Here is a 44,789-nt window from a genome sequence, read left to right as displayed (position 1 = left end):
CGGACCGCGTAGCCGTCCATGCTCGCGCGGTCGAAGCCGGGCACGTCGAGTTCGGCGTCGATGCGCTCGGCGAGGACGCGGCCCCGGGCGGCGTCGAGCGCGACGGTCTCGGCGGCGGGCGTCAGGTCGAGCGACGCGATGGCCTCGCGGGCGTCCTCGGGGGAGGCGAGGTCGCGGAACTGCTTTCTCATGCGGACCACTCCCAGCCCTCGACGGCGACCGTGTCGCCCTCGTCGTAGCCCTCTATCTCCTCGGGGACGACGACCCAGCCGTCCGCGAGCGCGACGCTGGAGAGGATACCCGACCCGCTCGTCCGGGTCGGCTCGGCGGTCGGCTCGTCGCCCGACGCGTCGAGTTTGACGCGGGCGAACGTCCGCGTGCCGGGCGAACTCGGGAGCTTCTTCGTGAGCGTCGCCTCCTGCGTCGGCAGGGGGCGCTCGGGGAGCGAGCCGACGCGCTTCAGCACCGGGCGGAGGAACTGGAAGGCGTTGACGACGCAGGCGACCGGGTAGCCGGGGAGCATCACGACCGGCGTGTCCTCGACGACGCCGACCGCGACGGGGTGACCCGGTTTGAGGGCCACGCCGTGGACCAGCACCTCGCCGATGTCGTCGATGACCTCGGGGATGAGGTCGCGCTCGCCGACCGACGACCCGCCGGTGGTGACGACCACGTCGTGGTCGAGGTCGGCCTCGACGGCCTCGCGGAGCAGGTCGGCGTCGTCGACGACGATGTCGCGGTAGCTCGCTTCGCCGCCCCAGCGCTCGACCAGCCGGGAGACGGTCAGGCCGTTGGTCTCGATGACCTCGCCGGGGCCGGGGTCGGACTCGACGAGCTCCTCGCCGGTCGGGATGACCGCGACGCGGGGGCGTTCGAACACCGTCACCTCCTCGACGCCGACGGAGCGAAGCAGGCCGATATCGGACGGGCGAAGCTCGTGGCCGGCCTCGAACAGCGGCGTTCCCTCGCGCACGTCCTCGCCGCGTTCGCCGACGTTCTCTCCCTCGGCGAGCGCGTCGAACACTTCGAGTTCGTCGCCGAGGCGCTCTGTGTGTTCGACCATCACGACGGCGTCGGCCCCGTCGGGCACGTCGCTACCGGTGTGGACGCGGGCCGCGGTCCCCGGTTCGACCGGGCCGTCGACGATGCGGAGGACGTTCGGCGAGCGGCCGCTCGCGCCGAAGGTGTCCGACGCGCGGACGGCGTAGCCGTCCATGGCGGCGCGGTCGTAGCCGGGCACGTCGGCGGGCGCGACCGCGTCGTCCGCGAGCGCCCGGCCGTCGGCCTCGGCGAGCGGTCGGCGCACGGTTCGGTCGTGCGGCGTCGCCGCCGCGAGGAGCGTCTCGCGGGCGTCCGACAGCCGCGTTCGTTGCTTGAACCCGGCCGTGCGTCGGTCGTCGTGGTTCATACCGACCCTTCGGTACGGGGGGCAAAAAGCGTCGGCCTCGGACGCGACGGCTGGCGATTCCCGAGCCGGGCGGTCGCGTCTCGCGCTCGCGCGCTCGCGCGAGACCGCCGGGTTTTTCGACCCCGACTCCCTATGAGCGTTCATGTCAGCACTGCGCGACGCGCTGTCCGACCTCCCGGACGCGGTGTTCGCCGACCTGTTGGAGTCCGAGACGTCCTACCTCTTGGTCCTCGACCTCCCGGGCGTGACCGCCGAGACGGCGGAGCTCCGAGTCGAGAAGGGCCGATTGGTCGTCGAAGCGCGACGCGACAAGCGGCTCCCCGCCGAGTTCGACTACGTCCGCGAGGAGCGCCCGCTGTTCCTCGACGCCGAGGTGCCGCTCCCCCCGGACGCCGTGGCCGACGAGGCCGAGGCGTCGATGGAGCGCGGGACGCTGGAAATCCGCCTGCCCAAGCGCGAGGCCGCCTCCGAGCGGACCATCCCCATCACCACCGGCGACGACGAGGACGCCTCGTCCGCCTCCCAGAGCGCAGTCGGCGACGGTGACGAGGGCACCTCGTCGGCCCACCGGAAGACCTCCGGTGACGACGCCTGACGAGGCGGGTGGTCACGCTGGTCAACCTCCGCGCCTACTGGCGGTTCCTCGTCGTCCTGTATCAGTTCTCCCCGCTCATCGTCGCGTACACCCGTGACAAGCGGAAGTACCTCCTGTTCGGCGGCGGCCGACGCGTCACGACCGAGATGCGCGTCGAGCGCGCCGACATCCTCTTAGAGTCGCTACTGACGCTCGGGCCGACGTTCATCAAGCTCGGACAGCTCCTGTCGACGCGCCCCGACATCCTCCCCCCGGAGTACATCGAGGTGCTCGGGAGCCTCCAAGACGACGTGCCACCCGCGCCGTGGGACGAGTCGAAGGCCGTCCTCGAAGCGGAGCTCGGCCCCGTCGAGGAAGCGTTCGACTCGTTCGACAGCGACCCGATAAGCGGCGCGAGCCTCGGGCAGGTGTACGTCGCCGAGTACGAAGGCGAGAAGGTCGCCGTCAAGGTCCGCCGACCCGGCATCGAGGACCTCGTCGAGGCCGACCTCCGGGTCATCCGCTGGTCCATGCCGCTTCTCATGCGCTTTATCGGCGAGGGGCGGGCGTTCTCGCTTGAGAACCTCGCCGACGAGTTCGCCAAGACCATCCGCGAGGAGATGGACTACGCCGAGGAGGCCGAGACGCTCGTCGAGATTCAGGAGAACTTCGCGGACGACGACACGCTCGTCATCCCCGAGCCGATTCCCGAGCGCTCCGACGACCGGGTGCTCACGATGGAGTACCTCCCCGGAACCAAGATAAACAACATCGAGGCGCTGGACGACCGCGGAATCGACCGCACGGAGCTGGCGACGAACCTCCAGCGAATCTACCTCCAGATGATCGTCGACGACGGCGTGTTCCACGCCGACCCCCACCCGGGGAACCTCTCCGTGACCGACGACGGGCGCATCATCTTCTACGACTTCGGGATGCACGGCGAGGTCGACCCGTTCATCCAGGAGAAAATCGTGGAGTTCTACATCGCCGTCGCCAACCAGGACGTCGACGGCATCCTCGACACGCTCATCGAGATGGGGACGCTCAGTCCGAACGTCGACCGGCAGGTGATGGGCGACGTGATGGAACTCGCCATCGCCGACGCCCGCGGCGACGACATCGAGCAGTACCGCGTCAATCAAATCCTCGAACAGGTCGAGTCCACGATTTACGAGTTCCCGCTTCGGCTCCCCCGGAACCTCGCGCTCGTGCTCCGGGTCGCCGGCGTCGTCGAGGGGGTTTGTGTCACGCTCGACCCCGAGTTCGACTTCATCTCGGTGGCGACCGACTACCTGACCGAGGAGGGCTACCGCGAGGAGAGCGTCCAGAAAATCATCGAGGGCGTCGGCCAGCAGGGCCAAAAGACCGCCCAGTCGCTGTTCCGGGTGCCGCCCAAACTCGAACGCGTCCTCGACCGGGCGGACCGCGACAACCTGACGCTCAACGTCCGGCTGGAGGACAACCGCGGCGTCCTCGACAAACTGGCAAAGCGGCTCATCTACGGCATCTTCCTGTCGTTCGGCTTCGTCTCGACGGTCATCATCTACGCGCTGAACCCGGAGAACCTCGTCGCGGTCGGCGCGGCTGGCGCTCCGACGGGCGTCGTCGCCCTGCTCCTGTGGCGGTCGTTCCGCTCGCGGAAGGGCATCCGGACGACGCCGCAGTTCACCCGACAGAACCTCAAAGAGCGCCGCAGAGAGTAATCAAAGCTGAGAATCGGGCGCGTAATTTTATCGGCTCGCGGGGACACGGTCTCTGCCATGACGGAGTGGCGACCGGTGCTCGTGGGGGTGTGTCTCGCCGCGTGCACCGAATCGCTCGTCTACGCGATGACGGGGCAGTTCACCCTCGTCGGCGGCGTCACGGGGAGCGCGCTCGCCGGCTACGTCGTCGGCACGGACCCCGCCGACGGCGGGTGGCACGGCCTCATGGCCGGCGTCGCCTGGGGCTGTCTGCTCATGCCGCTTTCGGTGCTTTTGACCTTTCTCGAACGGACGCCGATTCTGTTTCCGTTCCAGTACGTCATCCCGCTGGTCGAGACGCCCGGCGAGCTGACGACCGCCATCATGCTCGCGCTCGCACTGCCGAACGTCGCGTCCGGCGCGCTCGGGAGCCTCGCCAGACGCGACGCGACGGGGACGTGGTTCGACCCGGAGATGGCCGAGGTCGACGCGGTCGAAGACGCCTGACCGAACCGCCCGACGGCCGCGATTTTCACGGCAAGGATTCGCGTGCGAAGACGGTTCCAAACCGTTTATACCCTCCATCCGATAACGGAGAGACATGGCGAAAGAGCAGAAGCAGGTGCGCGAGCTCCAAGAAGGAAGCTACGTCATGATGGAAGAAAAGCCGTGCAAGATCAACGCCTACAGTACCGCCAAGCCCGGTAAGCACGGTAGCGCGAAGGCGCGCGTCGAAGCCCGCGGCGTCTTCGACAGCAAGAAGCGCTCGCTCTCCCAGCCTGTCGACGCGAAGGTGTGGGTGCCCATCATCGAGCGGAAGCAGGGCCAGGTCGTCTCCGTCACCGGCGAGGACGCCCAGATTATGGACCTCGAAACGTACCAGACGTTCACGATGCGCATCCCCGAGGAGGAAGACCTCAACCCCGAAGACGAGATCGAGTACCTCGAGTACGAAGGCCAGCGAAAGATCGTCTAAACGGGGGGAGAGAGATGTTCCCCGGAGCAACCGCAGACCGCGAGGTCGCCGACTACGTCCTTCTCGGCGCTCCGCTCGACATCTCGACGTCCTTCCAACCCGGAACCCGGTTCGGACCGAACCGAATCCGTCGGTTCGCCGAGTCGTTCGACGACTACGACCGGCGCACCGACCAGTTTTTCACCGACTTGCGCGTCCACGACGCGGGCGACGTCCGCGCGTGGGACGACGCACCTGAGTACGTCGAATGGCTCGCCGGAAGCGTCCGCGACGCCGTCTGGGACGACGCCGTCCCCGTCGTCCTCGGCGGCGAACACACCGTCACCGCCGCCGGCGTCACCGGCGTCGAACCCGACGTGTTCGTCTGTCTCGACGCCCACCTCGACCTGCGAACGGAGTACGACGGCAACGAGTGGAGCCACGCCACCGTCACCCGCCGCGTCCTCGACAAACTCGGCGTCGACGAAGTCGTGATTCTCGGCGCGCGAACCGGCTCGCCCGATGAGTGGGAGCGCGCCGACGCCGACGACGTGACCGTGGTCGAGCCCGAGGCCGTCGCCGACTGGGGCCCCGACTTCGACGACGACCAGTCCGTCTATCTGAGCGTCGATATCGACGCCGCGGACCCGGCGTTCGCGCCCGGCACGGGCACGAAAGAGCCGTTTGGCCTCACGTCTCGGGAGATGCGAGACGTTGTCCGAGCGGTCGCGCCCCACGCCGACGGCTTCGACGTGGTTGAGGTCAACGACCGCGACGACGGACAGGCCGCGTCGCTGGCGGCGAAACTCCTCCGGGAGTTCGTCTTCTCGCACGCCGCCGGGCGGTCGTAAGCGACTGGCGGTCGGGCGGGTGGGCGAAGCGCCGACCGCTGGACGGTCGCCCACGCACCGCCGAGCCGCGCACCACCGGTATCACCGCGCGCCGTCCCGTTCCTTACAAGTCCCCGAGTCACCACTCCCCGATATGCAACTCTCCGACATCGTCGCCCGCCTCGACGAGACGCTCGCGACCGACGACTTCGCCGACGTGGACGCCAGCGCCAACGGCCTGCAGGTCGGTCCCGACGAGAAATCGGTCGAGAAAGTCGCCTTCGCCGTCGACGCCGCGGAGGCGACCATCGACGCCGCGCTCGACGCCGACGCCGACCTGCTCGTCGTCCATCACGGCCTCGTCTGGGGCGGCCTCGACCGAGTGACCGGCCGCGACTTCGACCGCGTCGAGCCGCTGATTCGCGGCGACCTCGCGCTCTACGTCTCGCACCTCCCGCTGGACGGCCATCAGGAACTCGGCAACGCCGCCGGCGTCGCCGACCACCTCGGCCTCGTGGACACCGAGCCGTTCGGGTCGCTCGGGCCGATTCACATCGGGCAGACGGGAACCTTCGAGTCGCCGAAGGCGGCCGACGAGATTCGGGCGGCGCTCGACGACCTCGACGGGAGCGCGGGCACGACCGTCCTCGACTTCGGTCCCGACGAGATTTCCTCGGTCGGGGTGGTCACCGGCTCCGGCGTCGACTGGCTGGACGAGGCCATCGACCGCGGCGTCGACGCGCTCGTCACCGGCGAGGGCAAACAGAAGGCGTACCACGAGGCGCGCGAGGCCGGCGTCTCGGTGTTCCTCGCGGGGCACTACGCGACCGAGACGTTCGGGGTGCGGAGCCTGCGGGGCCTCGCCGACGAGTGGGGACTGGAGACAGAGTACGTCAGCCACCCGACCGGGCTGTAAGGGCGACCGAACGTCTGCCAACCCGCCGCACGGCATCGCCGGACCGGGGCGTTCAAACGCTCGGCCGACGCACTCCCTCGCATGAGCGACCACGACGATGACGGCTACGAGATGCCGGACCGCGAGGAGTTCCAACACGACCCGCTGGGCCACGCCGAGGTCCGCGGCGGCATGACCGTCGGCGAGTTAGTCGAGCAGTACGGCCACGCGGGCATCGGCGCGGCCGACGTCCACGAGGCCGCCGACATCTACGCCGAGATGCTGGCCGACGACGACTGCACGGTGTTCATGTCGCTGGCCGGCGCGATGGTCCCGACCGGGATGCGCAAGGTCGTCTCCGACCTCATCCGCGACGGCTACGTGGACGCGCTGGTGACGACGGGCGCGAACCTCACACACGACGCCATCGAGGCCATCGGCGGCAAGCACCATCATGGAGCCGAGCACCACGGCGAGAAGACCGAACGCGAGCACGACGAGACGCTCCGCGACGAGGAGGTCGACCGCATCTACAACGTCTACCTCCCGCAGGAGCATTTCGCGCTGTTCGAGTCGCACCTGCGCGACGAGGTGTTCCCGGCGCTGGAAGCAGAGGGAACCGTCAGCATCGCCGACCTCTGCCGCGAACTCGGCCGGGCCAACAGCGAGGTCAACGACCGCGAGGGAGTAGAGGAGGACGCCGGCGTCGCGGCCGCGGCCTACGAGTCCGACGTGCCCATCTACTGCCCGGCGGTTCAGGACTCCGTCCTCGGCCTACAGGCGTGGATGTACTCGCAGACCTCGTCGTTCTCGCTGGACGCGCTGGCCGACATGACGCCGTTGACCGACCTCGCGTACGACGCCGACACGGCCGGCTGTCTCCTCGTCGGCGGCGGCGTCCCGAAGAACTTCACGCTCCAGACGATGCTCGTCACGCCCGGCGCGTACGACTACGGCGTCCAGATAACGATGGACCCCGCCGCGACCGGCGGCCTCTCGGGCGCGACGCTCGACGAGGCGCGCTCGTGGGGCAAACTGGAGAAGGACGCCCGCAACACGACGGTCCTCGGCGACGCGACCATCATGCTCCCGCTTCTCGTCGCCGCGGCGCGCGAGCGAATCGAGTAAGCGCCGCGAGGGTCTCCGACCGACCGCGATTGCCGAGACCGCCGAGACGGCCCGCGCCGACCGGTCGTCGCGTCGCATCGAGTCAGGTTGGATACCTTTTTACCCGGCGAGCGCCCTTCCATGCTATCGAATGGCACGAGAGGGAGGACGGGGCGCTCGGGTCTGTCTCGACATCTGGCACCCGGACTGCTGGACGCTACAGGTGACCGCGGAGACGAGCGGGGGGCTCCTCGGTCACGGCGTCCACGAGATAGACGGCCTCGCCAACGGCCGTTTCACCGCCTACGCCGACACGACCGAGGAGGTGGACGAACTCGTCGCGGCCGTCCGCGCGTCCGACCTGACCGAGTCGGTGTGGGAGACCGACGACCACGCCGGCGACGCCGGGGTGCCGGGGAGCGCGGCCCGCGGTATCGTCGTCCGCTACGACCTCGGGAACTCCATCAACGACGCCCTCGTCTCGCGGGGGTTCATCCCCGACGAGCCGGTTCGCATGCAGGGCGGCCGCGAGCGCTGGACCGTGCTCGTCCACGAGACGCGGCAGACCGTCCACGAGCGGTTAGAGGAGATTCGCGAGGAGCGGAACGCCGACATCGACGTGGAGCTCATCACGGCTCCCGAGAACGGCGGCGGTATGTTCCGCACCGACGCGCTCTCCGAGCGCCAGCGCGAGGTGTACGAACTGGCCCGCCGCCGCGACTACTACACGTGGCCCCGCGAAGTGAGCGCGGCGTCGCTGGCGGCGGAACTGGACATCTCGAAGGCGACGCTCCTCGAACACCTCCGGAAGGCGGAGTCGAAACTGCTCGGCGACTACTGAAACGGCTTTTTCGGGTTGTTGGGCGGGATTTCGGCGGGTTCGTCGCTCGCTCTCCCGCCGCCCCACTCATGAGAGGGAGGGGTACTTTGCCCGACAACCGACCCATGTGATAACATGTCATCGGTAGACGTGAACGACGGACGGAGTCTCTCGCGGGACATCGGACTGTTCGGCGCGGTGAGCACCGTGGTAGCGGGCACGCTCGGAGCCGGGCTGTTCGTCACCCTCGGCACGGCGAGTTCGACGACGGGACCGAGCGTCATCCTCGTCGTCATCCTCTCGGGACTGCTCGCGATGAGCATCGCGCTCAACTACGGCTGGATGGCGACTATCTTCCCCGGCGCGGCGGGGTCGTACGCCTACGTCTCGCGGGCGTTCGACAGCCGCCTCCCCGGGTTCGTGGTGACGTGGTCGAAGTGGCTCGGCTACATGGCCGCCGACGCGGTTCTCGCCATCGGCTTCGGGAGCTACTTACAGGTGTTCTATCCCTCGGTGGACCCGACGCTCGCCGGCTTCGGCCTACTGACGGTCCTCTTTCTGGTCAACCTCGTGGGCGCGAAGAGTTACAGCCGCTCGCAGAACGCCATCTTCGGCTTTCTCATCCTGTCGATACTCGTGCTCGTCGGCCCCGGGCTGTTGAACATCGACGCCGCGAACTACCAGCCGTTCTTCACCGGCGGCTTCGACGGCTTCGTCGCCGCCGCGGTCCCGCTGTTCTACGCCTACATCGGCATCGCCGTCGCCGGGCAGATGGGCGCTGAGGTGAAGAACCCCTCGCGGAACCTCCCCCTGGCGATGGCCGGCGGCACGGCCATCCTCATCTTCCTGTACGTGCTGACCGCCGCCGTCATCTACGGCGTCGTCGGCGACTACACGGTCCTCGCGGACTCGGCGCGGCCGCTCTCGACCGCCGCGGAAGTGTTCCTCGGCGACATCGGCACGGCCATCGTCGGTATCGGCGGCCTGCTCGCCACCGCGTCGTCGGTCCACGCGGTCATGGCCGCGGGCATCAAGATGCCCTACTCGTGGGCGTGGGACGAGGTGTTCCCCAAGAAGTTCTCGGCGGTCTCCGACCGCTTCGGGACGCCCCATTGGTCGCTTCTGACGCTGTACGTCGTCGCCTCCGGCCTCACCTTCTGGAGCACCGGCCTCAGTCAGGCCATCGCCATCGCGACGTTCAGCTACCTCATCGCCTACGCCGCGGTGTCGATAACGGTGCTGTACGTGCTCTACAGCCGCACCGACCTCCGCGCTGAGGCGGGCTTTTCGCGCCCGGCGCTCCTCACGCTGACGGGGCTCGTCGGCTCGCTCGGCGCGGTCGGCCTCCTGACCGAGGCGTACAAGGGCTCGCTGTCGATTTACGTCCCGTGGGTCGCCGTCGGCCTCGTCGTCTTCGGCGTCTACTGGTACCGCGGCCAACGGAAGGACCACGACGTGGAGGCCATCCTCGGGACGCTCCCCGGCGTCCCCTCCGACGAGTACAACCCGTCGGTCCGCGGGGTGAGCGATGACTGACGACGCGACACCGCGCGGTGACCGCTCGGGCGACTTCGACTCCGACCCGGACACCAGCCTCGACCTCGACGCCGCCCCCCGCGTCGACCCCGACGAGACCATCGACCTCCTGCAGGACCTCGTGCGGATTCCGAGCCCGTACTTCGAGGAGGCCGAGATAAGCGAGTTCGTCTACGACTGGTTGGACGCCCGCGGGCACGACCCGGAGTACCACCACGTGAGCGAACCGGATATCACGGAGTACGAGGGCGACAACGTCGTCGCCCGGCTGGAGGGGTCGGACCCGGACGCGCCGACGCTCCTGTTGAACGCCCACATGGACACCGTGAAACTGGTCGAAGACTGGGACGAAGACCCGTGTTCGGGCCGCATCGAGGACGGGAAACTGTACGGACAGGGCGCGTGCGACATGAAAGGCGGCCTCGCGGCCGTCATGGTCGCGTTCGACGCCCTCGCCGACTGCGACCTCGCCGGCGACGTGCTCCTCACGGCCGTCGTGGACGAGGAGGGCCCCTACGGACTCGGCACCGACCGCCTCATCCGCGACGGCGTCGTCGACGACTGCGACGCCGCCATCGTCACCGAACCCGGCCCGATTCTCGCACAGGAGGACATCGAGAACCCGGCGCTCCTCCTCGGCGCGCGCGGTCGCTACTTCTACGACATCGACGTCCGCGGACAGGCGGCGCACGGGTCGAAACCCGAAACCGGCGTCAACGCGGTCGTCGAGGCCGGCAGACTCGCGGCCGCGCTCGACGACCTCGACGTGGGCGACCACCCGAAACTCGGGTCGGGGTCGACCTGCCCGCTGAAAATCGAGGGGGGAAGCCAGACGCTGTCGGTCCCCGAGCGCGCACGCCTCATGGTCGACCGCCACGTCGTCGTCGGCGAGACGCTCGAAGACGCCCGCGCCGACGCCGAACGCGTCGTCGAGGAACTCGGCTTGGAGAGCGAGGTCGACGTGGGGTTCCGCGAATCGCCCGACGAGGGCATCCGCTACGGCCCCTACGTGACGGACGAAGACCACCCGCTCGTTTCGGCCCTCTCGGACTCGACTCGCGCGGTCGCCGGCGTCGACCCCGCCTACGGCTACTTCTCCAGCGTCGGCGACTTCAACTACCTCGGCGACCGCGCCGGCCTCCCGACGGTCATCGTCGGCCCCGACGGCGAGAACATCCACGCCGCCGGCGAGTTCGTCTTCACCGACGACGTGGTCGACGTGGCCGACATCGTCGCCGACGCCGCCGTCCGATTCCTCGGCTGAGGCGGCGGTCGGCGTTCGGGTCCCCCGTATCGACTTCGGCCCCGCTTCGCCGCGCGCGTTCTCAACGCCGAGAACCGGGCGCAAACAGCTAACAGCCTCGCCCGGCACCTCGGAAGCAATGACTGCGCCCCACCTCACGTCGGTCGTTTCGGACCGCTCCGACGTCGAGCTCGCCGCCGTCTTCGAGCGGGTCTGGGGGGCGCGAGGCTACGAGACGCGCGTCCGCTTCCGCGGCCCCGACGTGCACGTGGAGGCCACCGGGAAGACGCCCGAGGGCGCAAAGCGCGACCTCCGAATCTGGATTACGACGACGGGCACCGTCACCGCGGACAAGGCGAGCGCGTTCGTCCGGCGGTGCGAGCGCGCCGGCATCGAACCCTACGTGGCGGCGGTCGGCGGCGGGCGAGTCGCCTCCGACGCCCACCGGCCCGGCCTCGTCGTCCTCGACGCGCCGGCCATCGCCGTCGAAATCCGCGAGGCCGGCGTCGAGTCGTTCGTCCGCGACCTCGCCGCCGGGGCGAGCGGGGCGGGCGGCGACGGCGACAGCGAGGCCCTCGACTCCGAGAGCGAAGGCGACGAGTCGGAAGACGCGGAAGACGACGAGGCCGACGAAGCCGACCGACTCACCCGCCGCGAGGCGCTCAAGAAGGCCGGCACCTACGTCGCCGGCGGCCTCGTCACCTACCTCGCCGTCGAGCAGGTCTCCGATTTCGTCCAGCGGTCGCCGGAACTCCGCGCCGCGGTCGCCCGCCGCGCGGCGTGGCTCGACGCCCGCCTCCCGGACGTGCGCCTCCCGACCGTCGAGTGGTCGGTCCCGACGCCGCAACCGCTGTCGGAGGAGTCGACCCTGCCGAACCGAACGACCGCGGTCGCGACGCCGGCGAACGCGACGACGATTCCCTACGCCGACCTCCGGACGAACCCCGAGTCGCTTACGGGGACGGCCGTCACCTACACCGGCCGCGTCGAGGAGACGATAGAGCGCGACGAGGTCCGACTGGCGCTCGTCGCCGTCGAGGACGACCGGGGGCGACTCGGCGGCGACGTGGTCGCCCGCTGGCCCACTGGTCGGTTCTTCGACGACGACATCGGCTTTCGACTGCTCGCCGACGAGCGCGTCCGGTTTTGGGGCGTCGTCGCCGGCGAGGGCTCGATTTCGGGCGGCGTTCGGTACCCCCGCATCGACGTGTCCGTGTTGGAGAAGCCGTGAGCGAGTCGGTGGCGGGCGAGACCGATGGTGATTACTCGGTCGCGGGGCGAGAGCGAAGTGGCCGATGACGACGGCACCGTTCCGAACCGAACTAGGCACTCGGTGATGCGGAGCCCTATGAGTGCCGAGGCCTCATAATTTTAGAAATGAAATTCTGGACATCTTGTCCTGGTTTTGGATCTAGAGACGGACCTGTCTCTGAAGCTGGTTGAGCTTGTGGATGGAAATTTAGTGTTCGGGGTGTCTGGCGTATCTGAGATGATGGGGAGCGGCCAACCAAACTCTGAGGAACTCATTGTCAAAGCAAAGCAGTTCCTCGCTATGGAGCCGACGGAAGAGAATCTGCGGCGGATTTAGAACAGGTTCACTCAAAATTTCAGGTGAGAAGATCTCCCTCAACCTATAACACAGTGACACTACGAAGTAGACACAACATCCAGGTGACATCTCCCATTGAAACGACGAAAACTCCTCCTTGGAGCCACCGGACTCCTCACCGCACTCGCAGGCTGTAACACCATCACCGAAAACAACGAAGACACAGCGAACCCCAACAACGCCACAGAAACAAGCCCTACCAAGCGAACGGAGATTACGGTCAGTATCTCTACTGAGACCGATCCACAGCAACTGCCTTCAATCTGGGAAGACCAGAATATCGAGGATTTCCAGGCCCGGTTCACAGTCCAAGCCACGGGACAGCCAGACTCAGTAACAGTCTCAAATGAAAGAGTAGAGATAAACAACACTTCAGAACAATGGAACGGTAATACGGTTACTGTTCAGCCAGGTCAGATGAAGAAGGGTGAACAGGAATTTACCGCAACAGCATCTTCAGGCAATAACCAGGCCCAAGATACGGCACCTGCAGTTAAGGCCACACCAGGAAACTACAAAGTCGATGTAGTTCCCCAGAGGAATGAAGAATTAAGGAATCAGATAGGTCAGAACTCTCTAGAAGACAACTACCTAGAGGATCGTGGCGGATTCGTTACATCAGACCCCGTACTAGATACTTACAGCAGCCACGAACAACTAGGATTCGACAAATTCGGAATCGACCTAGCAGCATACGAATGGAGACACGACAACGACTACACCGGATTGGCAGAAGCCCAACCCACAGAAGTAAAGAACTTCGTAGACAGCATCGGAACAGATACAGGAAACCCAGATATTGAAGCAATCAAGAGCGGTGAAGAAGTACCCGCAGCAATCTACCCAAACGGAAGCATGGCAGAAAGAAGAGGAGGAAACTTCGACTTCGAACAATTCTCCAACGCCGAAACAGTAGGCGAAGCACTAGATTGGGTCCACCCCTACCTATTCAACTGGCAGGCAAAAATAACAAATGATGGACCAGTATCTACCGAAGATGCACTGTATGCTCCTGCTTTGGAAAGAGCAATAGAGCAAAATACTAATCAGGGCCTCGAAGTCCATGCATGGGACGTTGAAACATTAGGTCACGGTACAGGCCTTATTTACGGTAAGAACGCAGATGGCTCAGAAGAACTCAGATTCATGGAGACTGTAGCATCTCCAGTGACTTCAAGAGGAGGAGGTATTCAGCTTCATCCATTAATTGAGGATTCTGGATATCTAGATCCCGAAAATCTTGGCTACCAGGAGCACTGGCACCCATTGAGATTTGGATGGGAGAATGATGAGAATACATCTTCACTTGGATTTGAGAGCAAAAAAGGTAAGGCTGTCCGCACAATTGGAGAAATGGCAAACTCCCTCTATCATCAAGATGATCCTCACCCTGGTCATGGAGAAACTGTTGCTCCAACAACGGAGTACGTGGTAGATTTCACTGAAAAGCTTAGGAACTTCAATCAAAATGATGTTAAATTTCAGAAATTATACAATCAGGCCAAAGTACTTGAAAAACTGGTACGTACAGAAGATAAAAACCATGTAGTATACGGAACTACAGAGAATCCACAGTATGCAGTTGTAGAGGATGACTCTCTGATTGAAGATATTTGGGAGGATAGTAGCGGAGAATACGACGACTTCAACCAGTTCCTCCGAGACAACCCAGAGTACAGCATGAGCACAGAAGATATCAATGCGAGCCTAGAAGGAGAAGAAATGGATGACTTCAGCCAGCAAGTACTGGCCGGAGCCTAAATTCTCTAGCATACTCTAACCTTCTGCATCTGTGTTTCAGGTCAATCAACAAAAGTTCGTAGAGGCCTGGATATCGATCTGAAGCCCTCAACCCAGTTAATCATATAAAATTCGTTATTTGTCAGTAACATATCATTTCTGGTTTTGAAGAAAGATTCACAGAAAATATGGAAAAGGCCGGAAGACGCACACAACCGAGTCAACGACATACAACAAATACTCGAAACAGCAAACCTCCAAACCGAAGAAGGACACATCGGATAATCAGTCTATCCGATTTCTGGAGCCATTACTTCGTTTGGGTAGCGCAGATGGTTTCCTTCAATCGAGGGGAGTTCCAATACATAGGGCGCATCTGGTTAGATATCTCTTCTCAGTCTATCGGTTTGAGTCTGAGTCGAGGACACCAATATAAATAGCCCTACAATCCAGTGACATTTGCTGATTCGAGTGCCGAGGCCACTCTCTCACTCGAAATCCACAACCTCCGGCCGGAGGCACGCGACCCGGTGACGTTATTGCCCGAATCTCTTAAGCCTGCTTTCGGTTCGACGGGACGGAGAACGGTACGCATACTACAACAAACTCGGTCAAGAACACGCAGAAAGACACAATGACTTCAGTCGTAATCTTAGCGCTCGCGGCGAGCGTCCCAATCGTCGTCGCGTTCGTCCTCCTCGCCGGGCTTCGGTGGTCGGCGGCGCGGTCGATGGGCGTCGGGTGGGTACTGGCGACCGCACTGGCGCTCACGCTCTGGAACATGGAGCCGACCGCGTGGGCGGGAGCCGCGGTGTACGGCGCGCTTGAGGGGCTCAACATCGTCCTCATCGTCTTCGGGGCGATTCTGCTCATGAACTACTTGGAAATCAGCGGTGCCATCGAGACGATTCGGTGGTACTTCCGCCGGCTGGAGCGCGACCGGCGCATCCAGTTGCTCCTCATCGGCCTCGGCTTCGAGACGATTATCGAGGGCGTCGCGGGGTTCGGGACGCCGGGGGCGCTGGCCGCGCCGCTGTTTATCGGCCTCGGCTTCCCGCCGCTGGCGGCGGCGGTGTTCGGGCTGTTCTTCAACGCGCCGAACCCGCAGTTCGGGGCCGCGGGGACGCCGATTCTCGGCGGCGTCAGTCAAATCGAGTCGATTCTCCCGGCGGCGATGGCGGGCGGGCCGTTCCGGCAGTTGGTTTCGGCGTGGACCGGCGTCATGACCGGGCTGACGTTCGCCTTCTGGGGACTGCTCGGCGTGTTCCTGCTGGTCTACTGGTTCGGCGACGACGACGAGCGGTCGGTTCGGGGGGCCGCGCGAGCCGCCGCGCCCATCGCGCCGTTCGCGCTCGTCCTCGGCGGGCTGACCGGGGGAGTCCAGCTCGCGGTCGCGTGGTTCATCGGGCCGGCGCTCCCCGATATCGCCGCCGGCTTCGCCGTCCTCGCCGTCGGGGTCGTGATGGCCGACCGGGACGTGCTCGTCCCGGCCGAGCGGTGGACGTTCCCCGACCGCCGGGGCTGGCTCGACGAGTGGTTAGGCGGCCTCGACCCGTCGTCGCTCGACACCGACGAGCCCCGAAAGCGGATGCCGGTCTGGAAGGCGTGGGTGCCGTACGTCGCCGTCGCGGTCGTCCTGTTGGTCACGCGCTGGCCGACCCTCGACCTCGTGTCCGTCTTACAGGGGTTCACCGTCGGTCCCTACGAGATATTCGGGTACGAGACGATGTCGTGGTCGCTGGCGTACCTCTACCTGCCGGGGACGATGCCGTTTCTCCCCGTCGCCGTGCTGACCGGCCTGTTCTACCGGATGGACGCCGGCGAGATGGTCGGTGCTTGGACCGAGTCCGGGCGACAGGTCGCGGCGGCGGCGGTGACGCTCGTCGTCGCCGTCTCGCTCACGCAGGTCATGATTCAGTCGAACATCAACCCCGCGGAGACCGTCGGGATGATGAGCGTCCTCTCGTTGGTGCTGGCCGAGGGTGCCGGGTCGGCGCTCCCTCTCGTCGCGCCGTGGATCGGCGCGCTCGGGACGTTCGTCACCGGGAGCAACACCACCTCGGACATCCTGTTCAACGCCCTGCAGTACAACGCGGCCGCCGACGTCGGCATCTCCCGCGCGCTCGTCGTCGCCATCCAGAACGTCGGCGGCGGCGTCGGCAACATGGTGTCGGTGCTCAACATCGCCGCCATCTCCGGCGTCATCGGCATCGCGGGCCGCGAGGGCGACATCCTCCGGAAGGTGGTCGTTCCGACGGTCGTCTTCGCGCTGTTCGCCGGCGTCGTCGGGTCGCTTCTGGTCTACGTCGTCGCCCCCGGCGTGTTCTAGGCGGCGGTCAGGCGGCGGTCGGGCGACCCCGGTTCCCGAGAGAGCGAACCACTTTTGGGGCGATTCGTGAAACGGACCCCATGCATCGACTCGAGGAGTCCCTACACGAAGCGCCCATCATCGACAAGGACGGCTACTCCTATCTCGTCCACCCCATCAGCAACGGCGTGCCGATGCTCGACCCGCAACTCCTGCGCGAGGTCGTCGTCGGCATCACCCGCGCCGCCGACCTCGACGTGGACAAAATCGTCGCGCCCGAAGCGATGGGAATCCACATCGCCACCGCGCTTTCCCTCCAGACGGACGTGCCGCTCGTCGTCATCCGCAAGCGCGAGTACGGCCTCGACGGCGAGGTCGCGCTCCACCAGACGACCGGCTACTCCGAGTCGGAGATGTTCATCAACGACATCGAGGACGGCGACCGCGTGCTCGTCGTGGACGACCTGCTTTCGACCGGCGGGACGCTCGCGGCCATCTGCGGCGCGCTCGACGACATCGGCGCGGACATCTCCGACATCGTCGTCGCCATCCGGAAGGTCGGCGAGACCGCCCTCGACGACACCGACTACGAGGCGACGAGCCTCGTCGACATCAGCGTCGACGAAGAGGGCGTCGAGATTCACTGAGCGGACCGCCGCCGACCGGCGCACCGCGATTCGTATTTCCGCACCGAGTGTCCACGAACGTGCCCATAACGACGCATCAAGCGGCGTGAAATACGCTCGAACGCGAAACTATTATTGAACGGGGGTCGCTCGTGGCGAGTACAGATGGCAGACGACAGCGGTGAACTCGGCCTCGAATACGAAATCGACGACCGGCCGCCGTTGCTGGAGTCGGTTCTCCTCGGGATACAGCACGTCTCGGTGATGATCGTCCCGGCGACCGCCGTGGCGTTCATCGTCGCGGGCGCGGTCGGCCTCGGCGTCGCCGACACGGCCTACGTCGTGCAGATGGTGCTCCTGTTTTCGGGGCTCGCGACCGTGGTACAGGCGTACGCCGTCGGGCCGGTCGGCTCGCGGCTCCCCATCGTGATGGGGACGAGCTTCACCTTCGTCGGCGCGGCGACGACCATCGGCGTCGACTACGGCCTGAGCGCGGTGTTCGGCGCGATTCTCGTCACCGGCTTCGTCGTCGAGGGACTCATCGGCTGGCAGTTCGACCGCATCAAGCCCTTCTTCCCGCCGCTCGTGACCGGACTCGTCGTCGTCATTATCGGCCTCTATCTCGTCCCGGTCGGGATGGACTACGCCGCCGGCGGGGTCGGTGCCGCCGACTACGGCGCGGCCCACAACATCGGCCTCGCGGCGCTCGTCCTCGGCGTCGCCATCGCGCTCAACCTCTTTACCGACGGCATCACGCGGCTCCTGAGCACGCTCGTCGGCATCGCCGTCGGCTACGCGGTCGCCGTCCCGCTCGGCGTGGTCGACTTCTCGCCCATCGCCGACGCGGCGTGGGTCGCGGTTCCCCGGCCCGGCGCGTTCGGCGTCACGTTCGAACCCGTCCCCATCGTCACCTTCGCGTTCCTCTTTCTCGTCTCCGCGATGGAGACCGTCGGCGACATGTCCGGCATCACCGCCGCCGAGGGGCGCAACCCGACCGACGAGGAGTTCCGCGGCGGCCTCTTTACCGACGGCCTCATGAGCTCCGTCGCCTCGGTGTTCGGCGCGTTCCCGGTCACCTCGTTCTCGCAGAACGTGGGCATCGTCAACTTCACCGGCGTGATGAGCCGGTACGTCGTCGGCGTCGCGGGCGTCGTCCTCGCCGTCCTCGGTCTCAGCCCGAAGGTCGGCGCGGCGGTTGCGACCATCCCGAGCGCCGTCTTCGGCGGCGCGGTCCTGCTCATGGCCGGGATGGTCGCCGCCAGCGGCCTCCGCCTCGTCTTCCTGCACACGAACCTCGACCGGCGCAACATGGTCGTCGTCGCCGCCTCGCTCGGTCTCGGCCTCGGCGTCGCCACGCGCCCCGACGCGCTCTCGGGGCTCCCGCAGGCCGCCGCGACGTTCTTCGGCCAGCCCGTCATCGTGACCGCGCTGACGGCGCTCGTGCTCAACACGCTCGCGCCGGGAGACCAGAGCCCGCTTTTCGACGCGGCCGACGGGTCGGTCGCCGCGGACGCCGCCGACGGCGCGGACGACCGCGCGTCAACCGACGACTGACACGCATCGAACAGGGAGTAACTGGTTCCGGTTTCAATATGCGGTTTATATTTCGTGTCTCACGACTGTCGGGAAACCGTCCGGATTACCAACGAATTCATTTCTTCTCGCCGCATTACATCTTCACGAGATGAGCGAGCAGCGGGTCACGTTCAACGGGGATACGCGGGTGCTGTACCGACAGGCGGTTCGAACGCCCCTGCCGGACGAGGACGCCGAGCGGCTGTTCCACGAGAACATGATGAACATCGCGGACGCCCAAGAGCGGAAGGCGGACATGCTCGCCGACCCCGACATCCCCCTGCTCGAAGCCTACGAGACGCAACTCGAAGGCATCGCCGAGAGCTACAAGCGGCGATGCCGCCACATCGCCGGCGACGACTTCGAGGAGATTGCGATGGCGTACAACCGCGGGGAGCGCGACGACCGTCTCGGCGCGCTCACGGCCTACTACTTCGAGGGGCTCTGGCGGATGCAACAGCGAATCACCGTCACCGACATGCTGTTTTTCCCCATCATCCTGCGGTACCCCGACTGCTTTACCGTCAACATCCGCTTCGCCAGCGGCTACACGACCACGGAGTCGGTCCTCTACGAGTCGCCGGAACACTCCACCGAGGAACTCGACGACGAGTACGCCGAGCGCTACTACAACGAGAGCCTCTACTCGCAGAAGGAGGCCGCCGAGTACATCAGAGACACCGCGGAGATAATCCGCGAGGAGTTCCCCAGCCCCGACGAATCGACGTTCGAAGAGCGGCAGTACGGCGGCATCACCTCCGCCGGCGGCCGGAAGGGGCCGGTGTTCTCGTCGATGCTCAAGCGGGTCGAACCGGACCCCAACCGGTTTTCGGAGCCGGTCGACGAGCCGACGCTCGTCGAGGAGGGCGAGGAGGCGCGGCGAACCGAGCGGGAGCTACTCCCCAAGGGCGCTATCGTTCTCTGAGGCGGTCGTCGCCGTATCGCCGCCGTCGACCCGCGCTTCCGACGCGCTCGGGAGCGCGTCGGTGGCTGGTGCCTCCCCCTCGTTCGCGACCTCGAACCGGTCGAGCGCGACTCGGAGGTCGCCGGCGCGCTCGGCGAGTCTGTCAACCCGTTCTGCGACCGACGCGAGCGCCGCGGTCTGTTCTTCGGTCGCCGCCGCGGCCTCGCGCGCGCCGGCGCTGGTCCGGTCGCTGATGGCGGACACGTCTTCGACCATGGCGGCGACCTCGGTCGTCGCCTCGGCCTGCCGGTCGGTCGCGCGGCGAATCTCCCGAATCCCCTCGGAGGTGTCGGCCGCGTCGTCGACGATGGTGTCGATGGCCTCGACGGCCTCCTCGATGGTCTCGGAGCCCTCGACGACGCGCGTCCGCGTCTCTCTGATGTCCGCGGCGGTCGCGTCGGCCTGCTCGCGCACGCGGTCGATGGAGGCGCCGATTCGCCCGGTCGCCTCCTGGGTCTCCTCGGCGAGGCCCTTCACCTCGTCGGCGACGACGGCGAAGCCGTCGCCCGCCTCGCCCGCGTGCGCCGCCTCGATGGAGGCGTTGAGCGCGAGGATGTTCGTCTGCGAGGCGAGGCCGTCGATGAACTCGACCACGTCCTCGATGTCGGCGACGGCGGCCGCCAACTCCTCGACCTGTTGGACCGTGCGGTCGGTCGCCGTCTCGATGGCCCGTAGCTCCGAAATCGCCTCGCCGGCCGCGTCGCGGCCGCGCTCGCCGCGGGTGACGGCGGCCTCGGCGTTGTCGGCGACCGACGCGGCCGAGGCGCTCACCTGCTGAATCGTCGCCGAGAAGTCGTTGACGCGCTCCGTCACGTCGTCGAGATGTTCGTCCTGTCGGACCGCGTCGTCGAGGATGCCGGTCATCGACTCGGCGACCGCCTCGCCGGCGTCGTTCACCTCGGCGACGCCCGTGCTCGTCGCCGCGCTCGACTCCGCCACCGCCCGGCTGAACGTCTGCGCGTCGGCGATGACCGCCCCGAGTTCGTCCATCGTCCGGTTGTACGCCCGCGCGATGTCGCCCATCGCGGCGCTCTCGGAGCCGGGGTCCATCCGGCAGGCGACGTCGCCGTCGGCACAGCGCTCCATGACGGCGCGGTACTCCTCCGCCTTCGATTCGAGGTGGTCGTTGAGGGCCTCGGCCTCGTTCAGACTCGTTCGGAGCGACGCGCGCATCTCGTCGAAGGAGTCGTACAGCGTGCCGAACTCGTCGATGCGGTCGGTGTCGAGCTCCACGTCGAGGTCGCCGTCGGACATCTCCTCGGCGCGCGCGGTCAGTTCGCCGAGCGTCCGCGTGGTCCGCCGGCCGACGACGACCGAAACGGCACCCAAAGAGCCGAGCGCGACGAGTATCGTCGCGAGGAGGCCGCCGCCGACGCGGTCGCGGACGCCGTAGGCGCTCGCCGCGGGGACCGCGGTCGAGAGCGTCCAGTCCACGCCGTCGAGTTCGGTGTACGCGACGACGTTGCCGCCGGACCTGCCGAGGGCGGCCGCGCTCCCGTTCGCAAGCGGGTCGCCGGGGGGCGCGACGCTCCCGTTTTCGGCCGTCGAGACGATGGTCGAGCCGTCAGCGGCGTACAGCGTGGTCGCGCTTCCGGCCATCGTCTGTTCGGTCGCCGCGAGCCGGGCCGGGAGGCTGACGGTGACGAGGACGACCGACTCGGCGTTCTCCGGCGGCTTGCTCGCGAGGACAAAGGACACCTCGTCGTCGACCGGCGACCGGAACGTCGACGAAGAGACGTACACCCGCTGAGGTTCGGGGTTGACGTTCCGTTCGAGGTCGGCCCACGGGAGGCCGACCGCGGCGGCCGACTCGCCCTCCAGCGAACTCGCGGTGCTCTCTTTGATTTCGCCGGTCGCGTAGTCGACGTAGTGGATGGCCGTCACGTCGGACTGGCCGAGCTCGCCGCTCCGCTGAAAGAGGTAGCTACTGGCCGCCTGCGAGTTGCCGAGCTGGAACTGCCACGCCGAGGAGGTCGTGCGGGTCTGGAGGCGCTTGCTGGCGAGCCACGATTCGAGCCCGTCAGCTTGCAGGTCCGCGGTCGCCGTGAGCTGTTGTTCGACCTGCGCGTCGAGCGTGTCGCGGACCTGCGCGTAGGTGACCGCGCCGGCGCCCGCCATCACAACCATGGCGACGAGGACCGCCGCGAAGAACTTCCGGGCGTAGGTGCGGCGAATCGCCCGCGGGACCGCCGCCGAGACGGACGGCCGCGAGAATCGGTCGCCGAGTCTGTCCGACAGGCCGTCGGGGAGCGCGTCCCGAAGGCGTGACCAGCGTTCTCCCATCGAACGAAGATTTCATTTCATCTGTGATAAATTCGTCTACTATATAGTTCTAATTGAGCGAATATCCTCATGGATAGAACACCCAAAATGACCGGGGTACCGTCGAGGTAATCACGAGAGAAACACACAGATTAGCGCCCATTTACCCCCGATTCCCGATTATAGTCGAGGTGGCTCGGAACCAGTTCGAGTGACCGGTGAGGCGCGTCTGACGTGGTGTCGACGGCAGTGTCCTTCGAGAGTATATAGTTTCAGAATCGAAAACGAGACGCATTCCGCGCGCACGACCGTATAAGTATCCCACCGCCGAAGGCGAAGGTATGGACGGTCACGCACGCGGGCCGCGCCGCGAGACGCCGCGGGACGTGGTCAGGTTCTATCTGCTCGACCACCGGACCCCGACCGGCAAGGCAATCGACATCGCGCTTCTCGCACTCAACCTGCTTTTCGTCGGGGTGTTCGTCGTCGAGACCTACCCGCTTTCGGCGTCGGTGCAGTCGACGCTCTGGTCCGTCGAGGCCGCCGTCTCTCTCGTGTTCCTCGCGGAGTACCTCCTCCGCCTCTACGGCGCGCGGGACAGGACTGCCGAACTGCTCAACGTCTACTCGTTCGTCGACCTGCTGGCTATCCTGCCGACGCTGGCGGTGCTCGTGCTTCCCGTCTCGTCGGTCGCCGCCAACATCGGCTTCCTGCGGGTGATTCGCGTGGTCCGCGTCCTCCGGTTCTACCGCTTCACGCGCGACGAGGAGTTCTTCTTCGGCACCGTCTCGGTCGGCACGCTCCGCGTCATGAAACTGCTGTTGACGGTGCTCACCATCTTCTTCGTCGCCGCGGGGATGTTCTACTCGTTCGAACACCGGGTGAACCCCGACGTGGGGACGTTCGGCGACGCCTTCTACTTCGTCGTCGTCGCGCTCTCGACGGTCGGCTTCGGCGACATCGTCCCGGTGACCGAGGCGGGGCGGTGGGTGACGGTCGCCGCCATCCTCGCGGGCGTCATCCTCATCCCGTGGCAGGCGAGCAAAATCGTCAAGGAGTGGGGCCACCGCGACAAGGTCAACGTCACCTGCCAGAACTGCGGACTGGCCTACCACGACGCCGACGCCTCCCACTGCAAGTCCTGCGGCCACGTCATCTATCAGGAGTACGACTCGCGGGAGTGAACGCGCGTCTCCGGACGCGTCGGACGGGTCGCAGTGGTGAGAACGCGCCCGCCGTTCGAACATGAATATTTATTATAGATTGGCCTGTACTGCCGGGTACAACAATGTCGGTCGTACGCGTACGTCGCTAACTCTTCTCGTCGCCGCACAGCCGTCCGACCGACCCGAACTCATCCCGAAATCGTGAGCACAAACGCCACCCCGACCTACGAACCGACCCTGCGAACAGCCCGTGAACAGTCCGCCGACAGCGAGACCACCACCCCCGACCACGCCGATTCCGCCGACTCCGCGTCGGGCGTCGCCCGGTGTCAGCGCCAGTTCGAATCGACGCGCACCGAGCGAATCCACAACCTCGTCGACCGCGAGAACCGGTCGATGCCCCGGATGAACCGGGAGTCAGCGTCCGACTGAGTCGCGTCGGCGGCCCGCGCGTTGACGTTTTCATTTCACCCGTTTGTGGAGACACGTCGCTTGAAGTGAGTGGCCGACGCAGGGGCGAGTAATGCGACTGGCACGGATTCGAACCGACGACGGAGTGGTCTCGGGCCGGTACGACGGCGGCGTCGTGACGGCCGACGGCGAGGAGTACGAAGTCGGCGTCGACGCCGAACTGCTCGCGCCCTGCGAACCGACCGCGCTCTACTGCGTGGGCCGGAACTACGCGGCGACGGTCGACCAGATGGACTACGACATCCCCGACCAGCCCGACTGGTTCATCAAGCCGCCGGTGTCGGTGCTCGACCCCGGCGCGGACATCGAGTACCCCGACTGGACCGACGAGTTGACGTACGCCGGCGAACTCGCGGCCGTCATCGACCGCGAGTGCTCGGACGTGGCCGAGGCCGACGTGGACGACGTGGTCCGCGGCTACACGATTCTCAACGACCTCGACGCGCTCGACCAGCCCGGCCGAACGGCTCGAAAAGCGTTCGACGGCTCCGGGCCGCTCGGCCCGTGGATAGAGACCGACGTGGAGCCGTCGAACATCGACATGACGACCCACGTCGGCGGCGAACTCCGGCAGGAAGCGAACACCGAGCGGATGCTGTTTTCGCCCGCCGAAGTGGTCTCGTTCCTCTCGGAGCGCTACACCTTCCAGCCGGGCGACGTGGTTTCGTTCGGCAGTCCCGCGAACCCCGGACTGGTCGAGCCCGGCGACGACGTGGAAATCTGGTACGAGGGCGTCGGCACGCTCACGAACCGCGTCGTCGACGGCGAATAAGAAGGCGCGAGAACAAGGCGACGAGAAGTGGGCGGACGGCCGACGGTCGCCGAGTCGCCCGGCTCAGTTCAGCGCGTCGACCTCGTCCGTGAGGTCGGTCGGCTCGTCCACGGGGCCGTTGACGAACAGGCCGTGCGCCATCACGACCGCGGCGAGGGCGCTGAAGGCGACGAGCGTCGTCTGCGGCTCCATCGAGGTGACTCGGCCGACGACGACGCCGGCGATGAGGCTCCCGAGGATGCCGAGGAGCACGAGGTCGTAGTACTGCCACGTGTAGCCCATGGGTCGTCGTTAGAGGGCCAGCGCCGAAGGCGTGGCGCTCGGTTGCGTCGGCGGGGATGCTGAAACGAAGTCGGCGCGTCGGTGCCGCGGCAAAGACGGTCACGGAACGGCTATACGTCGCCAGACACTCGAACCCCTATGGAGTATCAGACTGCGCTCGACCGAGCGCTCAACGTCCTACCGGAACGAAACGTCGAACAGGAACGCCTCACGGTGCCGGACCCGTCCGGCGAGACCGACGGCGCGTTCACCCGCCTCACCAACCTCGGGGAAATCGCGGACGCGCTCTCGCGGACGCCCGCGCACCTCCACAGCGCTATCCAGCGCACCCTCGGGACGAGCGGTCAGCTGGAAGGCGACCGCGCCCGCTACAGCGGGTCGTTCTCCATCAACGACTTCGAGGAGGCCATCGACGGCTACGTCGAGGAGTACGTCATCTGCTCGGAGTGCGGCCTGCCGGACACCCGCCTCGTCACCGAAGACGGCGTCGACATGCTTCGCTGTGAGGCCTGTGGTGCGTTCCGCCCGGTCCAGAAGCGCTCCAGCGTGAGCAACAAGCGCCAGCGCGAGGCCGTCGAAGAGGGTCGCACCTACGAGGTCGAAATCACCGGGACCGGCCGCAAGGGCGACGGCGTCGCCCAGCGCGGGAAGTACACCATCTTCGTGCCCGGCGCACAGGAGGGACAGACCGTCCGCGTCTACATCAAGAACACGAGCGGGTCGCTCGCGTTCGCGCGACTCGCCTGAATCGGTCCCACGGCGGAACACGAGTCGCTCGGCGACCGACTTCCGCGCACAGTCTCATATTCTCTCGCCGCGGGCGTTCTCTTCTCCCACCGCGGGTCGTCTTCCGGCGACCGAACGGTCACTCGTCGCCGTCGTCGTCGGCACCGCCGCACCGACCGCGGAGTCCCACGAGCGCGATGAGGAGGAGCGTCGCTCCCTCGACGCGCGCCGCGGTCGTCACCCACGGCTTCGCCGTCATCTCGCCGCCGTCCTCGTAGGCGAGTCGCGTCATCGCGGCGACCAGTTTGTCCGGAAAGAGCAGTTCCACGAGGCCGAACGCCGCCAGCAGGGCTCGGAGCATGCCCGAATGTCGGGGCGGGACCGACGAAAAACCGCCGACGGTTCCCACATCACGGGAGCGAGCGGCCGCCTCACACTCGCATCGTCGCCGCGACGACCGACGGGGTCACCCGCCAGACTCGAACCCCGCGACGAACGCGTCGGTCGACTCCCGCCACGCGGCCGCGAGGTCGTCCGAGAGCGGGTCGGCGTCCCACGGCTCGACCGCGTCGCGGTCGTCCAGCCACGAAACAACTCTGTGGACGCCTTCTTCGAACCCGACCGTGTAGCGGAATCCGAGGTCGGCCTTCGCCCGGCTGTTGTCGAAGACGGTGCTGTACCGGAAGTGGTCTCGGAGCATCCGCGTCCGGTCGGGCGCGACCGCCCGAAGCACCTCGGTCGGCACGTGGACGAGGTCGGGTTCGGGCGCGTCGAGCGCGGCCGCGACGCGCTCGTGGTACTGGTTCCACGTCATCGTCTCCTCGCTCGTGACGTTGTAGGCGCGGCCGCCGACGCCCGGGCGCTCGACCGCGCCGACGAACGCCCGCGCCACGTCGTCGCGGTGGCACGGCCCCCACAGCGAGGTGCCGTCGCCGTGGACGACGACTGGTTCGCCCTCGCGGATTCGGTCGATGTACGACGAGCCCGTGCCGAGGGTGTGGACGAGCGTCCCGCCCTCACCGTAGGTGTTCCACGGGCGGAGGACGACCACCTCGAACTCGCCGGGGTCGTGCGCGTCGAAGAACGCGTCTTCGGCGGCGATTTTCCCGGCCGCGTAGTCGCTGACCGGCGGGTTCCGCGGGCTCGATTCGGCGACGGGGTTCCGCGGCGGCGGCCGGTGGTACACGTCGATGGTGCTACAGAAGACGTAGCGGTCGGCGACGCCCCGGCAGATTTCGACCGCGTCGCGGGCGGCGTCGGCGTCGAAACACGCCATATCGACGACGACGTCGGGCGTCGCGTCCCGAATCGCCCCGCGAAGCACCGACGGGTCGCCTCGGTCGCCGGCGACTCGCTCGACCGCCGAGGGGAGGTCGTCGTCCGTCTCGCCCCGCTGGAGGCTTGTCACGTCGTGGCCGGCGGCGACGAGCAGTCGAACGATTCCCGTGCCGAGCAGTCCGGTGCCGCCGATGACGAACACGTCCATGCGTGGTTCGCCGCGGCGAGCGGTGATAAACCCCGGACCGCGGAGCGACAACACTCATCCCACTCCAAAGACAATGATTGATGGTGAAGGTATATCTCACGGACGGGACGAGCTTCGAGTGCGGCGGCTACAAGGCGCTCGACTCCGGCGGGGTCGTCCTCACCGCCGACAAGAAGCGCAAGCGCGTCGTCGGCTACGTGCCGGCCGACGCGCTGGTCTACGTCCTCCCCGACGACGTGGAACCGGGGGACTCGCTTGCCGGCGAGGGCGACGGAAACGGAAACGAAGACGGAGACGGAAACGACGATACGGGCGACGCGCCCGACGAGTCAGACGACGAGGCCCGCGGACCCGACGACGCGAACGGCGAGAACGACGCCGACGGGAACGGAGACGCGAACGACGCCGACGAGAGCGAAACCGAAGTCGACGCCGACGAGAGCGAAACCGAAGTCGACGCCGACGAGAGCGAAACCGAAGCCGACGCCGACGAAAGCGGAGACGAGGCCGGAGACGGCGGAGTCGCCGACTCCGACGGCGACGGCTCCGTCCAGACCACCGCCGAAGCCGGGGTCGACCCGGGAGTCACCGGCGTGACCGGCGCCGCCGACGGGGAGACCGAACACACCCACGCCGACCTCGTCGAGCGAATCGGCACAGTCGAAAGCCGAGTGGACGGCCTCGACGGGCGGGTGGACGCGATGACAGAACAGCTCGCGGCGGTCGTCGAAGCGGACCGCGACCCCGAGGACCCGCGGAACATCCGCGGCATCGGCGAGGCGTACGCGACCCGGCTCCGGGCGGCGGGCATCGACACCGTGTCGGCGCTCCGCGAGGCGTCGGACGAGGAACTCGCGGCGGCCGCTGACGTGTCGGCGCGGCGGGTCGCAGACTGGAAGCGACGCGCCGAGCGGTACGCGGAGCGCCCGGCGTCGGACCGCGATGGCGATAGCGAACCCGGGACCGACGCGACCGACACCGAACGCGACGCCGACGCCGATGACGCGGCCGACAGCGACGCCGATGACGCGGCCGACGACGCGACCGGCGTCGAATGAGCCGCCCGTCGCTTCTGTTGTGCGGGTTGGTCCCCCGAGAGCCTCGGCCCGCGTCCCACGCCCCGCGTAGTTCCCACCGTCCGGGAACCGGCGAAGAGAGTGATAGTTTCCCCACCCAACTCCCAGTTGATGTACGACACAATCCTCGTGCCAATCGACGGCAGTGACTCGATGCAACCGGTCATCGAAGACGCCGCGGCGTTCGCGGCCGAACGCGACGCCGCCGTCTCCCTAGTCTACGTCGTCGACGAACGGGCCTTCCTGACGCTCGCCGACGAGCGCGTCGACGAGGTGTACGAGGAACTCAGGTCGCAGGGCGAGGCGGCGCTCGGCGAGGCCGCAGAGACGATGGCCGAGTACGGCGTCGACGCCGCCACCGAACTCCGCCGCGGCGACCCGGCAGAGGAGATTCTCGCCGTCGCCGAGGAGATAGACGCCGCGCTCATCTCGATGGGGACCCACGCCCGGTTCGAGGACAACATCCTCGGAAGCGTCTCGCGGTCGGTCGTCGTCCAGTCGAAGGTCCCCGTGCTCGCCACCCCTATCGAGCGTCGGTAGGTCTCGGTCGTCCGGGGTCGCCCGCCGTTGTGCCCGATTCAGAGTCGGAGGAGCAACAGGAGGACGCCGAAGAACGTCGAGGCGGCGCTGATGAGGAGCAGGCCGCCGCTGAGGACGAGCGTTCCCCCGTCGAACGCCGGGGCTGACCCGCCGCCGGCGATGTCTATCACCGATATGCTCGCCGAGAGGTCGGCGACGGGAGCGACGACGGCGATGCAGAACGTCAGGAGACCGGCGACGACGAGCGCGTACGGCGTGAGCGCGGGTCGCCGCCGTGTTCGGGCCGAGTGACGGTGGACGGGGTAACTACGAGACATACTCTCCTTACGCCGTCACCCTAGTTTGGTACGTGTCGGCTACTCACCACAGACCTCCGTTAGACACGTCCTACCACCCCGATACCGGTGTTCTCGGAGCGCCGCGCGCGCCCCGCGGTCTGCCGCGTCTGGCGGGGGGTTTCCGGCGTAATTTGGGCCTAACTCTGGGCGGATTCACGGTGGACTCGTGTTCGAGTTCGGAAAATCCTCTTTTAGCCGCTGAGCGTCGGATAAGACGGAGGAACAGATTATGACCAGACTCACAACGCTCGGGGTTGCGCTCGTCGTCGCCTCGCTCGTCTTCGCGGGGACGGCGGCCGCCGCCGGCCTCGCAGTCCAGACGCACGCGTCGGACGCCGTCCAAGCGACCGACGGGACCGCCGTCAGAGCTGACGGCGGCTGGCACGGCCCCTTCGCTGGGGCCGCCAACGAAACCCGGTACGCGCCGGGCGACCGCCTGCAAGACCGCTACAACCTGACCGACGAACAGACCGACGAGATTCGGACGCTCGTCGCCGAGATGCGCGCCGACGGCGCGACGACCGACGAGGTTCGGACCGCCGTCCACGAGAAACTCACCGAGTTCGGCGTCGACGAAGCCGGCCTGCTTCCCGACCCGGCGCTCTACGCCACGGAGCGACTCGACCTGACCGATGAACAGGCCGCCGAACTCGAAACGCTCGTCGCCGAGATGCGCGCCGACGGCGCGACGACCGACGAGATTCGAACCGCCGTCCACGAGACGCTCGACGAGTTCGGCGTCGACACGCCGGCGCTCGCCTGTGACGGCGATGGCGTCGGCGACCGCGACCGAGACCGCGACGGTGTCCAAGTCCGCGCGGGCGGCCGCGGCGGCTTCGGGCCGCGCGGTAACTGACGCCCGCGTTCCCCCCGCTGACGACTCCCCCCACGCACACCACTCCCCACGTCGATTCACCCGCGACGACCCACCGAGACCGCCATCGTCGAACCACCCGCCGTGAATCGGCTCACTCCCCCGAACCCCTCACGAAACGCCCCCTGCTAAACACCCCTCACCCACTGAACGCCCCCTCACCCCGCCACGTGCGAATCACCGCGGGCCTCCGCCGGCGCGGACGGGAGGCCCGCCGTTTTAATACGTCCGGATTTGTCGGTTTACCCGGATGCGACGTGTGCTGTGGTGGCTAATCGGCGGATCGCGCGGGGGTCGGAACCGCCTGCGAATCATCCGCGCGCTCGACGACATGCCGATGAACGCCAACCAACTCTCGAACGAACTCGACCTCGACTACAAGACGACACAGCACCACCTGGAACTCCTCGTCGAGAACAACGTGTTGATGACAATGGGCGACAACTACGGAAAGACGTATTTTCTGACCGACCGGATGGAAGCCAACCTCGACGTGCTCGACGAGGTGGCTCGAAAGGCCAACTTGACCGACGTCTCCGCGGGGGGTGACGGCGCGTGAGCGACGCGGCCAACCGAGACCCCCTGCGACGAACCGCCGTCGTCGTGGGCGTCTCGCTCGCCGTCGCGGCGCTCGCGACGTGGTTCACCCCCGAGCTCGTCGCGTGGTTCGCCCCCGACCTGTTCGGCCCGCACAAGCCGGGCGGCCCCGGCGGCCCGCCCATCCCGGACCTGTTCGTCCAGTTGAAACTGTTCGTCTCGACGTACAACCTCGTCGTGCTCGGGTTCCTCGCGGCCACCTACGCGATGCTCTACCGGGAGCTTCCGAACCGCTTTACCCTGAGCCTGCTCCTCTTTACGGCGGCACTGCTCCTGTACGCCCTCACGTCGAACCCGCTGGCGTCGCTCTTCCTCGGGTTCAGGGGGAGCGGGCTGGGTCCGTTCACGTTCCTGCCCGACCTCTTTGCGGCCGTCGCCGTGACGTTCCTCACGTATCAGAGTTCGGCGTGAGGAACGTGTGACTCGTCGGGTCGGCGCTCGTCGGGGCGCCGTCGCCCGCGATTGCTATTCCTCGTCCGCCTCGAAGTCGAGCGCGACCGAGTTGATACAGAAGCGCTTGCCGGTCGGCTCCGGGCCGTCGTCGAAGACGTGGCCGAGGTGGCCGCCGCAGGCCGAACAGACCACTTCGGTGCGGTCCATGCCGTGGCTCAGGTCGCGCCGAAGCTCGATGTTCGAGTCCTCGGCGGCGTAGAAGCTCGGCCACCCGCAGTTGGAGTCGTACTTCGTCTCCGAGTCGAACAGTTCGGTCCCACAGCCGGCACACCGGTAGACGCCGTCGTCGCTCCGGTCGACGTGCTCGCCGGAGAACCGCGGTTCCGTCCCCTGCTCGCGGAGGACGCGGTAGGCGTCTTCCGAAAGTCGCTCGCGCCACTCGGACTCAGAGAGACTGAATTCGCTGTCGCTCATGGGTCGAAAGAGGGCTCGGACGCCCAAAGGCCCGTCGGCTACCCGCGTCGGCGGTGTGGCCGGCTACCCGCGCCGGAGGAACTCCGGGAGTCGAATCCGAGCGAAGTCGTCGCCGCCGCCGCCATCGAGGACGGACGCTCGGCCGACGGCGTCGGGGATGCCCTGTTTGTCCGTCGGCTTCTGCATCGTCACGTCGGCGCGGCCCGTCGTGGCGGGCGTCGTCTCCTCGTCGACGAGCGCCTCCCAGACGTCCTGTTTCGAGTCGTACTCCGACTCGTTGCGGGCGACGCGCTGTTTGCCCTCCTCGAAGGCGAGCTGGAGGACGCTCCGGCCGTAGGCGGTGCCGGCCTGCCGGCGGATGCGCTCGAACTCCCCCCGGTTCGGGTGGCCGAGCGCGCTGGAGACGCCGAGGGCGTACATCCGGCGGATGGCCTCCTCGTCCGATATCGTCTGCCAGTCCGTCCCGTAGACCCGTTCGTACATGGTTATGGATTCCTCAGAGGTCGACCTTCGAACGGGGGTCGACGACCAGCCCGTTGTCGGTGAACTCGATCGAGCGGATGTTGCAGTCGATGTTCGACCCGCGCATCTTGATGACCTGAATGCCGCGTGTCATTCCCGTCGCCTCCAGATAGTTGTGGAAGAACACCACGCCGTGGGCGAGGAAGTGCTCGTCGGAGTACGACGAGGGGTCGGTCATCTCGGAGATGAGAAGCGTCGTGGCGTCGCCCTGCTTGAGCGCCGTCAGAAACCGCGTCATCTCCTCGGAGCCGTTGGCGAAAAACAGCCGGAGCAACATCGTCGAGTCGATGACAAGCCGGTCGACCTGCCGGGAGTTGACGAACGCGACGATTTTGTCGGTGAGGCTCTGGACGCTCGACGAGCCCCCGCTCTGGGAGAACTGGTTGAGGATGTGTTTCCCCTTCGGGCTCACGAGGTTGACGAAGTGAAAGCCCTCGGAGCTGGCGAGCGTCTCGAACCCGAAGTCGAACCCCGACATGTCGTTTATGAGTTCGTCCTCGGTCTCGTGCATGGTGATGTACATGCACTTCTCGCCGTTGCGAAGTCCCTCGGCCATGAACTGCGCCGTGAACGTCGTCTTCCCACTCCCCGGCGGTCCGCTCAGCACGTACAGTCGGCGCGGGAGGAAACCACCCTGGATGAGCTCGTCGAACCCGCTTACCCCACTCGGAATCCGCATGGTCGGACACTCGCCCGCCGTATTATAATCGTTCCGGGACTGGTATCGAAATTGAGATTTTCTCGGCGTCGTCGGGCGCTCGACCCGTTACTCAGGGAACAGTTCGACTTCAGATTCGATACTGTCGATGGTCGCCACGTCGGCCGCGTCGAGTTCCAGCGAGACGGCGTCGAGGTTCGCCCGGAGGTGACGCTCGCTCGACGCCTTCGGAATCGGACACAACCCCTTCGCGGCCAGCCACGCGAGGCTCACCGCCTCGGGCGTCACACCGTGTTTCTCCGCGACCGCGGCGACCTCGTCCACCTCGCGGACGCGGCCCCCCGAAAGCGGCGAGTACGCGACCACGTCGTAGCCGCGTTCCTCGGCGTGGTCGAGGAGTTCTGGGCGCTGGAACAGCGGGTGGAACTCCGTCTGGTGGGCGACGAGCGGCGCGTCGAGCAGGTCGAGCGCCACGTCCAACTCGGCGACCGTGAAGTTGCTGACGCCGACGCCGCGGACGAGGCCGTCGTCGACGAGCTCGTCGAAGGCGGAAAGCGTCGCCTCGGGGTCGTACGTGTCGATGGGGCGGTGGACGTACAGGAGGTCGACGTAGTCGGTCCCCAGTCGGTCGAGGCTCTCGTGGGTCGTCCGGCGCACGTCGGCGGGCGCGAGGCTGTCCGCCCAGACCTTGGTGGCGAGCGTCACGTCCTCGCGGGGCACGTCCGCCGCCGCGAGCGCGTCGCCGACGACCGCCTCGTTCCCGTAAATCTGTGCGGTGTCGACGTGGCGGTAGCCCAGTTCCAGCGCCGTCGTCACGGCGGCGGCCTCGTCGGCCGTGTCGAGGCCCATCGTCCCGAGCCCGATACGGGGGAGCGAAAGGCTCACCGCGTCCGTCCTTCGCCCTCGCGGCCGCCGTCGGCCGCCGGACCCGACGCGGCGGACGCGTCGCCGACGACGGGGACGCCGTCGAGTTCGAGCAGGTCGTCGAGACCGGCGATTTCGTGGGTCGGGTCGGGCGTCGGCGTGTGGTCGGCGCGGTGCCCCCGGCGGATGAACGCGGAGTCGACGCCCGCGGCCTCGGCGGCGGCGATGTCGCTGTCGCTGTCGCCGACGAAAAGCGGCGACTCGACGCCGAGGTCGGCCATGGCGCGTTCGAGGTAGTAGGGTTCGGGCTTCTTGCGGTGGAGGCTCGTCATCGAGGGCTCGCGGCCGTAGGCGGTGCCGAACAGGTCGCCGGCGTCGAGGTGGTCGACGACGAAGTCGATGGTCGCCTGCTGGTTGCTGGAGACGATGCCCATCGGGGCGTCGATGCGGCGGAGCGCGTCGAAGTCGTCGTAGGGGACCTTCTGCCCGTCGGCGATGGCCCGCTTTTGGGCGGCCGACTGGCGTTCGTCGCGGACGCGGAACAGCGTCTCGGGGTCGATGTCGTAGGGGTCGGCGGCGGCGCGCACGTCCTCGGGCGACACGTGGATGACCACCTGCTCGACGTGTTCCGGGTCGGGGTCCGAAACGCCGAGTTCGGCGAAGGCGTCCCACGTCGCGTCGCGGAGGGGCGAAAGCTCGACGAGCGTCGTCAACACGCCGTCGTGGTCGAAGATGACCGAGTCGTACATACCCCGACTCCGGCGGCGCGACGTGAATCGTTTTCGCCTCCGGTCGCGGCCGCGGGCGCGAACACGGTCCCCAATCCCGCCGCGTTGCGAGTCTTTTAGCGCCTCGAAGCCGCAGTTGTAGCCGATGCTGGCTGGACTCACACGCGGGGTGGCGAGATGACTCGCGACGTGTGCATCGTCGGAGCCGGGGCCGCTGGGGCTGGCGCGGCCTACGCGCTCCGCGAGGCGAACGCGGACGTCACGATTCTCGAGAAGAGCCGCGGCGTGTGCGGGCGCGCCGCGACGCGCCGCCGACACGGCTGTCGGTACGACCACGGCGCGAACTACGTGAAAGACTACGACCGCCGCACCGAGCGGCTCGTCCGCGGACTGGGCGCGGACGGGCTGGTCGACGTGGACGAGCCGGTCTGGACGTTCGACGGCGACGGCGTCATCTCCGAGGGCGACGCCCGCGACCAACACAAGTGGACGTGGACCGAGGGCATCACCCAACTGGCCAAGCGCCTGCTCGCGGAGACCGAGGCGACCGTCGAGCGGGAGACGCGCGTCGCCGCAATCGACCACAACCCCGACAGCGGCTACTGGTCCGTCGTCGACGAGGCGGGGACGCGCCACGGCCCGTTCGACTCGGTGCTTCTGACGCCGCCGGCCCCGCAGACGGCCGGGATTCTCACCGAGATGGGCTGGGGCGACCAGTGCATGGTCGCGCTCCGCGAGGCCATCGGGAGCGTCGAGTACCGGACGATTCGGACCGTCGTCCTCCACTACCCCTTCGAGCGAGAGGAGCCGTGGTACGCCCTCGTCAACCCGGACAAGACCCACCCGGTCGGTTGGGTCGCCCGCGAGGAGTGCAAGGAGGGCCACGTCCCCGACGGCGAGAGCCTGCTCGTCGTCCAGCCGAGCCCGGAGTGGTCCGAGGCGCACTACGACGACCCCCTCGACGACGCGGCCGACGAGGTCGCCGGCATGGTCGCCGAACTCCTCGACGACGAGCGCCTGCGCGACCCCGACTGGGTGGACGACCAGGGCTGGCGATACGCGCTCCCCGACGGCGTCGCCGACCGCGAGATACTCCGTCGCGGCGAGTCTCACGGCCTCTACTTCGCGGGCGACTGGACGGTCGGCGAGGGGCGAGTCCACGCCGCGCTCTGGAGCGGCGTCGACGCCGGCGAGCGAATCGCCGAGCAGTAGGCGAAAAGAGCCGATGGCGACGACAATAGCCTCAAGGGTCGATGCGACGACCTCGACGCGGCCTCAGATGTCGGCGTCTTCGCCGTACACCGACTCGCCGCGCTGGAGTCGCGCGGCGATGCCGAACGTCTGTTCTCGCTCCCGGCGCGTCGGCGAGTGCGCCGCGAGGTAGCGCGCGACGCCGACGAGAAGCGTCCGCGCCTCCTCGGGCGGCCGCGTCGCCGCCTGTTCGAACCCCGCTTCGAGCGCCTGATAGGTGTGGAAACCGGCGTCCTCGCGGAGGAGAGCGCCCCCGAGTTCGCGCCGGAGCCTCGCCGGGTCGCCCCCGCCGTCGAGGAACCCCGCGGCCGCCCGGCCGGCGTCGTTCACCCGCCCCTCGGCGTCGAACGCCGCGGACAGCGTTTCGAGTGCCTCCGACGGGTCGGCGTCGGGGTCCGGGTCGGGAAGCGGTGCCGGCGGCGTGTTCAGGAACCGGTCGAGGTAGACGTTGACGGCGGCGTCGAACGCGCCGCGGTAGAGTTCTCTCGCGCCCGTCCGCTCGGCGAGTCGATGGACCGCGTTGGCGTAGGTGAACGTGTGGTGGACCGTGTTCCAGTCGCTGAACTCGTTGGTCGTCGAGAACCTCGCGACCCGCGTGCCGGCGGCGAAGGCGACGACATCGGCGAGTTGGGCGGGCGTCGCGCCGCTTCGAATCGCCTCGGTCAGCGCGTCGACGATGACGTGCGGGTCGTCGCCGAGGAGGGTGTCGAGCAGGTCGTCCGGGGAGGACCACGTCTCGCCCGCGCCGGCGGCGACGTGGTCGTCGAGGTCAGCGAACACGTCGTCGAGCGTGTCCGCGAGGTCGATTGGTCGCCGCCACTCGGCTGACTCCTCGGCCCGGTCGGCGCGGGCGAGTCCGCGGACGAGGCTCGGGAGGACCTCGTCGGCGCGGTCCCAGCCCACGTGGTCGAGCGCCTCGCAGGCCTTGTTGACGAAGTCGAGGACGTGCCCCGTGTCGAGGTAGCGGTGGTCGGTGGCCGCGGCGGCGACCATGCCGGCGAGTTCGGCGTCGTCGTGGCCGGCCGCGATTGCGGTCCGGAGGACGCGCTCCGCGCCGTCGGGGTCGCGAACCTCGACGTTCTCGCGGAACCACGACCGCAGGCGGTCGAAGTCGGTGTCGGTCGCGCCGAGGGCGTCCTGTTCGAACTGCGGCGGTTCGCCGGAGGCGTCGCCCGCGACGTGGACGAGCCCCTGATAGAGCGCCCGCTTTCGGTCGTCGGGGTCGAGGTCGGGGAGGACGTTCGCCATCGCGGTCAGGATGGTGAGCCCCGACCCCCAGCCGTCGCGCCGGTAGCGACAGCCGAACCGGACGCCGGTCGAAAGCGGCTCCGTCGGCTCGACGCCGGCGTCGAGGAGGCCGATGACGGACTTCGCGACGACCAGCCGGAGGTTCTGTTCGAGGCCGTCTTCCAGCCGGTTCGACCAGCGGACCGCCGGTGGTTCGTCCGAGTCGGGGTTCGGGTCGACGTAGACCGTCCCGTCGCGCACCTCCACGGGGTAGGTCCGCACGTCGTCGGCCCACGGGTCGAACGTGTCGCCGCAGGAGAGTTCGAACCGGGCGTGGTGCCAGTGGCAAGTCAGCACGCCCTCGTCCACGGAGCCGCGGACGAGCGGGAAACCCATGTGCGGGCAAGCGTTGTCGACGGCCCTGACGGAGCCCTCGTGGTCGAAGAGGGCGATAGAGCGCCCGTCCAGCGCGACCAGTTCGCGGCCCGACTCGCGGAGGTCCGCGAGGTCGACGGCGGGGCGAAAGCGGTCTTCGGATGCCATGTGCACACGTTCGACACGATAATTCCTAAAGATTCGCTGAAACGAATTTACGTCCGCGACGTGATGTATTCCCATATCTTCCGTAGCTGAGGCCTATCGAGGCCGGTTCCGGTGGAATTCGGGACGCCACCGACTCCCCCGACCGCTGTGCTTCGAGCTAGCACGATTCGGGCGTGTCTTTTTCCTCACCGAAGCCTAACGAAGAGTCGTGTCCGCGCTGACCGTCCGTATCGACCCCCACGTGCACTCGGAAGGCTCGTACGACGCGCACGACCCGGTGGAGCTCATCTTGGAGCAGGCCGCCGAAATCGGGTTGGACGCCGTCGTCATCACCGACCACGACGTCATCGACGAGTCGCTCCGAGCGGCGCAACTCGCACCGATGTACGGCCTCGTCGGCATCCCCGGCGTGGAAGTCTCGACGGCGGACGGCCACCTTCTCGCGCTCGGCGTGGAGGAGCTTCCCCCGCGGCGTCGCCCGCTGGACGAGACGGCCCGCTGGGTGCGCGAGCGCGGCGGCGTCGCCATCGTCCCGCACCCGTTCCAGCGGAGCCGACACGGCATCGGTCGCCGTCGGCTCGGCCGGTATCACGACGCCGCGGGCGGCGACGCCTTCGACGCCATCGAGACGTACAACTCGTGGCTCTTTACGGGCTACAAGAACCGCCGCGCCCGCCGGTTCGCGGCGAAGCGCCAGTACCCCGGCGTCGCCGGGAGCGACGCCCACAAGGTCGGGTACGTCGGCCGCGCCTACACGGAAATCGACATCCCCGACGTGTCCCGCGCCTCCCTCACCGCCGACGACATCTTGGACGCCGTCCGCAACGGTTCGACCGAGGTGCAGGGTCGCCGGACGCCGATTCCGACGAGCACGAAACACTACGCCGGCGCGGCCGGCCGGAAGTCCGCGTACTACGCCAAGCGCGGGGCGCTCGGGAGCGCGCTCCTCGCCAAGAAGGGCGCGTTCAAGTCCGGCTACTACGCGAAACTCGGCGCGCTCAAAAGCGGGTCGCTGGCGAAGACCGGCGTCGCGCAGGCCGCGCGGATGCTCTACCGGATGTCGCCGCTCTCGCGGTAGCGACTCGGTGTGAGCTGTGACGCGGACGGCGGCGCAGGCGTCGAAAACGAGTGCTGTTCTGTTCGGTCGGGTTTGGTCCGTTCCCTCTCAGTCGTCCGACCCCACGAGTTCCTCGTACTGCGCGCCGGTCTGCTTGAGTTTCGCCGTCGAGTAGAGTCGCTCGTGGTCAAAGGGCAGGTGGTCGGCGGCGAGTTCGTCTATCTTCTCGTCGACGGCGTCGGCGTCCCGGCCGTGAATCATGGTAAAGAGGTTGTACTCCCAGCCCTGCTCGGGGCGGCGCGGCCGGTGGTAACAGAGCGTGACGTACGGGAGGCTCCCGACGGCCTCGCCGCGGGCGTCGAGTTCGTCGTCGGGGACGTTCCAGACGACCATGCAGTTGTTCCGAAAGCCCGTGACGATGTGGTTGACGACACAGCCGATGCGCTTGATACAGCCGTCGGCGAGCAGGCGCTCGACGGCGACGAGCACGTCGTCGACCTCGGCGTCGATGGCGTCGGCCACGTCCCGGTAGGGCGTCTTCGACAGCGGGAAGCCGCCCTGAATCTCCACGAGCAAGCGGGCTTCGAGCGCCGAGAGGTCGCCGGTCGCGTCCTCGGAGATGCGGGTGGCGCTCACGTCGGTCGCGCCGAGGCTCTCGCGGGCGAAGCGGTCGTCGTTGACGATGGGGAACTCGAGGTCGATGTAGTAGTCGGTGAGCATCGGGAGGTTCAGCACCTCACAGCCGGTGCGCTCCTCGATTTCGGCGAGGATGCGGTCGCGCGTCTCGCGGGAGCCGGCGGTGACGACGAACCACATGTTCCACTCGTGGGCGCGGCGGTAGTTGTGGTTCACCTGCCGGTAGCCGTTGATGAGTTCGGCGACCTCGTCGAAGCGCTCCTCGGGCGCGGCGACGGCCGCGAGGGTCGAACTCCCGATGACGGGCGGGTTGAGAACCGGGCCGAACCGCCGGAAGATGCCGTCTTCGCGGAGCCGACGGACGCGGTCGAGGGCGTCGTCCTCGTCGATGCCTAACGCCTCGGCGACGACGCGGAACGGCCGTTGCTCGACCGGGAAGCCACTCTGGTAGCCGTCGATAAGCGCCGCATCGACCTCGTCGATGCCGTCCCGCCAATCATCCGACAACGCGCTCATTACCCGGCGTTAGGAGTCGGGAAGCCTATCGCTTTCGGACGGCGGCGTCGATCCCGGGCGACGGGACCGAACGGGACGTTTTTTGACCGCTCGCGCGAACACAGAGGCATGTCAGTAGTCGAAAGCGAGTTCGGGGAATGGCCGCTGAAGCGTCTGATGACGGAAGTCGTCGGCACGGGCACGAAGTCCGCCGAGGACATGAGCCGCGAGCAAGCGTCCGAGGCGATGCGCCGCATCCTCGCCGGCGAACCGGACCACACGACGCTCGGCGCGTTCTGGCTCGCCAACCGCTGGAAGCACAACAACGCGGAGGAACTCGCCGCCTACGCCGACGTGATGGCCGAACACGTCGAGTACGCCGAACCCGACGCCGACCCCGTCGACTGCGGCGCGAACTACGACGGCAAGGGCAAGACCGCCATCCTCGGCGTCGCCGCCGGCGTCGTCGCCGCCGCGGCCGGCACGCCCGTCGTCGTCCACTCCGGCGACCGCGTCCCGACGCAGAAACAGGACGCCTACAAGCACGTCCTCGACGAACTCGGCGTCCGCACGGAACTCGACCCCGAGGAGTCCGCCGACATGGTCGACGACACCGGCTTCGGCTTCTACTACCAGCCGCGGTTTAACCCCGCCATCCACGCCCTCTGGGAGCGCCGCGACAACATGGGCGTCCGAACGTTCGTCAACACCATCGAGACCATCGCCAACCCCGCGAACGCCTCGGTCCACCTCGGGTCGTTCTACCACCTCGCGTTCGCCAAGAAGATGGTCAACACCTTCGAAGAGAGCGAGCACCACGACCTCGACCGCGTGCTCATGTTCCAGGGGATGGAGGGCTACGACGACATCCGCCCCGGCTACACGAAGGTCGCCGAGTGGACCGCCGGCGACGACGGCGAGGCCACCTTCGACGACTTCGACATCGAGACCGCCGAGTACGGCATGGACTTCGAGTACGACGACCTCGGCGTCGACGAGGACGACGTGGCCGGCGACTCCGCCGAAATCACGGAGGCTGTGCTCGCCGGCGACCGCGAGGACCGCTTCGCCGACGCCGTCGCCCTCAACGCGGCGCTCCGCATCTACGCCCGCGAAGACGCGGAAACCATCGACGAGGGGCTCGACATGGCCCGCGAGACCATCGCCTCCGGCGACGCGGAAGCCGTGCTCGAAGACCTGCGCGACTTCTGAACTCGCGGCCGACTCGAACGCGCTCGCTTCGACGCGTCGGTCTCGCTAGTTCGACCGACCCGCTTTTCTCTAGATGTCGAGGTCGCCGTCGGCCTCGTCGAAGGGGTCGCCGCCTTCGGTGTCGCCCTCGCCGTCGTCCAGCGGGAGCGCGATGCCGACGAGCGTCTCGCCGCCCGTGACGGTCGCCTCGCGGGCGATGGAGTAGACGATGCCCGCGCGCTCGGCTTCGACCTCCTGGAGCACCTCGTAGGTGGTCGGGTCGTACACCCAGCCGAGGTGGTCGCCGGGGCGGACCTCGCGGGCGAGTTCGACGTCCTCGCGGGCGACGAACAGGCCCGAGGCGGCGGCCTGCACGCGGCCGAGGTGGTTGCGGTAGGTGCGGCCGTCCCACGGCTCGACCGCGCCCGAGAGGATGCCCATGTCGCGGCAGACGTTGAGGAGGCCCTCGACGCCGGCGACGATGGCCGGCTCGACGAGCTGTTTGTTGTGGGCGAGTTCGGGCGTGATAGAGGGGATGCCCGCGTTCGTGGCCGCGACGCGGAGCTTGCCGTCGAAGCTCCGTTCGGTCCACTCGTCGTCGGCGTCCTCCCCGGCGGCCTCCGCGAGGAGGATGTCGACGCCGAACGCCCGCGCGAGGTCGCGGGACGACTCGTCGCCCCGGAGGTAGACGGTGTGAGTGAGCATGTCCGGGCTCCCGGTGTGGAGGTCGACGATGGCGTCGGCGTCGCTGATGTACTCCCAGAGCTTCGCGGCCATGCGCTGGTGGAGCGAGCCGCCGGCGTCGCCCGGCCAGACGCGGTTCATGTTGGAGTTGACGGAGTCGAGCGCCTCGGGCGTGACGTAGGAGACGCGGTCGAACGTCAGCGGGTCGGCGACGGGGACGGCGACGACCCGCCCCGAGAGCTCCGCGCGTTCGAGGCGGCCGTGCAGTCGGCGGAGCACTTCGGTGCCGTTGATTTCCCGGCCGTGCTGGGCGGCCTGCACGTAGAGCGTCGGGCCGTCGGTCCCGTCTTTTGGTTCGTAGGTGTGAACGGTCGTCTGTACCGGGACGCCGGAGGGGAGGCGGGTGAGCGTCACGGTCTCCGCGGTGTGCATATCCGACGCATCGCGGTGGGGTGTCTTGTAGTTAGGGGAGCGAGAAAAGCAGACGGCGCGGGGCGCGGCGGGGTGCGGCGGGGTGCGACCGTCAGTTCCGGTCGTCCGACGTGTCGATGCCGAACGGCAGATACAGCGGACACGTCCGGCGGAACCCGGTCGCGAGCAGGACGACGCCGACGGCGGCGACGAACGCGGCTCCGAGCGCCGCGGGAACCGGCCCGAGTCCGAGCGAGAACAGCCCCGCGTAGCTTCCGACCCCGCCGATGACGAACAGCGCACCGAGCGCGAGGCGAACAGTCCGGTCGAGCGTGCCGACGTTTCGTACCATGCAGTAGTGCTTATCTCTCGCAATACATTAACGTGGCGTCGGTTCCCAGCCGGCGAGTCGAAAAATCGCGTCGCGTGTCTTTCGGCCGACTCAGTCGTCTGCGGGCGCGCCACCCGACGAGTCGCTCGCGGTCCGGGAGAAGTAACTGGCGAGGAGCGGGCCGGTGATGTTGTGCCAGACGCTGAACAGCGCGGGCGGCAGGGCGGCGGCGGGCGAGAAGAACGACAGCGCGAGGGCCGCCGCGAGCCCGCTGTTCTGGAGGCCCACCTCGAACGTCGTCGTCCGGACGCGGTCTTCGGACATCCCGGCGAGGCGGCCGGTGCCGTAGCCGGTGCCGAGGCCGATGGCGTTGTGGAGGACGACGGCTCCGATGGCGGCCGCGCCCGCGCCGAGGATGGTGTCGACGTTGAGGCCGACGACGGCCGCGACGATGGCGACGATGCTCAGGACCGAGACGAGCGGGAACACGTCGAGGCCGACCTCGGCGACCTCGGGGGCGTTGCGGTCGAGCAGGAGGCGGAGCGCGAAGCCGAGCACGACCGGGATGAAGACGATTTGCAGGATGTTGACGAACAGGTCCATGAAGCCGACCTGAAGCTGTTCGCCGGCGAGCGCGACGACCCACGCGGGCATGACGAGCGGCGCGGCCAGCGTGGTGACGGTCGTGATGGCGACCGACAGCGCCACGTCGCCTTTCCCGAGGTAGGCCATGACGTTCGAGGCGGTGCCGCCGGGGGCCGCGCCGACGAGGATGACGCCGACGGCGAGTTCCGGCGGGAGAGACAGGACGACCGTGAGCGCGTAGGCGGCGGTCGGCATGATGAGCCACTGGGCGAGCGCGCCGATGGCCACGTCTCGCGGGCGCTCCGCGAGTCGGCGGAAGTCCACGGGCTGGAGCGTCAGTCCCATCCCGAGCATGATGAGCCCGAGGAGCGGCGAGATGTACGGTGCAATCCACGTGAACAGGTCCGGTTGCGCCAACGCGGCGGCCGACGCGAGGAGCACGAGGCCGACGAAGTAGGTGTTGGCGAGTTCCGACAGGCGTTCGAGAGTCGAGCGGACGTTCATTCCGACCGCCCTCCGTCGAATTGTGATGTCATCTCACACCACTCGGTCGCGGGGGAGAGAAACGTCTGTCGGTGTGACAGTCAGGAGAGCCGAACGGGACACCCGAGCCGAGCGCGGTCATGTCACCGACGGTGAACCAGCGGGTCGTGTCAGCCCCGCGACCGGCCCCGAGGCGGCACGGTTTTCACTCGCCCGCCCGACGGGTCGAGTATGAGCGACAACCCAACGGCCACGCTCCACACGAACAAGGGCGACATCACGGTCGAACTCTTCGAGGACAAGGTCCCGAACACGGTCGAGAACTTCATCGGCCTCGCGACGGGCGAGAAGACGTGGGTCCACCCCGAGACGGACGAGACGATGGAGGGCGAACCCCTCTACGAGGACATCCTCTTTCACCGCATCATCTCGGAGTTCATGATTCAGGGCGGCGACCCGACGGGAACCGGCCGCGGCGGCCCCGGCTACACCTTCGACGACGAGTTCCACTCGGACCTCAGCCACGACGGTCCCGGCGTGCTCTCGATGGCGAACCGCGGCCCCAACACGAACGGCTCGCAGTTCTTCATCACCCTCGACGCCCAGCCCCACCTCGACGGCAAACACGCCGTCTTCGGGAAGGTCACGGACGGCATGGACGTCGTCGAGGACATCGGCTCGGTCCCGACCGACCGCGAGGACAAGCCGGTGTCCGACGTGGTCCTCGAATCGGTCGACGTCGAGCAGTAAGCGCCGCGAACACCGAGACGCGACCGAGCGCGCCGGACGCTACCCGCTCGGGCTCGCCGCGGGGGCGACAGTCCGGCCGCCGTTCGACCCGCCGGCGCGGTCGAGCCACGCCGGTCGCGTGACCGTCGTCTCGCCGACCGCGTCGTACGCGAACCAGACCTCGACGCCGAGGCCGTCGCGGGTCTCGTAGGTGACGCGCATCGAGCGGACGAACCCGTCTTCTTCGACGATTGCTTCGACCCGATAGTCGCGCGACCGCGGGAAGTCGGTGCCGCGGCCCTCGATTCGATACAGCGCCATCTCGTTTTCGACGCTCGCGTTCGTCGCGTTCCCCACGCGCGTCACGCTCGTCTCGTCGGTCGAGAGATACCAGTCGACGTAGCGGGCGGCGCGCGAGGCCTGCCGCCCCGGCCCGTCGCGCACGTCGGAGTCGAGGACGCGGGCGGCGACGCCGTCCGGCTCGGCGGGGCGGCGGGCGTAGCGCGTGGTCCCGTCGGCGTAGGCGTCCTCGGAGGCGGTCGGGCGCGGGAACGCCCGGAGTCGGCCGGTTCGATCCACCTCGGAGACGTAGACGTTCGGGGCCTCGACGAGGACGACCTCGACCTCGCGGCCCGTCTCGTCGCCGGCGATTGACTCGCGGTAGCCGAGCGTCCAGCGGTACGACCGAGTCGACGCGGCCCGGCGGTGGGCCGCCGCGAGGCGCGTCGCGTTCTCGACGCCCGCGGTGGTCACGCCGGGGGCGACCGCCCGCGGTTCGGGCGTCGGCGTCGGCTCTGCGGTCGTCGTCGCGGCCGGCGTCGGAACCGGTGACTGTTGTCCGCCGAGCGCCGGCCCGAACGGCACGCCGGCCGGGCCGGCGGTCACGACGACCGCCGCGACGAGAAGGGCGACGAAGACAAGCGGCGCGACCGGAAGCGACGAGAGCGAGCGAGAGAGCGGAGCGACGACTGCGCCGCCCGCATCGTCCGCACCCCTCGCGCCGACGCCGCCGTCGACCGGGAAGTCGGCGAGGCGGATGCCGAAGTGGTCGGCGACGAGGTC

Annotated in this window: 46 protein-coding genes and 1 pseudogene; 29 read left to right on the top strand and 18 right to left on the bottom strand. The window is 67.5% G+C overall.

All coding sequences use genetic code 11. The features are described from left to right. Positions 1–191: pseudogene (locus C438_RS05465) on the bottom strand (molybdopterin biosynthesis protein); the annotation flags it as partial. Continuing rightward, on the bottom strand, positions 188–1,408 hold the full coding sequence (locus tag C438_RS05460) for a molybdopterin molybdotransferase MoeA (protein ID WP_004968305.1): 1,221 nt from the start codon (positions 1,406–1,408) through the stop codon (positions 188–190). The gene C438_RS05460 and the pseudogene C438_RS05465, both read right to left, overlap by 4 nt. Positions 1,409–1,550: 142 nt before the next feature. On the opposite strand from C438_RS05460, the gene C438_RS05455 reads away from it, so the two are divergent. The 16 genes from C438_RS05455 (at position 1,551) to C438_RS05380 (ending at position 19,836) form a co-directional block, all read left to right on the top strand. Next, complete coding sequence (locus C438_RS05455) at positions 1,551–2,003, top strand: Hsp20/alpha crystallin family protein (protein WP_004968304.1); 453 nt, start codon at positions 1,551–1,553, stop codon at positions 2,001–2,003. 8 nt (positions 2,004–2,011) lie between these two features. Next, positions 2,012–3,688, top strand: coding sequence for an ABC1 kinase family protein (locus C438_RS05450; protein WP_004968303.1), 1,677 nt, complete (start codon positions 2,012–2,014; stop codon positions 3,686–3,688). Between the two features lie 57 nt (positions 3,689–3,745). Continuing rightward, positions 3,746–4,174: a DUF5518 domain-containing protein gene (locus C438_RS05445; RefSeq protein ID WP_004968302.1), complete on the top strand. Its 429-nt coding sequence runs from the start codon at positions 3,746–3,748 to the stop codon at positions 4,172–4,174. A gap of 94 nt (positions 4,175–4,268) precedes the next feature. Continuing rightward, the gene (locus tag C438_RS05440; RefSeq protein ID WP_004062652.1) at positions 4,269–4,643 is read left to right on the top strand and encodes a translation initiation factor IF-5A; all 375 of its coding nucleotides are present in this window, start codon (positions 4,269–4,271) and stop codon (positions 4,641–4,643) included. A gap of 14 nt (positions 4,644–4,657) precedes the next feature. After that, a complete protein-coding gene (gene speB / locus C438_RS05435) occupies positions 4,658–5,473 on the top strand; it encodes an agmatinase (RefSeq protein ID WP_004968301.1) in 816 nt (271 codons plus the stop codon). A gap of 133 nt (positions 5,474–5,606) precedes the next feature. Continuing rightward, positions 5,607–6,368 carry a Nif3-like dinuclear metal center hexameric protein gene (locus tag C438_RS05430; RefSeq protein WP_004968300.1) on the top strand — a complete coding sequence of 254 codons (762 nt, stop codon included), beginning with the start codon at positions 5,607–5,609 and terminating at the stop codon, positions 6,366–6,368. Between the two features lie 81 nt (positions 6,369–6,449). Next, positions 6,450–7,475 carry a deoxyhypusine synthase gene (locus tag C438_RS05425; protein ID WP_004968299.1) on the top strand — a complete coding sequence of 342 codons (1,026 nt, stop codon included), beginning with the start codon at positions 6,450–6,452 and terminating at the stop codon, positions 7,473–7,475. A 130-nt stretch (positions 7,476–7,605) separates the two neighbouring features. Beyond that, positions 7,606–8,295 carry a helix-turn-helix domain-containing protein gene (locus C438_RS05420; protein WP_049917767.1) on the top strand — a complete coding sequence of 230 codons (690 nt, stop codon included), beginning with the start codon at positions 7,606–7,608 and terminating at the stop codon, positions 8,293–8,295. 114 nt (positions 8,296–8,409) lie between these two features. After that, the gene (locus C438_RS05415; protein ID WP_004968297.1) at positions 8,410–9,810 is read left to right on the top strand and encodes an APC family permease; all 1,401 of its coding nucleotides are present in this window, start codon (positions 8,410–8,412) and stop codon (positions 9,808–9,810) included. Beyond that, entirely contained in the window at positions 9,803–11,074 is a 1,272-nt protein-coding gene (locus C438_RS05410) for a M20 family metallopeptidase (protein WP_004968296.1), read from the top strand. Before C438_RS05415 ends, C438_RS05410 begins: the two co-directional genes overlap by 8 nt. Positions 11,075–11,192: 118 nt before the next feature. Continuing rightward, a complete protein-coding gene (locus C438_RS05405; protein ID WP_004968295.1) occupies positions 11,193–12,284 on the top strand; it encodes a hypothetical protein in 1,092 nt (363 codons plus the stop codon). 453 nt (positions 12,285–12,737) lie between these two features. Next, complete coding sequence (locus C438_RS19945; RefSeq protein WP_239640649.1) at positions 12,738–14,423, top strand: hypothetical protein; 1,686 nt, start codon at positions 12,738–12,740, stop codon at positions 14,421–14,423. A 613-nt stretch (positions 14,424–15,036) separates the two neighbouring features. Continuing rightward, complete coding sequence (locus C438_RS05395; protein WP_004968293.1) at positions 15,037–16,731, top strand: L-lactate permease; 1,695 nt, start codon at positions 15,037–15,039, stop codon at positions 16,729–16,731. An 80-nt stretch (positions 16,732–16,811) separates the two neighbouring features. Next, the gene (hpt, locus tag C438_RS05390; protein ID WP_004968292.1) at positions 16,812–17,357 is read left to right on the top strand and encodes a hypoxanthine/guanine phosphoribosyltransferase; all 546 of its coding nucleotides are present in this window, start codon (positions 16,812–16,814) and stop codon (positions 17,355–17,357) included. 144 nt (positions 17,358–17,501) lie between these two features. Beyond that, positions 17,502–18,890 (top strand): uracil-xanthine permease family protein, encoded by a 1,389-nt coding sequence (locus tag C438_RS05385; RefSeq protein ID WP_004968291.1) that lies wholly within the window; start codon positions 17,502–17,504, stop codon positions 18,888–18,890. A 130-nt stretch (positions 18,891–19,020) separates the two neighbouring features. Next, on the top strand, positions 19,021–19,836 hold the full coding sequence (locus tag C438_RS05380) for a hypothetical protein (RefSeq protein ID WP_004968290.1): 816 nt from the start codon (positions 19,021–19,023) through the stop codon (positions 19,834–19,836). On the opposite strand, the gene C438_RS05375 is transcribed toward C438_RS05380, so the two are convergent. Further along, the gene (locus C438_RS05375) at positions 19,807–22,158 is read right to left on the bottom strand and encodes a methyl-accepting chemotaxis protein (protein WP_004968289.1); all 2,352 of its coding nucleotides are present in this window, start codon (positions 22,156–22,158) and stop codon (positions 19,807–19,809) included. The two genes, C438_RS05380 and C438_RS05375, sit on opposite strands and share 30 nt — an antisense overlap. 320 nt (positions 22,159–22,478) lie before the next feature. Between C438_RS05375 and C438_RS05370 the strand changes: the two genes are divergently transcribed. The 3 genes from C438_RS05370 to C438_RS05360 all read left to right on the top strand — a co-directional run bounded on the left by C438_RS05370 (position 22,479) and on the right by C438_RS05360 (position 24,546). Beyond that, entirely contained in the window at positions 22,479–23,321 is an 843-nt protein-coding gene (locus C438_RS05370) for a potassium channel family protein (protein ID WP_004968288.1), read from the top strand. A 183-nt stretch (positions 23,322–23,504) separates the two neighbouring features. Next, complete coding sequence (locus C438_RS05365; protein WP_004968287.1) at positions 23,505–23,735, top strand: hypothetical protein; 231 nt, start codon at positions 23,505–23,507, stop codon at positions 23,733–23,735. A 91-nt stretch (positions 23,736–23,826) separates the two neighbouring features. After that, positions 23,827–24,546 carry a fumarylacetoacetate hydrolase family protein gene (locus tag C438_RS05360; RefSeq protein ID WP_004968286.1) on the top strand — a complete coding sequence of 240 codons (720 nt, stop codon included), beginning with the start codon at positions 23,827–23,829 and terminating at the stop codon, positions 24,544–24,546. 63 nt (positions 24,547–24,609) lie between these two features. Here C438_RS05360 and C438_RS05355 read toward each other — a convergent pair whose 3' ends face one another. Further along, a complete protein-coding gene (locus C438_RS05355) occupies positions 24,610–24,828 on the bottom strand; it encodes a hypothetical protein (protein WP_004968285.1) in 219 nt (72 codons plus the stop codon). Between the two features lie 138 nt (positions 24,829–24,966). On the opposite strand from C438_RS05355, the gene C438_RS05350 reads away from it, so the two are divergent. After that, entirely contained in the window at positions 24,967–25,575 is a 609-nt protein-coding gene (locus C438_RS05350) for a translation initiation factor IF-2 subunit beta (RefSeq protein WP_004062666.1), read from the top strand. 118 nt (positions 25,576–25,693) lie between these two features. Here C438_RS05350 and C438_RS05345 read toward each other — a convergent pair whose 3' ends face one another. Both C438_RS05345 and C438_RS05340 read right to left on the bottom strand, forming a co-directional pair. Further along, positions 25,694–25,915, bottom strand: coding sequence for a hypothetical protein (locus tag C438_RS05345; protein ID WP_004968284.1), 222 nt, complete (start codon positions 25,913–25,915; stop codon positions 25,694–25,696). Between the two features lie 105 nt (positions 25,916–26,020). Continuing rightward, complete coding sequence (locus C438_RS05340; protein ID WP_004968283.1) at positions 26,021–27,040, bottom strand: NAD-dependent epimerase/dehydratase family protein; 1,020 nt, start codon at positions 27,038–27,040, stop codon at positions 26,021–26,023. 83 nt (positions 27,041–27,123) lie between these two features. On the opposite strand from C438_RS05340, the gene C438_RS05335 reads away from it, so the two are divergent. Continuing rightward, entirely contained in the window at positions 27,124–28,098 is a 975-nt protein-coding gene (locus C438_RS05335) for a helix-hairpin-helix domain-containing protein (protein WP_049917768.1), read from the top strand. Between the two features lie 129 nt (positions 28,099–28,227). Next, complete coding sequence (locus C438_RS05330) at positions 28,228–28,656, top strand: universal stress protein (protein WP_004968281.1); 429 nt, start codon at positions 28,228–28,230, stop codon at positions 28,654–28,656. A 38-nt stretch (positions 28,657–28,694) separates the two neighbouring features. Here C438_RS05330 and C438_RS05325 read toward each other — a convergent pair whose 3' ends face one another. Beyond that, entirely contained in the window at positions 28,695–28,973 is a 279-nt protein-coding gene (locus C438_RS05325; RefSeq protein ID WP_004968280.1) for a hypothetical protein, read from the bottom strand. Positions 28,974–29,223: 250 nt separating this feature from the next. Between C438_RS05325 and C438_RS05320 the strand changes: the two genes are divergently transcribed. The 3 genes from C438_RS05320 to C438_RS05310 all read left to right on the top strand — a co-directional run bounded on the left by C438_RS05320 (position 29,224) and on the right by C438_RS05310 (position 30,876). Continuing rightward, on the top strand, positions 29,224–29,850 hold the full coding sequence (locus C438_RS05320) for a hypothetical protein (RefSeq protein ID WP_004968279.1): 627 nt from the start codon (positions 29,224–29,226) through the stop codon (positions 29,848–29,850). A 277-nt stretch (positions 29,851–30,127) separates the two neighbouring features. Beyond that, the gene (locus C438_RS05315; protein ID WP_004968278.1) at positions 30,128–30,427 is read left to right on the top strand and encodes a winged helix-turn-helix domain-containing protein; all 300 of its coding nucleotides are present in this window, start codon (positions 30,128–30,130) and stop codon (positions 30,425–30,427) included. Further along, positions 30,424–30,876 carry a hypothetical protein gene (locus tag C438_RS05310; RefSeq protein ID WP_004968277.1) on the top strand — a complete coding sequence of 151 codons (453 nt, stop codon included), beginning with the start codon at positions 30,424–30,426 and terminating at the stop codon, positions 30,874–30,876. Before C438_RS05315 ends, C438_RS05310 begins: the two co-directional genes overlap by 4 nt. A 54-nt stretch (positions 30,877–30,930) precedes the next feature. On the opposite strand, the gene msrB is transcribed toward C438_RS05310, so the two are convergent. The 5 genes from msrB to C438_RS05285 all read right to left on the bottom strand — a co-directional run bounded on the left by msrB (position 30,931) and on the right by C438_RS05285 (position 34,125). Next, positions 30,931–31,332 carry a peptide-methionine (R)-S-oxide reductase MsrB gene (msrB, locus tag C438_RS05305; RefSeq protein ID WP_004968276.1) on the bottom strand — a complete coding sequence of 134 codons (402 nt, stop codon included), beginning with the start codon at positions 31,330–31,332 and terminating at the stop codon, positions 30,931–30,933. 63 nt (positions 31,333–31,395) lie between these two features. Continuing rightward, positions 31,396–31,815 (bottom strand): hypothetical protein, encoded by a 420-nt coding sequence (locus C438_RS05300; RefSeq protein ID WP_004968275.1) that lies wholly within the window; start codon positions 31,813–31,815, stop codon positions 31,396–31,398. A 13-nt stretch (positions 31,816–31,828) separates the two neighbouring features. Further along, a complete protein-coding gene (locus C438_RS05295) occupies positions 31,829–32,533 on the bottom strand; it encodes an RAD55 family ATPase (RefSeq protein WP_004968274.1) in 705 nt (234 codons plus the stop codon). 87 nt (positions 32,534–32,620) lie between these two features. Next, entirely contained in the window at positions 32,621–33,397 is a 777-nt protein-coding gene (locus C438_RS05290; RefSeq protein ID WP_004968273.1) for an aldo/keto reductase, read from the bottom strand. Further along, complete coding sequence (locus C438_RS05285) at positions 33,394–34,125, bottom strand: HAD family hydrolase (RefSeq protein ID WP_004968272.1); 732 nt, start codon at positions 34,123–34,125, stop codon at positions 33,394–33,396. Before C438_RS05285 ends, C438_RS05290 begins: the two co-directional genes overlap by 4 nt. A gap of 156 nt (positions 34,126–34,281) precedes the next feature. On the opposite strand from C438_RS05285, the gene C438_RS05280 reads away from it, so the two are divergent. Beyond that, positions 34,282–35,316 (top strand): NAD(P)/FAD-dependent oxidoreductase, encoded by a 1,035-nt coding sequence (locus tag C438_RS05280; RefSeq protein ID WP_004968271.1) that lies wholly within the window; start codon positions 34,282–34,284, stop codon positions 35,314–35,316. A 63-nt stretch (positions 35,317–35,379) separates the two neighbouring features. On the opposite strand, the gene C438_RS05275 is transcribed toward C438_RS05280, so the two are convergent. Beyond that, the gene (locus C438_RS05275) at positions 35,380–37,125 is read right to left on the bottom strand and encodes a Rieske (2Fe-2S) protein (protein ID WP_004968270.1); all 1,746 of its coding nucleotides are present in this window, start codon (positions 37,123–37,125) and stop codon (positions 35,380–35,382) included. A gap of 208 nt (positions 37,126–37,333) precedes the next feature. On the opposite strand from C438_RS05275, the gene C438_RS05270 reads away from it, so the two are divergent. Beyond that, positions 37,334–38,203, top strand: coding sequence for a CehA/McbA family metallohydrolase (locus tag C438_RS05270; RefSeq protein WP_004968269.1), 870 nt, complete (start codon positions 37,334–37,336; stop codon positions 38,201–38,203). Between the two features lie 87 nt (positions 38,204–38,290). Here the strand turns inward: C438_RS05270 and ahbB are convergent, their stop codons facing one another. Beyond that, complete coding sequence (gene ahbB / locus C438_RS05265) at positions 38,291–39,334, bottom strand: siroheme decarboxylase subunit beta (protein ID WP_004968268.1); 1,044 nt, start codon at positions 39,332–39,334, stop codon at positions 38,291–38,293. Between the two features lie 108 nt (positions 39,335–39,442). Between ahbB and C438_RS05260 the strand changes: the two genes are divergently transcribed. Continuing rightward, the gene (locus C438_RS05260) at positions 39,443–40,525 is read left to right on the top strand and encodes an anthranilate phosphoribosyltransferase (RefSeq protein WP_004968266.1); all 1,083 of its coding nucleotides are present in this window, start codon (positions 39,443–39,445) and stop codon (positions 40,523–40,525) included. Positions 40,526–40,594: 69 nt separating this feature from the next. Here the strand turns inward: C438_RS05260 and C438_RS05255 are convergent, their stop codons facing one another. The 3 genes from C438_RS05255 to C438_RS05245 all read right to left on the bottom strand — a co-directional run bounded on the left by C438_RS05255 (position 40,595) and on the right by C438_RS05245 (position 43,019). Continuing rightward, positions 40,595–41,620, bottom strand: coding sequence for a succinylglutamate desuccinylase/aspartoacylase family protein (locus tag C438_RS05255; RefSeq protein WP_004968263.1), 1,026 nt, complete (start codon positions 41,618–41,620; stop codon positions 40,595–40,597). Positions 41,621–41,711: 91 nt separating this feature from the next. Continuing rightward, on the bottom strand, positions 41,712–41,951 hold the full coding sequence (locus C438_RS05250) for a YgaP family membrane protein (protein WP_004968262.1): 240 nt from the start codon (positions 41,949–41,951) through the stop codon (positions 41,712–41,714). A 90-nt stretch (positions 41,952–42,041) separates the two neighbouring features. Then, positions 42,042–43,019, bottom strand: a complete 978-nt coding sequence (locus tag C438_RS05245) for a bile acid:sodium symporter family protein (protein WP_004968260.1) — start codon at positions 43,017–43,019, stop codon at positions 42,042–42,044. A gap of 210 nt (positions 43,020–43,229) precedes the next feature. On the opposite strand from C438_RS05245, the gene C438_RS05240 reads away from it, so the two are divergent. Next, positions 43,230–43,748, top strand: a complete 519-nt coding sequence (locus tag C438_RS05240; RefSeq protein WP_004968258.1) for a peptidylprolyl isomerase — start codon at positions 43,230–43,232, stop codon at positions 43,746–43,748. Between the two features lie 39 nt (positions 43,749–43,787). Here the strand turns inward: C438_RS05240 and C438_RS05235 are convergent. Next, positions 43,788–44,789, bottom strand: a 1,002-nt coding sequence (locus C438_RS05235; protein ID WP_004968257.1) for a hypothetical protein, incomplete at its 5' end; no start/stop codon positions are given.

The organism is Haloferax denitrificans ATCC 35960 (assembly GCF_000337795.1).
In the GTDB taxonomy this organism is placed as follows: Archaea; Halobacteriota; Halobacteria; order Halobacteriales; family Haloferacaceae; genus Haloferax; species Haloferax denitrificans.
This window is presented reverse-complemented; position numbering and strand designations above follow the sequence as displayed.

Excerpts from the sequence above, each read along its gene's own strand:
- C438_RS05405 (WP_004968295.1), top strand. The coding sequence starts at position 11,193 with ATGACTGCGCCCCACCTCACGTCGGTCGTTTCGGACCGCTCCGACGTC.
- C438_RS05455 (WP_004968304.1), top strand. The coding sequence starts at position 1,551 with ATGTCAGCACTGCGCGACGCGCTGTCCGACCTCCCGGACGCGGTGTTC.
- hpt (WP_004968292.1), top strand. The coding sequence starts at position 16,812 with ATGCATCGACTCGAGGAGTCCCTACACGAAGCGCCCATCATCGACAAG.
- C438_RS05375 (WP_004968289.1), bottom strand. The coding sequence starts at position 22,158 with ATGGGAGAACGCTGGTCACGCCTTCGGGACGCGCTCCCCGACGGCCTG.
- C438_RS05410 (WP_004968296.1), top strand. The coding sequence starts at position 9,803 with ATGACTGACGACGCGACACCGCGCGGTGACCGCTCGGGCGACTTCGAC.
- speB (WP_004968301.1), top strand. The coding sequence starts at position 4,658 with ATGTTCCCCGGAGCAACCGCAGACCGCGAGGTCGCCGACTACGTCCTT.
- C438_RS05330 (WP_004968281.1), top strand. The coding sequence starts at position 28,228 with ATGTACGACACAATCCTCGTGCCAATCGACGGCAGTGACTCGATGCAA.
- C438_RS05255 (WP_004968263.1), bottom strand. The coding sequence starts at position 41,620 with ATGCACACCGCGGAGACCGTGACGCTCACCCGCCTCCCCTCCGGCGTC.
- C438_RS05300 (WP_004968275.1), bottom strand. The coding sequence starts at position 31,815 with ATGTACGAACGGGTCTACGGGACGGACTGGCAGACGATATCGGACGAG.
- C438_RS05325 (WP_004968280.1), bottom strand. The coding sequence starts at position 28,973 with ATGTCTCGTAGTTACCCCGTCCACCGTCACTCGGCCCGAACACGGCGG.
- C438_RS05425 (WP_004968299.1), top strand. The coding sequence starts at position 6,450 with ATGAGCGACCACGACGATGACGGCTACGAGATGCCGGACCGCGAGGAG.
- C438_RS05345 (WP_004968284.1), bottom strand. The coding sequence starts at position 25,915 with ATGCTCCGAGCCCTGCTGGCGGCGTTCGGCCTCGTGGAACTGCTCTTT.
- C438_RS05430 (WP_004968300.1), top strand. The coding sequence starts at position 5,607 with ATGCAACTCTCCGACATCGTCGCCCGCCTCGACGAGACGCTCGCGACC.
- ahbB (WP_004968268.1), bottom strand. The coding sequence starts at position 39,334 with ATGAGCGCGTTGTCGGATGATTGGCGGGACGGCATCGACGAGGTCGAT.
- C438_RS05240 (WP_004968258.1), top strand. The coding sequence starts at position 43,230 with ATGAGCGACAACCCAACGGCCACGCTCCACACGAACAAGGGCGACATC.
- C438_RS05420 (WP_049917767.1), top strand. The coding sequence starts at position 7,606 with ATGGCACGAGAGGGAGGACGGGGCGCTCGGGTCTGTCTCGACATCTGG.
- C438_RS05460 (WP_004968305.1), bottom strand. The coding sequence starts at position 1,408 with ATGAACCACGACGACCGACGCACGGCCGGGTTCAAGCAACGAACGCGG.
- C438_RS05260 (WP_004968266.1), top strand. The coding sequence starts at position 39,443 with ATGTCAGTAGTCGAAAGCGAGTTCGGGGAATGGCCGCTGAAGCGTCTG.
- C438_RS05385 (WP_004968291.1), top strand. The coding sequence starts at position 17,502 with ATGGCAGACGACAGCGGTGAACTCGGCCTCGAATACGAAATCGACGAC.
- C438_RS05280 (WP_004968271.1), top strand. The coding sequence starts at position 34,282 with ATGACTCGCGACGTGTGCATCGTCGGAGCCGGGGCCGCTGGGGCTGGC.
- C438_RS05350 (WP_004062666.1), top strand. The coding sequence starts at position 24,967 with ATGGAGTATCAGACTGCGCTCGACCGAGCGCTCAACGTCCTACCGGAA.
- C438_RS05275 (WP_004968270.1), bottom strand. The coding sequence starts at position 37,125 with ATGGCATCCGAAGACCGCTTTCGCCCCGCCGTCGACCTCGCGGACCTC.
- C438_RS05285 (WP_004968272.1), bottom strand. The coding sequence starts at position 34,125 with ATGTACGACTCGGTCATCTTCGACCACGACGGCGTGTTGACGACGCTC.
- C438_RS05395 (WP_004968293.1), top strand. The coding sequence starts at position 15,037 with ATGACTTCAGTCGTAATCTTAGCGCTCGCGGCGAGCGTCCCAATCGTC.
- C438_RS05360 (WP_004968286.1), top strand. The coding sequence starts at position 23,827 with ATGCGACTGGCACGGATTCGAACCGACGACGGAGTGGTCTCGGGCCGG.
- C438_RS05415 (WP_004968297.1), top strand. The coding sequence starts at position 8,410 with ATGTCATCGGTAGACGTGAACGACGGACGGAGTCTCTCGCGGGACATC.
- C438_RS05295 (WP_004968274.1), bottom strand. The coding sequence starts at position 32,533 with ATGCGGATTCCGAGTGGGGTAAGCGGGTTCGACGAGCTCATCCAGGGT.
- C438_RS05245 (WP_004968260.1), bottom strand. The coding sequence starts at position 43,019 with ATGAACGTCCGCTCGACTCTCGAACGCCTGTCGGAACTCGCCAACACC.
- C438_RS05380 (WP_004968290.1), top strand. The coding sequence starts at position 19,021 with ATGAGCGAGCAGCGGGTCACGTTCAACGGGGATACGCGGGTGCTGTAC.
- C438_RS05320 (WP_004968279.1), top strand. The coding sequence starts at position 29,224 with ATGACCAGACTCACAACGCTCGGGGTTGCGCTCGTCGTCGCCTCGCTC.
- msrB (WP_004968276.1), bottom strand. The coding sequence starts at position 31,332 with ATGAGCGACAGCGAATTCAGTCTCTCTGAGTCCGAGTGGCGCGAGCGA.
- C438_RS05250 (WP_004968262.1), bottom strand. The coding sequence starts at position 41,951 with ATGGTACGAAACGTCGGCACGCTCGACCGGACTGTTCGCCTCGCGCTC.
- C438_RS05445 (WP_004968302.1), top strand. The coding sequence starts at position 3,746 with ATGACGGAGTGGCGACCGGTGCTCGTGGGGGTGTGTCTCGCCGCGTGC.
- C438_RS05370 (WP_004968288.1), top strand. The coding sequence starts at position 22,479 with ATGGACGGTCACGCACGCGGGCCGCGCCGCGAGACGCCGCGGGACGTG.
- C438_RS05340 (WP_004968283.1), bottom strand. The coding sequence starts at position 27,040 with ATGGACGTGTTCGTCATCGGCGGCACCGGACTGCTCGGCACGGGAATC.
- C438_RS05440 (WP_004062652.1), top strand. The coding sequence starts at position 4,269 with ATGGCGAAAGAGCAGAAGCAGGTGCGCGAGCTCCAAGAAGGAAGCTAC.
- C438_RS05355 (WP_004968285.1), bottom strand. The coding sequence starts at position 24,828 with ATGGGCTACACGTGGCAGTACTACGACCTCGTGCTCCTCGGCATCCTC.